The organism is Delftia sp. CH05 (assembly GCF_009827015.1).
Classification (GTDB): domain Bacteria; phylum Pseudomonadota; class Gammaproteobacteria; order Burkholderiales; family Burkholderiaceae_C; genus Comamonas; species Comamonas tsuruhatensis.
The window spans coordinates 1-56937 of the sequence record NZ_WUMG01000025.1; the positions used below are offsets into that span (position 1 = coordinate 1).

The 56937-nt window shown below is 67.8% G+C and carries 48 protein-coding genes and 1 tRNA gene (1 of these 49 only partly in view); 22 read left to right on the forward strand and 27 right to left on the reverse strand.

The genetic code is table 11. The features are described from left to right. The 3 genes from GRX31_RS18615 to nadB all read left to right on the forward strand — a co-directional run. Positions 1-1709: sensor domain-containing diguanylate cyclase (locus GRX31_RS18615; protein ID WP_442874090.1), on the forward strand; the 1709-nt coding region annotated here is incomplete at its 5' end. 144 nt (positions 1710-1853) lie between these two features. Beyond that, positions 1854-2987: a quinolinate synthase NadA gene (nadA, locus tag GRX31_RS18620; protein ID WP_043790471.1), complete on the forward strand. Its 1134-nt coding sequence runs from the start codon at positions 1854-1856 to the stop codon at positions 2985-2987. Between the two features lie 10 nt (positions 2988-2997). After that, positions 2998-4500 (forward strand): L-aspartate oxidase, encoded by a 1503-nt coding sequence (nadB, locus tag GRX31_RS18625; RefSeq protein ID WP_160854159.1) that lies wholly within the window; start codon positions 2998-3000, stop codon positions 4498-4500. A gap of 66 nt (positions 4501-4566) precedes the next feature. Here the strand turns inward: nadB and dcd are convergent, their stop codons facing one another. The 3 genes from dcd to GRX31_RS18640 form a co-directional block, all read right to left on the reverse strand. Further along, positions 4567-5139, reverse strand: coding sequence for a dCTP deaminase (gene dcd, locus GRX31_RS18630; RefSeq protein WP_160854161.1), 573 nt, complete (start codon positions 5137-5139; stop codon positions 4567-4569). Positions 5140-5207: 68 nt separating this feature from the next. Beyond that, on the reverse strand, positions 5208-6500 hold the full coding sequence (gene guaD, locus GRX31_RS18635) for a guanine deaminase (protein WP_160854163.1): 1293 nt from the start codon (positions 6498-6500) through the stop codon (positions 5208-5210). Between the two features lie 112 nt (positions 6501-6612). Further along, complete coding sequence (locus GRX31_RS18640; RefSeq protein ID WP_046241130.1) at positions 6613-7719, reverse strand: BMP family ABC transporter substrate-binding protein; 1107 nt, start codon at positions 7717-7719, stop codon at positions 6613-6615. A 240-nt stretch (positions 7720-7959) separates the two neighbouring features. Here GRX31_RS18640 and GRX31_RS18645 point away from each other — a divergent pair, with 240 nt between their 5' ends. Continuing rightward, positions 7960-8400 carry an HIT family protein gene (locus GRX31_RS18645; protein ID WP_043790738.1) on the forward strand — a complete coding sequence of 147 codons (441 nt, stop codon included), beginning with the start codon at positions 7960-7962 and terminating at the stop codon, positions 8398-8400. 6 nt (positions 8401-8406) lie between these two features. Here GRX31_RS18645 and GRX31_RS18650 read toward each other — a convergent pair whose 3' ends face one another. The 8 genes from GRX31_RS18650 to GRX31_RS18685 form a co-directional block, all read right to left on the reverse strand. Next, positions 8407-9456 (reverse strand): adenosine deaminase, encoded by a 1050-nt coding sequence (locus GRX31_RS18650; RefSeq protein ID WP_046241128.1) that lies wholly within the window; start codon positions 9454-9456, stop codon positions 8407-8409. Next, positions 9456-10463 carry an aromatic ring-hydroxylating dioxygenase subunit alpha gene (locus GRX31_RS18655; protein WP_160854165.1) on the reverse strand — a complete coding sequence of 336 codons (1008 nt, stop codon included), beginning with the start codon at positions 10461-10463 and terminating at the stop codon, positions 9456-9458. The genes GRX31_RS18650 and GRX31_RS18655 overlap by 1 nt, the downstream gene beginning before the upstream one ends. A gap of 195 nt (positions 10464-10658) precedes the next feature. Further along, the gene (locus GRX31_RS18660) at positions 10659-11816 is read right to left on the reverse strand and encodes a BMP family ABC transporter substrate-binding protein (protein WP_160854167.1); all 1158 of its coding nucleotides are present in this window, start codon (positions 11814-11816) and stop codon (positions 10659-10661) included. 250 nt (positions 11817-12066) lie between these two features. Further along, positions 12067-13239: a BMP family ABC transporter substrate-binding protein gene (locus GRX31_RS18665; RefSeq protein WP_016449763.1), complete on the reverse strand. Its 1173-nt coding sequence runs from the start codon at positions 13237-13239 to the stop codon at positions 12067-12069. A gap of 48 nt (positions 13240-13287) precedes the next feature. After that, entirely contained in the window at positions 13288-14208 is a 921-nt protein-coding gene (locus GRX31_RS18670; protein ID WP_016449764.1) for an ABC transporter permease, read from the reverse strand. Beyond that, positions 14208-15314, reverse strand: coding sequence for an ABC transporter permease (locus GRX31_RS18675; RefSeq protein WP_160854169.1), 1107 nt, complete (start codon positions 15312-15314; stop codon positions 14208-14210). The genes GRX31_RS18670 and GRX31_RS18675 overlap by 1 nt, the downstream gene beginning before the upstream one ends. Beyond that, positions 15301-16890, reverse strand: coding sequence for an ABC transporter ATP-binding protein (locus tag GRX31_RS18680; protein WP_160854171.1), 1590 nt, complete (start codon positions 16888-16890; stop codon positions 15301-15303). Before GRX31_RS18680 ends, GRX31_RS18675 begins: the two co-directional genes overlap by 14 nt. A 120-nt stretch (positions 16891-17010) precedes the next feature. Beyond that, positions 17011-17943, reverse strand: a complete 933-nt coding sequence (locus GRX31_RS18685; protein ID WP_016449767.1) for a LysR family transcriptional regulator — start codon at positions 17941-17943, stop codon at positions 17011-17013. A gap of 276 nt (positions 17944-18219) precedes the next feature. Here GRX31_RS18685 and GRX31_RS18690 point away from each other — a divergent pair, with 276 nt between their 5' ends. Together GRX31_RS18690 and GRX31_RS18695 are read left to right on the forward strand one after the other, a co-directional pair. Beyond that, positions 18220-20544: a DUF6351 family protein gene (locus GRX31_RS18690; protein ID WP_160854172.1), complete on the forward strand. Its 2325-nt coding sequence runs from the start codon at positions 18220-18222 to the stop codon at positions 20542-20544. Between the two features lie 114 nt (positions 20545-20658). Beyond that, positions 20659-21351, forward strand: coding sequence for a Crp/Fnr family transcriptional regulator (locus GRX31_RS18695; RefSeq protein WP_017404028.1), 693 nt, complete (start codon positions 20659-20661; stop codon positions 21349-21351). A gap of 16 nt (positions 21352-21367) precedes the next feature. On the opposite strand, the gene GRX31_RS18700 is transcribed toward GRX31_RS18695, so the two are convergent. Beyond that, positions 21368-23629 (reverse strand): sensor domain-containing diguanylate cyclase, encoded by a 2262-nt coding sequence (locus tag GRX31_RS18700; protein WP_160854174.1) that lies wholly within the window; start codon positions 23627-23629, stop codon positions 21368-21370. A gap of 120 nt (positions 23630-23749) precedes the next feature. Then, a complete protein-coding gene (locus tag GRX31_RS18705) occupies positions 23750-24385 on the reverse strand; it encodes a Crp/Fnr family transcriptional regulator (protein WP_016449769.1) in 636 nt (211 codons plus the stop codon). Positions 24386-24525: 140 nt separating this feature from the next. On the opposite strand from GRX31_RS18705, the gene GRX31_RS18710 reads away from it, so the two are divergent. Further along, positions 24526-26409: an EAL domain-containing protein gene (locus GRX31_RS18710; protein WP_133073326.1), complete on the forward strand. Its 1884-nt coding sequence runs from the start codon at positions 24526-24528 to the stop codon at positions 26407-26409. Between the two features lie 70 nt (positions 26410-26479). Here GRX31_RS18710 and GRX31_RS18715 read toward each other — a convergent pair whose 3' ends face one another. Beyond that, positions 26480-27808, reverse strand: coding sequence for a urate hydroxylase PuuD (locus GRX31_RS18715; RefSeq protein ID WP_016449771.1), 1329 nt, complete (start codon positions 27806-27808; stop codon positions 26480-26482). 186 nt (positions 27809-27994) lie between these two features. Further along, on the reverse strand, positions 27995-28870 hold the full coding sequence (gene xdhC / locus GRX31_RS18720; RefSeq protein ID WP_160854176.1) for a xanthine dehydrogenase accessory protein XdhC: 876 nt from the start codon (positions 28868-28870) through the stop codon (positions 27995-27997). Positions 28871-29000: 130 nt separating this feature from the next. Between xdhC and GRX31_RS18725 the strand changes: the two genes are divergently transcribed. Continuing rightward, on the forward strand, positions 29001-29489 hold the full coding sequence (locus GRX31_RS18725; RefSeq protein ID WP_016449773.1) for a hypothetical protein: 489 nt from the start codon (positions 29001-29003) through the stop codon (positions 29487-29489). A 3-nt stretch (positions 29490-29492) separates the two neighbouring features. Here GRX31_RS18725 and GRX31_RS18730 read toward each other — a convergent pair whose 3' ends face one another. After that, positions 29493-29882: a hypothetical protein gene (locus GRX31_RS18730; RefSeq protein WP_160854178.1), complete on the reverse strand. Its 390-nt coding sequence runs from the start codon at positions 29880-29882 to the stop codon at positions 29493-29495. Positions 29883-29975: 93 nt separating this feature from the next. Here GRX31_RS18730 and GRX31_RS18735 point away from each other — a divergent pair, with 93 nt between their 5' ends. Further along, a complete protein-coding gene (locus GRX31_RS18735; protein WP_016449775.1) occupies positions 29976-30305 on the forward strand; it encodes an Arc family DNA-binding protein in 330 nt (109 codons plus the stop codon). Between the two features lie 65 nt (positions 30306-30370). On the opposite strand, the gene GRX31_RS18740 is transcribed toward GRX31_RS18735, so the two are convergent. Continuing rightward, a complete protein-coding gene (locus GRX31_RS18740; protein WP_016449776.1) occupies positions 30371-30955 on the reverse strand; it encodes a BPSL1445 family SYLF domain-containing lipoprotein in 585 nt (194 codons plus the stop codon). A 318-nt stretch (positions 30956-31273) separates the two neighbouring features. Between GRX31_RS18740 and GRX31_RS18745 the strand changes: the two genes are divergently transcribed. Beyond that, positions 31274-31663 carry a DoxX family protein gene (locus tag GRX31_RS18745; protein ID WP_016449777.1) on the forward strand — a complete coding sequence of 130 codons (390 nt, stop codon included), beginning with the start codon at positions 31274-31276 and terminating at the stop codon, positions 31661-31663. 110 nt (positions 31664-31773) lie between these two features. Here GRX31_RS18745 and uraH read toward each other — a convergent pair whose 3' ends face one another. Beyond that, positions 31774-32124 carry a hydroxyisourate hydrolase gene (gene uraH, locus GRX31_RS18750; RefSeq protein ID WP_012204044.1) on the reverse strand — a complete coding sequence of 117 codons (351 nt, stop codon included), beginning with the start codon at positions 32122-32124 and terminating at the stop codon, positions 31774-31776. 337 nt (positions 32125-32461) lie between these two features. On the opposite strand from uraH, the gene ggt reads away from it, so the two are divergent. Further along, positions 32462-34282, forward strand: a complete 1821-nt coding sequence (gene ggt, locus GRX31_RS18755) for a gamma-glutamyltransferase (protein ID WP_160854180.1) — start codon at positions 32462-32464, stop codon at positions 34280-34282. 96 nt (positions 34283-34378) lie between these two features. On the opposite strand, the gene glxR is transcribed toward ggt, so the two are convergent. From glxR to gcl, 3 genes are all read right to left on the reverse strand, one after another. After that, entirely contained in the window at positions 34379-35293 is a 915-nt protein-coding gene (gene glxR, locus GRX31_RS18760) for a 2-hydroxy-3-oxopropionate reductase (RefSeq protein ID WP_160854182.1), read from the reverse strand. Between the two features lie 52 nt (positions 35294-35345). Beyond that, positions 35346-36146 carry a hydroxypyruvate isomerase gene (gene hyi / locus GRX31_RS18765; RefSeq protein WP_016449781.1) on the reverse strand — a complete coding sequence of 267 codons (801 nt, stop codon included), beginning with the start codon at positions 36144-36146 and terminating at the stop codon, positions 35346-35348. A gap of 115 nt (positions 36147-36261) precedes the next feature. Continuing rightward, positions 36262-38052: a glyoxylate carboligase gene (gene gcl, locus GRX31_RS18770; RefSeq protein WP_160854184.1), complete on the reverse strand. Its 1791-nt coding sequence runs from the start codon at positions 38050-38052 to the stop codon at positions 36262-36264. A gap of 120 nt (positions 38053-38172) precedes the next feature. On the opposite strand from gcl, the gene GRX31_RS18775 reads away from it, so the two are divergent. The 3 genes from GRX31_RS18775 to GRX31_RS18785 all read left to right on the forward strand — a co-directional run bounded on the left by GRX31_RS18775 (position 38173) and on the right by GRX31_RS18785 (position 40437). Next, entirely contained in the window at positions 38173-39090 is a 918-nt protein-coding gene (locus tag GRX31_RS18775) for a LysR family transcriptional regulator (RefSeq protein ID WP_016449783.1), read from the forward strand. Positions 39091-39185: 95 nt separating this feature from the next. Continuing rightward, the gene (locus tag GRX31_RS18780) at positions 39186-39524 is read left to right on the forward strand and encodes an antitoxin VbhA family protein (RefSeq protein WP_237426722.1); all 339 of its coding nucleotides are present in this window, start codon (positions 39186-39188) and stop codon (positions 39522-39524) included. Beyond that, entirely contained in the window at positions 39514-40437 is a 924-nt protein-coding gene (locus GRX31_RS18785; RefSeq protein WP_160854186.1) for a Fic family protein, read from the forward strand. The genes GRX31_RS18780 and GRX31_RS18785 overlap by 11 nt, the downstream gene beginning before the upstream one ends. A 42-nt stretch (positions 40438-40479) precedes the next feature. On the opposite strand, the gene GRX31_RS18790 is transcribed toward GRX31_RS18785, so the two are convergent. From GRX31_RS18790 to GRX31_RS18800, 3 genes are all read right to left on the reverse strand, one after another. Continuing rightward, positions 40480-41802 carry a glycerate kinase type-2 family protein gene (locus GRX31_RS18790; protein WP_160854188.1) on the reverse strand — a complete coding sequence of 441 codons (1323 nt, stop codon included), beginning with the start codon at positions 41800-41802 and terminating at the stop codon, positions 40480-40482. 104 nt (positions 41803-41906) lie between these two features. Continuing rightward, entirely contained in the window at positions 41907-42884 is a 978-nt protein-coding gene (locus tag GRX31_RS18795) for a tripartite tricarboxylate transporter substrate binding protein (protein WP_126312413.1), read from the reverse strand. A 52-nt stretch (positions 42885-42936) separates the two neighbouring features. Continuing rightward, positions 42937-44043, reverse strand: coding sequence for a tartrate dehydrogenase (locus GRX31_RS18800; protein ID WP_061288956.1), 1107 nt, complete (start codon positions 44041-44043; stop codon positions 42937-42939). 124 nt (positions 44044-44167) lie between these two features. On the opposite strand from GRX31_RS18800, the gene GRX31_RS18805 reads away from it, so the two are divergent. The 8 genes from GRX31_RS18805 (at position 44168) to GRX31_RS18840 (ending at position 54443) form a co-directional block, all read left to right on the forward strand. Further along, on the forward strand, positions 44168-45091 hold the full coding sequence (locus tag GRX31_RS18805; protein WP_016449787.1) for a LysR family transcriptional regulator: 924 nt from the start codon (positions 44168-44170) through the stop codon (positions 45089-45091). 86 nt (positions 45092-45177) lie between these two features. Next, positions 45178-45855 carry a GntR family transcriptional regulator gene (locus tag GRX31_RS18810; RefSeq protein ID WP_012204034.1) on the forward strand — a complete coding sequence of 226 codons (678 nt, stop codon included), beginning with the start codon at positions 45178-45180 and terminating at the stop codon, positions 45853-45855. Further along, positions 45852-46808 carry an allantoinase PuuE gene (puuE, locus tag GRX31_RS18815; protein WP_016452629.1) on the forward strand — a complete coding sequence of 319 codons (957 nt, stop codon included), beginning with the start codon at positions 45852-45854 and terminating at the stop codon, positions 46806-46808. The genes GRX31_RS18810 and puuE overlap by 4 nt, the downstream gene beginning before the upstream one ends. Positions 46809-46814: 6 nt before the next feature. Further along, a complete protein-coding gene (gene uraD, locus GRX31_RS18820; RefSeq protein ID WP_160854190.1) occupies positions 46815-48590 on the forward strand; it encodes a 2-oxo-4-hydroxy-4-carboxy-5-ureidoimidazoline decarboxylase in 1776 nt (591 codons plus the stop codon). Beyond that, positions 48587-49879: a M20 family metallopeptidase gene (locus GRX31_RS18825; RefSeq protein WP_016449789.1), complete on the forward strand. Its 1293-nt coding sequence runs from the start codon at positions 48587-48589 to the stop codon at positions 49877-49879. The genes uraD and GRX31_RS18825 overlap by 4 nt, the downstream gene beginning before the upstream one ends. Positions 49880-50283: 404 nt before the next feature. Continuing rightward, positions 50284-51771, forward strand: coding sequence for a nucleobase:cation symporter-2 family protein (locus tag GRX31_RS18830; protein ID WP_034366640.1), 1488 nt, complete (start codon positions 50284-50286; stop codon positions 51769-51771). A gap of 185 nt (positions 51772-51956) precedes the next feature. Continuing rightward, complete coding sequence (locus tag GRX31_RS18835; protein ID WP_012204029.1) at positions 51957-54254, forward strand: NADP-dependent malic enzyme; 2298 nt, start codon at positions 51957-51959, stop codon at positions 54252-54254. Positions 54255-54355: 101 nt separating this feature from the next. Next, positions 54356-54443, forward strand: a tRNA-Ser gene (locus GRX31_RS18840). A 107-nt stretch (positions 54444-54550) separates the two neighbouring features. Here the strand turns inward: GRX31_RS18840 and GRX31_RS18845 are convergent. The 3 genes from GRX31_RS18845 to GRX31_RS18855 all read right to left on the reverse strand — a co-directional run. After that, positions 54551-55528 carry a VOC family protein gene (locus GRX31_RS18845; protein ID WP_160854192.1) on the reverse strand — a complete coding sequence of 326 codons (978 nt, stop codon included), beginning with the start codon at positions 55526-55528 and terminating at the stop codon, positions 54551-54553. 76 nt (positions 55529-55604) lie between these two features. Then, complete coding sequence (locus GRX31_RS18850; protein ID WP_046985288.1) at positions 55605-56441, reverse strand: fumarylacetoacetate hydrolase family protein; 837 nt, start codon at positions 56439-56441, stop codon at positions 55605-55607. Between the two features lie 77 nt (positions 56442-56518). Continuing rightward, positions 56519-56937, reverse strand: the end of a protein-coding gene (locus tag GRX31_RS18855) for a porin (protein ID WP_160854194.1). 706 nt of this gene lie beyond the right edge of the window; the window shows 419 of its 1125 coding nt (coding positions 707-1125); its start codon lies beyond the right edge, outside the window; its stop codon occupies positions 56519-56521.

Below are 56937 nucleotides of genomic sequence, written 5' to 3' on the forward strand. Positions count from 1 at the left end.
GCACCGAGCCCGGCCGCTGSCAGCGGCTGGGCCTGCGCACGCAACTGGCCCTGGTCTTCGGCTCGCTGCTGGTGGGCGTGACGGTGCTGATGTCGCTGGCCTTCGGCGAACTGCTGCGCTGGCGCATGGAGCGCGAGGTCAGCGCCTCGCTGCATGCCATGGCCTCCAACGCGGCGCGGCAGTTGTCTGAAGGGCTGTTCAGCCGTGCCCATACCGTGGAGGTGCTGGCCGCTTCGCCGGAGCTGTGGGTGCAAGGGCTGGATTCCCCGGGCGTGGGAGCGCTGCTCAACCGCGCCCGTTCGCTGACGCCGTCCAACCTCTGGATAGGCGTGGCCGACGCCGAAGGCACGGTGCGCAGCGCCACCGACCAGTTGCTGGTGGGCCACGATGTCAGCGACCGGCCCTGGTTCGAGCCGGGGCTGCAGCGCGTGCATGTGGGCGACGTGCGTGCCTCCTCGCCGCGCATGGCCGCGCTGCTTGCGCCCCCGGCCGACGGCGCGCCGCGCCGGTTCATGGACTTTGCAGCGCCCATCCGCGTGGGCGGACTCACGCAGGGCGTGCTGTGCATGCACAGCAGCTGGGAATGGGTGCGAGAGACCATGCAGACCTTGCAGCAGGCCGACAGCGGGGATCGCCAGATCGGCCTCTTCATCTTTGACCGCCACGGCAAGATCATCCACGCCCCGGGCGACAGCCTGGAGCCGCTGCAGGCGCTGGACCAGCGCCTGCCGGTGGCCCATACCGTGTCTGCCGATACGTCCGATGCCACGCTGCTGCCCGTGCAGGTGGCGCGCTGGCAGGACAGCCCGCAGAGCTTTCTGACGGCCACCGTGCCGCTGCAGGCCCACAACCGGGTGACGGCCATGGGCTGGCACATCGTGGCCCGCCAGCCGCACGACAGCGCCTATGCGCCCGCGCGCCAGGCCATGCACCAGGTGCTGGCCGGCGGCCTGGCGGCGGCGCTGGTGGCCGCCGTCATCGCCTGGCTGGTGGCACGCAGGCTCAGCCAGGACCTCAAGCGCCTGGCCCGCGCGGCCAACGGCATCGATGGCAGCGGCGCGGCGCCGGACATTCCGCAGCTGCACAGCAGCCGCGAAGTGCACCGCCTCTCGCAGGCGCTGCGCGGCAGCATTGCCCAGCTGCGCTCGGCCAACGAGGCCATGGAGCGCCAGGTGCGCGAGCGCACCCTGCAGCTGCAGCAGGCCAATGCCGAGCTGGAGCACCAGGCGCGCAGCGATCCGCTCACGGGCCTGCTCAACCGCCGGGGCTTCGATTTCCAGCTGGACTTCGCCATGGCGCTGGCGCGCCGCAGCGGCCGCCCCTTGAGCGTGCTCGTCATCGACGTGGACCACTTCAAGCGCATCAACGACCAGCATGGCCATGACATGGGCGACGCCGTGCTGCGCACCCTGGCGCGCGCCTTCCGCATGCGGCTGCGCGAGTCCGACGTGCTGGCCCGCATGGGGGGCGAGGAATTCCTGGCCCTGCTGCCCGACACCACGGCCGACGCGGCCGTGGCCATTGCAGAGCAACTGCGCGAACTGCTGGCCTCCACGCCCATGGCCCACGGCGAGCCCGTCACCGCCAGCGTGGGCGTGGCCACACTGCGCGGCACCACGGACACGGCCGCCGCCATGCTGCGCCGTGGCGACGAAGCACTGTACGAGGCCAAGGGCGCAGGCCGCAACAACGTGCAGCTTCAGCGCTGAGACGGCCCCGCGCCTCTTTCTGCCCCCTCGGCTTGCCGCCTGCCGCAAAACACCTGTGCGGGAAAAAACATCACACTAATACTCAAATTGAGCATATTATTCGCAGCCATCACCAGACCTTTTCCACAGTCCCGGACGGCCACCATGCAGCTCAAATCCGTGCAGTACGACAAGCCCCATTTCTCCCACGCCGGCCAGTGCGGCATCGGCGAGGCCTGGGCCCGCATTCCCCCTGAACTGGACCGCGCCCAGCGCCTTCGGACCACCGAGCGCATACGCGCCCTGCTGCACGAGCGCGATGCCGTGCTCGTGGCCCACTACTACGTGGATGGCGAACTGCAGGACCTGGCGCGCGAGACCGGCGGCTGCGTGGGCGACTCGCTGGAGATGGCGCGCTTCGGCGCCCAGCACCAGGCCAGCACCCTGGTCGTGGCCGGCGTGCGCTTCATGGGAGAGACCGCCAAGATCCTCAGCCCGGAAAAGCGCGTGCTCATGCCCGACGACGACGCCAGCTGCTCGCTGGACCTGGGCTGCCCGGCAGACGAGTTCAGCGCCTTTTGCGACGCCCACCCGGACCACACGGTCGTGGTCTACGCCAATACCAGCGCGGCGGTGAAGGCGCGTGCCGACTGGGTGGTCACATCGTCGGTGGGACAGGACATCGTGGCCCACCTGCACGCCTGCGGCGAGAAGATCCTCTGGGCCCCCGACCGCCACCTGGGCGCCCACATCCAGCGCCAGACCGGCGCCGACATGCTGCTGTGGCATGGCTCCTGCCTGGTCCATGACGAGTTCAAGGCCGACGAACTGGCCGCCATGGCGCTGGAGTATCCGCAGGCCGCCATCCTCGTGCACCCCGAGTCGCCGGCCGCCGTGGCCGCCCAGGCGGACGTGGTGGGCTCCACCACCCAGCTCATCAACGCGGCTGGCCGGCTGCCCACAGACACCTTCATCGTGGCCACCGACCAGGGCATCCTGCACGACATGCGCATGCGCTACCCGGGCAAGACCTTCCTGCCCGCGCCCACGGCCGGCCAAGGCGCCACCTGCAAGAGCTGCGCCATGTGCCCGTGGATGGCGATGAACAGCCTGCAGGGCGTGGAGCTGGCCCTGGAGCAGGGCCTGTGCGCCATCGAGGTGGATCCCGCCATCGCCCAGGCCGCGCGCCGGCCCATCGAACGCATGCTGGCTTTCGCGGCCGGCCACCGCCAGCCCGTGCGCGCCAGCGGCGACCTTGCGCGCGATGCGGCGCTCTTCCAGCACTTCGGTCCCGCCTGAGGACAGCGCCATGACACAGCCTTGCACAGACGTACTCATCATCGGCGCCGGCCTGGCCGGCATGGCCGCTGCCCTGTCGCTGCCGCCGCATCTGCGCGTGGCCCTGCTCAGCAAGGGCGCGGCCGAGGAATGCGCCAGCGCCTGGGCCCAGGGCGGCATTGCCGCCGTGCTGGATGCACAGGACAGCATCGACGAACACCTGGCGGACACCCTGGTCGCGGGCGCAGGCCAGTGCGATGCGCAGGCCGTGCGCGCCATCCTTGAGCAGGCGCCCGACGCCATCGATTGGCTGGTGGCCCACGGCGTGCCTTTCACGCGTGACGACAGCGGTGGCCTGCACCTCACGCGCGAGGGCGGCCACGGCCGCCGCCGCATCGTGCATGCCGCCGACTGCACCGGCCAGGCCGTGCACGCCGCCCTGCTGCGCGCCTGCCGGGAGCGCGCGAACATCGATTTGCATGAACACACCAGCGCGCTGGACCTGCTGACCGAAGGACAGCCTGCGCACTGCACAGGCGCGCTGGTGCGCCTGCCCGATGGCCGCCAGCAGCGCTGGCATGCCGCGCATACCGTGCTGGCCACGGGCGGGCTGGGGCAGGTCTATCCCGCCACCACCAACCCGGCCACCGCCACGGGCGATGGCGTGGCCATGGCCTGGCGCGCAGGCTGCCGCGTAGGCGACCTGGAGTTCATGCAGTTCCATCCCACGGCCCTGCAGGTGGGCGGCCGCGCGGCCGGCCTGGTCTCCGAGGCATTGCGTGGCGAAGGCGCCCTGCTGCGCCTGCCGGACGGCACGCGCTTCATGCCTGCCCATGACGAGCGGGCCGAACTGGCGCCGCGCGACATCGTGGCCCGGGCCATCCGGCACGAGATGGACCGCCATGGCCTGGCCTTCGTGCACCTGGACATCAGCCACAGGCCCCGCGCCTGGCTGCAGTCGCATTTCCCGGGCGTGATGGCCCTGTGCGCCAGCCATGGCATCGACATTGCCACGCAACCGATTCCCGTGGCCCCCTGCGCCCACTACGCCTGCGGCGGCGTGCTGGCCGATATCGACGGGCGCACGGATGTCGATGGCCTGCGCGCCATCGGCGAGGTGGCGCGCACCGGCCTGCACGGCGCCAACCGGCTGGCCAGCAATTCGCTGCTCGAATGCGTGGTGATGGGGCGGGCTGCCGCCCGGGCCATCGCGCAGCAACCGGCTGCCGCCCCTGCGCCGGCCCGGCCGACCGAAACCCTGCAGGCCGGCGCACAGGAGCAGGACACGGCCGCCATCGCGCAGGAGTTGCGCCAGCTCATGCAGGACTGCGTGGGCATACAGCGCAGCGACCAGGGCCTGGCGCAGGCCGTGCAGCGCATTGCGGCATGGCGGGAAAGGCTGGCACCTGCCGCAGGCCATGCGCTGCGCAACCAGCTCGATGTCTGCTGGCTCATGGCCACGGCTGCCGCCGCACGGCGCGAGAGCTGCGGCGCGCATTCGCGCATCGACGCCGCACCGGCGCTGGTGGAATGAAGAATGACCCCCACGCTCCCCAAGGGGGCCGCTTTTCATCTTGGGGCGGCCCGGCAGACAAGGCCGTCAGGCCTTGGGAAGCGTCACGCCCACCTGCCTCTGGTACTTGCCGCCACGGTCGCGGTAGCTGACCTCGCAGACATCGTCGGGATCGCTCTCGAAGAACAGCACCTGGGCGCAGCCTTCACCGGCGTAGATGCGGGCGGGCAGCGGCGTGGTGTTGGAGAACTCCAGCGTCACATAGCCTTCCCATTCGGGCTCGAAGGGCGTGACGTTGACGATGATGCCGCAGCGCGCGTAGGTGCTCTTGCCCAGGCAGATGGTCAGCACGTTGCGCGGGATGCGGAAGTACTCGACCGTGCGCGCCAGCGCGAAGCTGTTGGGCGGGATGATGCAGCTGTCACCCTCGAAGTCGACGAAGCTTTTCTCATCGAAGTTCTTGGGGTCCACCACGGTGCTGTGGATGTTGGTGAACACCTTGAATTCGGGTGCGCAGCGGATGTCGTAGCCATAGCTGCTGGTGCCGTAGCTGATGATCTTGCGGCCATCGACGTTGCGAACCTGGGCCGGCTCGAAAGGCTCGATCATGCCGTGATCCTCGGCCATGCGACGGATCCACTTGTCGCTCTTGATGCTCATGGCAATTCCTCGTTCCCTAGCTGTCCTTGTCAGGCGCCAGCACCCGGCCGGGCACTGGCGCAAAGGCGCTATTTTGCTTGAGAAACGACGGTGCGCTCTATCAGGCGGTCATCGCCCAGGATGATCATGGCGAACAGCAGCTCGTCCAGGCTCTCGGCCTGGCGGGTCTTGCGCTCGAGCAGCGGCGTGCAGGCCGGGTTGATGACCACGAAGTCGGCCTCGCAGCCCGGCTGCAGATTACCCACCTGGCCGGCCAGCCCCAATGCGCGCGCCGCGCCCGCCGTGTGCTGCCACCACAGATTGCCGGGCGACAGGCTCAGGCCCTGCTTGGTCTGGCCCTCGCGGCCCGCCACGTAGGCGGCCTGCATGGTGCGGAAGGGGCTGAAGCTCATGCCGCCGCCCACGTCGCTGGCCAGGCCGTAGAGGAACTGCGCGGCGTCGGCCCGCGCAAAGTCGAAGAAGCCGCTGCCCAGGAACAGGTTGCTGGTGGGGCTCACGGCGGCGGCGGTGCTGCGTTCACGCATCAGGGCGCGGTCTTCATCGTCCAGGTGGATGCAGTGCGCGTAGACGGCGCGCTCGCGCATCAGGCCGAAGTCGTCGTAGACCGACAGATAGCTGCGGGCCTTCGGAAAGAGTTCGGCCACCCAGCGCACCTCGTCCAGGTTCTCGGCCACATGGGACTGGATCCAGACATCGGCGTAGCGGGCGGCCAGCTCGCCCGCGCCGCGCAGCTGCTCATGCGTGCTGGTGGGGGCAAAGCGCGGCGTGATCGCGTAGCCCAGGCGGTCCACGCCATGCCAGCGCTGGATCAGGGTTTCGGTGTCGATCAGGCTTTGCTCGGTCTGGTCGCGCACGCCGTCGGGGCTGTGGCGGTCCTGCAGGACCTTGCCCGTGATCATGCGCATGCCGCGCGCCTGCGACGCGCCCATGAGCGCATCGACCGACCCCGGGTGCGAGGTGGCAAAGGCCAGCGCCGTGGTCACGCCGTTGCGCTGCAGCTCGTCCAGGAAGAACTCGGCCACGCTGTCGGCATGCGCGCGTTCGCAGAAGGCCGACTCATGAGGGAAGGTGTATTTCTCCAGCCAGGGCAGCAGGCCGGCGGCGGGCGCGCCGATCACATCGGTCTGCGGATAGTGGATGTGCAGGTCGATGAAGCCTGGCGCCAGGATGCGGCCCGGCAGATGGGTGACTTCAGCGCCCGGCTGTCCGGTGAACTGCGCGTGCAGCGCCTGCCAGCTGCCGGCGGCGACCACGCGCTGCTGCCCCTTGTCATCCGGGGCGACGGCCAGCAGGCCGTCTTCGTCGTAGAGCGCCTGGCCATCGTCGGCAAAACGCAGCAATGAGGAACGGTAGATTTGCATGCCGCCAAGCTTAGCGGGCGGACAGGCAGATGCCATATCCGCAGCGCTATAGGCGCCATCGGCAGGCGCCATCCTAGGGTTTACGCCAGGACCGGACGCCCCGCAGGCCGCATCACTTGGGCAGCGTGGCCTGCACGCCTTCCACCAGCCAGTTCATCTGCAGGATCTGTGCATCGTCCAGCTGCTTGCCGGCTGGAATGCGCACCTGGCCCTGGTTGTCGCGCACCGGCTGGTCGCCGGCCTTGAAGGGCTGCAGGCGGCCCTGGGCCATGTCCTTTTGGCGCTGCAGCACTTCCTCGCGCACGGCCGGCGGCAGCCTGGGGCCGAAGCCCTCCACGCGGATCATGCCCTCGCGCACGCCGCCCCAGGTGTCCTGGCTCTTCCAGCTGCCGTCCAGCACCGCTTTGGCGCGCGCCGTGTAGTAGTCGCCCCACTGGTGGGTGACGGCCAGCAACTGGGCGTCGGGCCCGTCCTTGCGCATGTCGGAGTGGTAGGCAATCGCCATGCGGCCGCGCTCCTGGGCGGCCTGCATCACGGCGGTGGATGCGACCTGGAAGGACACCACGTCCACGCCGCCGTTGAACAGCGCCATGGCCGCATCGCGCTCGCGCGGCGGGTCGAACCAGGTATCCAGCCAGACCACCTTGACCGTGGCCTTGGGATTGACCGAGCGCATGCCCAGCGTGAAGGCGTTGATGCCCTGCAGCACCTCGGGAATCGGAAAGCCGACCACGAAGCCGGCAACGCCCGTCTTGCTGGCACGGCCTGCGGCAATGCCCGACAGATAGCGGCCCTCGTAGTAGCGAGCGTTCGAGGTGGCCACGTTGTCGGCGCGCTTGAAGCCCGTGACCGACTCGAACTTCACCTGCGGGAAGTCGCGCGCCACGCGCATCACGGACTCGGTGTAGCCGAAGCTGGTGGTGAAGATCAGTTGGTTGCCGCTGGCGGCCAGGTCGCGCAGCACGCGCTCGGCGTCGGGGCCCTCGGGCACGCTGTCCACGGCGCGGGTCTGCACGCGCGGGCCCAGGGCCGCCTGCAATGCGCGCCGGCCCTCGTCGTGCTGGCGCGTCCAGCCGGCGTCGAGCACGGGCGTCAGATAGACGAAGGCGGCCTTGAGGGGCGTGGAACCTGCGGGGGATGAAGGGGCGGGATGGCCTTGGGACAAGGCCGTGGATACAAGACTTGCGGCCGCGACTGCGGCTGCGAGGTTTTTGTACATGGTGTTCCTCTACATGGCCCGGAAATGAAAACGCACCTGCCGTGGGCAGCGGCCGGTGCGGGGCGCGATTATAGGCAGCGGCCCCGGGGGCTGCCTGGGCCTGCGCTTATGGCCTCCATAAGGGGCGGCAGATACCGTCCACCAGCGCGCAGAACCAACGCGGGTACTTAAAAGTGCTTAACACGCTCTAAGATCGTCGGCAAATTCCACCCCCAAGCAACCACCAAGGAGTACAAGACCATGCCGATGTTCGTCGATACCTCGCCCCCGGGCCAGTGCATCTTCTGCCGCCTCGTGGCGGGCGAGATCCCGTCCGCCAAGGTGTTCGAGGACGAGCAGACCATCGCCTTCATGGACATCGGCCAGGTCAATCCCGGCCATGTGCTGGTGGCCAGCAAGCGCCATGCCGTGACCCTGCTGGACCTCACGCCCGACGAGGCCGGCGCCGTGATGCGCACGGCCCAGCGCGTGGCGCGGGCCGTGCAGTCAGCGTTCGACCCCGATGGCATCAGCCTGTTCCAGGCCAACGGCGCGGCGGGCGGGCAGACCGTCTTCCACTTCCACCTGCATGTGCTGCCGCGCCACGAGGGCGACGGCGTGGGCCTGGGCTGGCCGCGCAAGGAGCCCGGCATGCAGGCGCTGCAGGACCATGCCGAGCGCCTCAGGAAGGCGCTGGCCTGAGCGGACTCAGGCCAGGGCTGCGTACTTGGCGAACACGGCCTCCAGCTGGCGCATCCAGTGGGCGCGCTGCTGGGGCGTGACGAAGCTGGCGTCAAAGCTGTTGACCGCCAGCTGCCAGGCCTGCTGCGAGTTCATGCCCGTGGCGGCGAACAGCTGCAGGTAGTTCTCGTTCACGTAGCCGCCGAAGTAGGCCGGATCATCGGAATTGACCGTGACCTTGAGACCCGCCTCCAGCAGCTGCGGCAGGTTGTGCTGCGCCAGGTCGGCCACCACGCACAGCTTGAGGTTGGACAGTGGGCAGACGGTCAGCGGCACGCCGTCGCGCACCAGGCGCTGCATCAGGGCCTCGTCTCGCGCGGCCTGCACGCCGTGGTCTATGCGCTCGGAATGCAGCACGTCCAGCGCGCCCCAGATATAGGCGGGAGGTCCCTCCTCGCCCGCATGCGCGACCAGGTGCAGGCCCAGCTCGCGGCAGCGCGCGAACACGCGGGCGAACTTCTCGGGCGGGTTGCCGACCTCGCTGCTGTCCAGCCCCACGCCGATGAAGCGGTCGCGCAGCGGCAGCGCGGCCTCCAGCGTGGCGAAGGCGTCCTCCTCGCTGAGATGGCGCAGAAAGCTCAGGATCAGCGCCGACGAGATGCCCTGCTCTATCTCCGCATCGCGGCAGGCGCGGTACAGGCCGTTGATCACGGTCTCCATGCCCACGCCGCGCTGGGTGTGGGTCTGGGGGTCGAAGAAGATCTCGGCATGGACCACGTTGTCCTGCGCGGCACGCGCCAGGTAGGCGCGCGCCATGTCGTAGAAATCCTGCTCGTACAGCAGCACGCTGGCGCCGGCGTAGTAGATGTCCAGAAAGCTTTGCAGGTCGGTGAAGGCATAGGCGCGGCGCAGGTCTTCCACGCTGGCATAGGGCAGCTTCACGCCGTTGCGCTGGGCCAGCGCGAAGATCAGCTCGGGCTCCAGCGAGCCTTCGATGTGCATGTGCAGCTCGGCCTTGGGCATGGCCTGGAGCAATTGGGGCAGATGCGCGGCATCCACGGCGGGTACGGTGTGCATCAGCAGACTCCGAAGGTGATGCCGCTGGCCCTGAGGTAGCGGCGGTAGGCGGACGACATGCGGTCGGCCGCAGAGTGCATTTCGGCGCGCGGGTCCAGCGGCAGGCACTTGGGCTGCTGCGACTCCAGCACGGGCTGGTCCTGGCAGAAGATGGTGTGCTGGAATTCCTGCAGCTGGGCGTCGGGCGAATCGAAGTCTGCCACGGCCAGCCGGAACCAGACGCGGCTGGTCTCGGGCGTGACGGGGCAGATGAACAGGGCGATGGACTCGCGCCATCCGGCCCGGGTGGTGCCGGATTCGGGCAGCTTGGTCAGCACGGCGGCATAGGGCGCCGTGACTTCGTAGGTGTACTCGACCTCGGCCGCGCTGGTGGAGTGCAGGTTGGACTGCGGCTGCACGGCCTTGCAGCCCGTGGCCAGCACGCCCGTGGCCGTGGTCTCCACGGCATAGGCTTCGATGGCCGTGGCGTCGCGGCTGCCCAGCCAGCCTTCGTGGACAAAGCCGAAGTGCGACATGTCCAGGAAGTTCTCGATGATGCGCGGCGCGCTGGCGGCCACATCGTAGGGGCCGCAGTTGAGCTTGCGCAGGTGCGCGTCCGCCTTGGCTTCAAAGGCTGGCAGTGCCGCCAGGGCCGCCAGGGCCGGAACAGCCGAGAGCTCCTCGCCCGTGGCCAGCCGCACCCAGACCAGGCCGTAGGCTTCCTGTGCCTCGAAGGCCTTCACGCACTGCGAGGGCGGGGGCGTGAAGCTGGGCAGGGCCGGCACCTTGACGCACTGGCCGCTGTCGGCGAACTGCCAGCCGTGGTAGGGGCATTCAAGGTGGCCGTTCTCGACACGGCCCATGGACAGGCGTGCGCCACGGTGCGGGCAGCGGTCCACGAAGACGCGGACCTGGCCTTGCGGATCGCGCCACAGCACCAGGGGCTGGTCCAGCAGTTGCACGCCCAGCGGCGCATCGACAACTTCGTGGGCCTGGGCCACGGGATGCCAGAGGGAGTTTTCGATCATGGGGGGAATCTCTTGCTGTCTGTCTGTGCCGCGGCGGCGGGCAGGCCGCGGCTGGGAGCGAGCATAAACCCGCTCGATGCGCAGCACAGGTACGGTACAGGTACACCTGTGCTGCGCATGAACGCCAAGGCCGCCCGAAGGCGGCCCTGGCGGCAACAGGCAACCCGGCCTGCGCCGGGTGGCCTGGCGTCTGTCTTACTTGCTGCCCTGGCCCGGCACCTTGCCTTCCACACCCTTGACGTAGAAGTTGATGCCCGTCAGGAACTTGTCTTCGGCCACGGCGTCGGCGGCCAGCAGTTCCTTGCCGTCCTGGCCTGTGATCGGGCCCTTCCAGATGTGGAAGGTGCCGTCCTTCAGACCCTTCTTGACCTCTTCGATCCGGGCCTTGGCCTCGGCGGGCACGTCATCGGCCAGCGAGACGATGTCGATCGCGCCTTCCTTCACGCCCCACCAGGTCTGCTGGCTGCTCCACTTGCCGTCCAGCATCTCGCGCACGGTCTTGGTGTAGTAGGGAGTCCAGTTGATGATGGCCGAGCCCAGGTGGGCCTTGGGGCCGTAGGCCGTCATGTCGGAGTCCCAGCCGAAGGCGCGCTTGCCCTTTTCCTCGGCCGTCTTGAGCACGGCGGCGGAGTCGGTGTTCTGGAACAGGATGTCGGCGCCGCCGTTGATCAGCGAAGTCGCAGCCTCGGTTTCCTTCGGGGGGGCGAACCACTCGTTGACCCAGACCACCTTGGTCTTGATCTTGGGGTTCATGGACTGCGCGCCCAGCGTGAAGCTGTTGATGTTGCGCAGCACTTCGGGAATCGGCACGGAGCCGACCACGCCCAGCACGTTGGACTTGGTCATGGAGCCCGCGATGATGCCGGCCAGATAAGCGCCTTCGTAGGTGCGGCTGTCGTAGGTGCTGACGTTGGCGGCGGTCTTGTAGCCGGTGGCGTGCTCGAACTTCACATCGGGGAAGTCGGGAGCGATCTTCTGGATGGGCTCCATGTAGCCGAAGGTGGTGCCGAAGACCAGCTTGTTGCCGTTGGCGGCCATGTCGCGCAGCACGCGCTCGGCGTCGGCGCCCTCGGGCACGCTCTCGACGTAGGAGGTCTTGATCTTGTCGCCGAATTCCTTCTCCAGCGCCAGGCGGCCCTGGTCGTGGGCAAAGGTGTAGCCGCCGTCACCGACGGGGCCCACGTAGGCGAAGGCGATCTTCAAAGGCTCGGTTGCAGCGGCAGCAGGGGCCTCGGCAACGGGAGCGGGCGCAGGCGCGGCCTCCTCCTTCTTGCCACAGCCGGCCAGCGCGGCGGCGGCCACGGCCGACAGCGCTGCCACCTTGATCAGGGAGCGTTTGTGAAGATCAGTCATCGAAGTTTCCTCAAGTGGTCCTGCGGCAGGCAGGAAGAAGGCGGTGTCCGCAGGGGCGCAGACCCGCCGCGATGGGTCCCGAGAATAAAGCAAGAATGGCGCCAGCCGGCTGCGCCAGAGCCACCAGGCATGCGGGAAAACCACATTTTGGGGGCTTTGCACAATCGTGGTGCATAGGGCGGACCCGTCTGGCGGATCGCGGCAGAAAAAAGGGCCCCGAAGGGCCCTTGTTGCATGGACTGCCGCCGGATCACTTGGCGCCCGGCACCTTGCCTTCGACGCCGTTGACGAAGAAGTTGATGCTGGTCATGAAGCCCAGGTCGCCGACCTGGCCTGCCGTCAGCACTTCCTTGCCCGCGTTGTCCTTGATGGGGCCGGTCCAGACGGCGAAGCTGCCGTCCTTCAAGCCGTCGCGTGCCTTGGCGACCTTGTCCTTGATGTCCTGGGGCACGTCGTCGGCGATCTTCACGAGGTCGATGGCGCCTTCCTTCACGCCCCACCAGAACGAGCCGCCCTGCCACTTGCCGTCCAGCGTGTCCTGGGTGACCTTGCTGTAGTAAGGCGTCCAGTCGATCACGGCCGAGCCCAGGTGGGCCTTGGGCGCGAAGGCGCTCATGTCGCCGTCCTTGCCGAAGGCGCGCGCACCGCGTTCCTCGGCCGTCTTGAGCACGGCCGGGGAGTTGGTGTTCTGGTAGAGCACGTCCACGCCGCCGTTGATCAGCGAGGTGGCGGCCTCGGACTCCTTGGGCGGGGCGAACCACTCGTTCACCCAGACCACCTTGGCCTTGATCGAGGGATCGACGCTTTGCGCACCCAGCACGAAGCTGTTGATGTTGCGCACCACTTCAGGGATAGGCACCGAGGCCACGACGCCGATGGTCTTGGTCTTGGTCATGCCGCCGGCCACGATGCCGGCCAGGTAGGCGCCCTCGAAGGTCTTGGTGTCGTAGGTGGCCACGTTGTCGGCATTCTTGTAGCCGGTGGCGTGCTCGAACTTCACGTCCTTGAGGTCGGCCGCGACCTTCTGCACGAACTCCTGGTAGCCGAAGCTGGTCGCGAAGATCAGCTTGTTGCCCTGGCCGGCCATGTCGCGCATCACGCGCTCGGCATCGGCGCTCTCGGGCACGCTTTCGACGAAGGAGGTTTCCACCTTGTCGCCGAACTTCTCCTGGATGGCCTTGCGGCCCAGCTCATGCTGGAAGGTCCAGCCGCCGTCGCCGATGGGGCTGACGTACATGAAGCCGATCTTGAGCTTCTCGGCCGGCGCCTGCGCTGCGGGCGCGGCAGCGGGAGCCGGCGCTGCGGCCTCTTCCTTCTTGCCGCAGGCGGTCAGGGCCGCCACCGAGATGGCCGACAGGCCGATCATCTTCACAAGCGTGCTTTTGAGGCCAGGTTTCAGGGTGCGTTCGCGCAAAGCGGGCATGCGTTTGTCCTTTTGTGGTTCTGGAGGGAGAGAGAAACAATGAAAGCGTCAGGAGCCCGGGTAGAAGGGCTTGCCCAGCGAGGCCGGCATGTTGGCGCGGATCCAGGTCGGATTGCGCGAGATCAGCACCAGCACGACGATGGTCGCCAGGTACGGCAGCATGGACAGCAGTTGGCTGGCCACCTGCACGCCCGTGGCCTGCAAATGGAACTGCAGCATGGTCACGCCGCCGAACAGGTAGGCGCCCAGCAGCACGCGCGCAGGGCGCCAGGTGGCGAAGGTGGTCAGCGCCAGCGCGATCCAGCCCCGGCCCGACACCATGCCTTCCACCCACAGCGGCGTGTAGACGGTGGAGATGTAGGCACCGGCCAGACCGCACATGGCGCCGCCGAAGACCACGGCCGCCAGGCGGATGCGGCGCACCGGATAGCCCAGCGCATGGGCCGACTGGGGCGACTCGCCCACGGCGCGCAGCACCAGGCCGGCCCGGGTGCGGTAGAGGAACCAGACCAGGGCCGCCGCAATGGCCACCGCGCCATAGACCAGCGGATGCAGGCGGAACAGCGCCGTGCCCACCACGGGCAGGTCGGACAGCCAGGGCACGGCGAACTTGGGCAGCTCGGGCAGGCGCGCCTGCACATAGCCCAGGCCCAGGAAGGCCGAGAAGCCCGTGCCGAACAGCGACAGGGCCAGCCCCGTCGCGTACTGGTTGGTGTTCAGCCAGATCACCAGCACGCCGAAGATGGCGGCCAGCAGCGCGCCCGCACCCATGCCGGCCAGAAAGCCCACGGTGGTGCTGCCCGTGTGGACCACGGCGGCAAAGCCCGCGATGGCGGCGCACAGCATCATGCCCTCGGCACCCAGGTTGACGATGCCGGCCTTTTCATTGATCAGCAGGCCCAGCGCGGCCAGCGCCAGCACGGTGCCGGCGCTGAGCGTGGAGCCCAGCAGCAGTGCATAGGATTCCATCAGCGGGCCTCCTTGACGGCAGGCGCCGCTGCGGGCGGGACCACGGGCGTGCGGGACACCCAGCGCACGCGGTAGGCCACCAGCGTGTCGCAGGCCAGCAGCGTGAACAGCAGCAGGCCCTGGAACACGCCGGTCAGCGCCTTGGGCAGGCCCAGGCGCGACTGGGCGAGTTCGCCCCCGATATAGAACATGCTCATGAGAATCGCGGAAAAGATCATGCCCACGGGATGCAGGCGACCGACGAAGGCCACGATGATGGCGGCGAAGCCGTAGCCGGCCGGGACATAGGGCGTGAGCTGGCCCAGCGGGCCGGCCACTTCCAGCGCACCGGCCAGGCCGGCGGTGGCGCCCGAGATCAGCAGCGCCGTCCACAGCGCACGGCGCGAGGAGAAGCCCGCGTAGCGTGCGGCGGCCGGAGCCAGCCCACCGACCTGCAGCGCAAAGCCGGCGCGGGTGCGGAACAGGAAGATCCACAGCATGGCCGCCGCGGCCAGCGCCAGCAGCAGGCCGATATTGGTGCGCATGCCCTGCATCAGCTTGGGGATCTGCGTGACGCGCTCGAAGGTCTTGGTCTGCGGGAAGTTGTAGCCCATGGGGTCCTTCCACGGCCCGTAGACCAGAAAGCCCAGCACCAGGGTGGCCACGTAGACCAGCATCAGGCTGACCAGGATTTCATTGGCATTGAAGCGGTCGCGCAGCAGGGCCACGATGCCGGCCCAGACCATGCCGCCCAGCATGCCGGCCACCAGGATGGCGGGCACGATCCAGGGCCCCGTGGTCTTGTCCGCCAGCAGCGCCACGCCGCCTGCGGCCACGGCGCCGATCACGAACTGGCCTTCGGCACCGATGTTCCACACATTGGAGCGAAAGCACACGGCCAGGCCCAGCGCGATCAGCAGCAGCGGCGTGGCCTTGACGGCCAGCTCGCCCAGCGCATAGGTGGACTTGACGGGGTCCCAGAAGAAGGCCTGCAGGCCGCGCACCGGGTCCTTGCCCAGCATCACGAACAGGCACACGCCGATCAGCACGGTGATGGCCAGCGCCAGCACGGGCGAACCGTAGGTCCACAGCTTCGAGGCCTGGGGGCGTTGCTCAAGCTTGAACATGGGCGCCTCCCCTGGCGGCATTCTGGGCGGCGTTCGGTGCGGCAGCACCGTCCCACAGGCCGCTCATCCACTCGCCGATCTGCTGCACGGTGGCATCGGCCCGCGCCACGGAGGGCGACAGCCGGCCCTTGGCCACCACATGCAGGCGGTCACATATCTCGAACAATTCGTCCAACTCCTCGCTGAGCACCAGCACGGCGCAGCCCTCGTCGCGCAATTGCAGGATGGCGCCGCGTATCTGCGCGGCCGCCCCCACGTCCACCCCCCAGGTGGGCTGGGAGATGATGAGCAGCGCGGGCCTGGCATCGATCTCGCGGCCCACGATGAATTTCTGCAGGTTGCCGCCCGACAGCGACTGCGCCGCCGCGTTGGGGCCGCCGGCCTTGACGTTGAAGCGCGCAATGATGGCGCGCGCCTGCTCCTGCAGCTGGCCCATGCGAATCCAGCCGCCTTTGCCCAGCGCGGTCTTGCGCGTGAGCAGCAGGTTGTGCGCCAGGCCCATGCTGGGCACGGCGCCGCGGCCAAGACGCTCCTCCGGCACGAAGTGCAGGCCCAGCGCACGGCGCCGGCCGGGGCCCAGGCGCCCCGCCTCCCGGCCGGCAATCTGCACCATTTCGGGCGCCGCGCGCGTGTCCTCGCCGGACAGCGCATACAGCAATTCCTTCTGGCCATTGCCCGAGACACCGGCGATGCCCACGACTTCGCCCGCGCGCACATCGAGCTGTATGCCCTGCAGGTCCACGCCGAAGGGCTCCGAGCGCGGCAGCGCCAGGCCCTGCACGCGCAGCACGCTGGCGCCGACCTGGGATTCGCGGTGCGTGAGTTCGGGCGGCTCCGAGCCGATCATCAGCCGCGACAGCGAGGCATTGCTCTCCACGGCCGGATTGCACACGCCGGTCACCTGCCCGCCGCGCAGCACGGTACAGGCCGTGCACAGCGAGCGGATCTCGTGCAGCTTGTGGCTGATGTAGAGGATGGAGCAGCCCTCGGACGCCAGGCGGCGCAGCACGACGAAGAGCTTTTCCACCGCCTGCGGCGTGAGCACCGAGGTGGGCTCGTCAAGAATGAGCACGCGCGGGTGCGTGAGCAGGGCGCGGATGATTTCCACGCGCTGCATCTCGCCCACGCTCAGCGTGTGCACGGGGCGGTGGGGATCGACCTCCAGCCCGTAGTCATGCGCCGTGGACTCGATGCGCTGCACCACCTCGGCCAGCGGCAGGCTCTTGTCCAGGCCCAGCCAGACGTTCTCGGCCACGGACAGCGTGTCGAACAGGCTGAAATGCTGGAACACCATGGCGATGCCCAGCTGGCGCGCCTCCTGCGGGTTGCGGATGTGGACCGGCTTGCCATCGACCTCGATGCGGCCCTCGTCGGGCTTGACGGCGCCGTAGATGATCTTCATCAGCGTGGACTTGCCGGCGCCGTTCTCGCCCAGGATGGCATGCACTTCGCCGGCGCCCACGGTCAGCGAGATGCCGTTGTTGGCCACCACCGCCGGATAGCGCTTGGTGATGCCTGTCAGCTGAAGCCGCGGCGGCGCTGCTGCTGGCAGGGGGACTGTATCGGGGGGATTCATGGCTGGGATTGTCTTTCAATTTCTGCAACAAACTGGAACACAAGTCCTTGAAACCGCCTCGGCGGCCCTCATATCGGCCATCACTTTGTTCACCCAAAAGGCGGTTCCTATCGCCGTCGCCTAGCGGGCACGGGACATCAGCGCCACCTGCCGCACGGCGTCGCGCAGCCAGCGTGTGGACGCGCCCATGTGCGTGCGGGCATGCCACAGCTGGTAGTACACCAGCGGCGCAAACTCCACCGGGCAGGGCAGGATCACCAGGGGCAGGCGCTGGCTGAAGCGCTCGCAGAACAGCCGCCCCGTGGTCAGCACCAGCAAGCTGGTGGCCACGATGTCAGGAATCAGGCTGAAATGCGCGCAGCGCGCCGCCACCTGGCGCTGCAGGCCCATGCGGGAGAGCTGGTCGTCGATCACGCCGCGCGCGCCCGGGTAGGTGGGCGTGGGCGCGATGTGCTCGGCCTCCAGCCACTGGGCCACGTCCCAGCCGCGTCGCACGGCCGGATGCTGGGGGCTGACCAGGCAGACCACCTCGTCCTCGAACAGGCTGGCCATGTGCAGGCCCTGCGGCGGCTCGGGCCAGTTGCCGATCACCACGTCCACATCGCCCTGGGCCAGTTGCACCTCGTAGTGCGCGTCGCCGTTGAGGGCCAGGATGTCCACGGGGCAGCCGGGCGCCTCGGTCTTGAGGTGGGCCACCAGGCGCGGCAGGAACAGCGGGTCCAGGTAGTCGCTGGCGGCGATGCGGAAGGTGCGCGTGGAGGTGCGGGGATCGAAATGGCGCGCATCGCTGAACAGGCCTTCGGCCGCGCGCAGGATGTCGGCCGCCGGCTGCACCATGCGCAGCCCGGCCTCGGTGGGCTGCATGTGCGCGCCCGAACGCACCAGCAGCGAATCGCCGGCCAGGTCGCGCAGGCGCTTGAGCGCAGCGGACACCGCCGGCTGGTGCATGCCCAGGCGCAATGCGGCACGCGAGACGCTGCGCTCGGTCAGCACCGTGTGCAGCACCCGTATCAGGTGCAGATCAATCTTGTCGAACAGGGCCTGGTCGCGCATGTAGCGAAGCAATCAGCGAAAAAAAGAGCGGTCGCGCCGGGGACGCGCCGCAGGTCATGGGGAGCCCGCAGCGTAACCCAGCCATGACCCTCGCCAGCTAGATACAAGCACCAAGAATGCCCTGGGCAGGGGCGGTTAAACACTTGTGCACGCAGCACATGCAATATGCGAGCCAGTCGCCGGCAAACCATTGTCCAAACCTATACAGACTTGCAGACTGTTAGCGTGATTCAATGAAATCGCTTCAAAAGGAAGTGGATTGCAGGAGACAAGACGATGAAAAAGCCAACCCCTTTTTCGGGCATGGTGGCCGCAGCCACGCTCGCCAGTGTGCTGACCGCCTGCGGCGGCAGCGGTGATTCAGGCCTGGGTGTCATCGAGATACGCAGCCTGTCCAACCGGGCCGACATGATCAGCGACGGCAATGCCTATATTGAAATTGTGCTGCCCAAGGGCAGCCCGCCCGGTGCGCTGAAGGTGGCGCTCAATGGCACGGATGTCACCGCCCGGTTCGCCCAGCGCGCCAATGGCCGGATTCTGGGCCGGGTCGAGGGATTGAAGGTGGGCGCCAACACCCTCACCGCCACGGCGGCCGGCAGCGCGAGGGCACGGCTGGACATCACCAACCATGGCCGGGGCGATCCCATCTTCGCCGGGCCGCAGACCGCGCCGTGGATCTGCGCCACGCGCAATGGCGCGCAAGCCACCGTTTCCGTGCCCGGCACGGCACTTTCGGCGACCGTGACCACGCGCGTCAGCGGTCTCGATACCGATCCGGTGGATGTCCAGTGCAATACCAGGACCCAGTACACCTACTACTACATGCCCAAGGCCAGGCAAGGCAGAGCCTGCACGATGGGTCCGGCAGGCGCCACGCCCTGTCATGTGGCCTACGACCCATCGCAGCGCCCGGCCGACAGCGAGATCGCCGACTTCACCAACGACCGCGGAGATACGGTCAAGCACCTGCTGCGCCTGGAAACTGGCGTCATGGGCCGCGGCACCTACCAGATCCTGGCCTACCATGACCCCGCGCTTGCCTGGACGCCCTGGGAGCCGCAAAAGGGATGGAACGGCAAGGTGCTGTGGCGATTCGGCGCAGCCGCTTCCGGCAATCGCTTCCAGGAGCCGGCGGTCAACCTCCTCGACCAGTTCAGCGGCAGCCTGCCGTTCGACCCCAACGCGCTCGCGGCAGGCCACATGGTCGTGAAAGCCATGCTGACCAACCACCTGCACAACAACAACGAGTTGCTGGCCGCCGAGAACATGATGCGCATCAAGGAGCACCTGATCGAGAACTACGGCGAAGTGCGCTACACCATGGGCGACGGCGACTCGGGTGGCTCCATGATGCAGACAGTGATCGCCTCCGCCATGCCGGGTCTGCTGCAGGGCATACAGACGGGGCTGAGCTATCCCGATGCGGTGTCCACCTGGATGGAAACACGCGACTGCGGCCTGCTGTCCAACTACTACAGGACGGCCGCAGGACAGGCACTGAGCGACACCGCGAAGGCCGCCATCAATGGCCATCCGGCCAGCTACTGCGACAAATGGGTAGGGAGCTTCATCGCCCCCCAGAACCCCCGGCTGCCCGACAACTGCGGCGTGGGCTTTCCCGCCTCCATCGTCTACGACCCGCGCACACGCGGCCAGGGCGTGCGCTGCTCGATCCACGACATGCTGGTCCCGGTGTTCGGGACGTTCAAGGACACCGACGGCCACACCAAGCCGCAGCTGCCGTATGACAACACGGGCCTGCAGTACGGACTCAAGGCACTGCAGTCGGGCGCCATCGACGCGGAGGCTTTCGTGCAGCTCAACGAAGGCATCGGCAGCTACACCAACGACATGGACTGGACCGGCGGCACTGCGTCCAGGCCGGCAGCCCGCGAGCGGGCCGTGGCCAGCCTGCTGCCCAGGCTCTACAGCAGTGGCCTCACCAGCAACGGCAGGAACCTGTCCCAGGTGGCCATCATCGACCTGCGGCCCGAGGGCGGCAGCGACATCCACATGACCTGGCGCAGCCTGCAGCAACGCGCACGGCTGGATGCCGCCAACGGCCACCATGACAACCACGTGATCCGCGCCAGCAAGGGCATGGTCCCGCTGCTGATCGCCCCTGCCATGCGACGCGAGGCCTTTGTCATGATGGACCGCTGGCTGACCGCCGTGGAGCGCGACACCACCGGCGCGGCGCTGGCACAGAAAGTGGTGCGCAACAGGCCTTCGGATGTCAGGGATGGATGCATCGCCGCAACGGGAGCCGCCCCTTCGGATCTCGACAAAGTCCTGGCCCTGGACGACCCAGCCTGTCCCCTCAAGCCGACCCTGTCGCCACGCCAGGTGGCCGGAGGTCCGCTCGCGGAGGACATCTACCAGTGCCAGCTCAAGCCCCTTTCGTTCACCAGCCCGGAGTACGCCGGCATCACCTTCAGCCCGGCCCAGCAAAAGCGCCTTGCCGCAGTATTTGCGGCAGGAGTGTGCGACTGGAGCCAGGCCGGAACGGGCCAGAGCCAGGAGGCGGCCTTCCTGACCGATTTCAGTGCCGGCCCGGCGGGCACCAAGGCCGGGCCTGCGCCGGTCTCGCGCAACGATTGAGCTGCACCCTGCGCGAAGTCCCGCAGGGGTCCGGGGGCCGGTGATCAGGGTTTGCAGCGTGCCAATCCAGGCAATGAAGCAGCAGACTTTCATTGAAGATTTGCATCAATCACCATGCAGCCGCCCACGATCAACGCCGTCCTCAAGTCCGCGCCCTTTGCGCCCCACCTGAGCAGGGCCCACCTGCTCAGGTTGCGGCGGGAGGTGCTGTTGCGGCACATACCGGCCGGCGCCCCGCTTTGCCACAAGACGCACCGGGCCGGCCACTGGGCCGGCATCGTCCAGGGAGCGGTCAAGATCCATGCGCTGTCGCCTACCGGGCGCAGCACCACGCTGGCCACCTTTACCCCGGGTTGCTGGTTCGGAGAGGGCACACTGCTCAAGCACGAATGCTGGCCGTTCGACGCGACGGCGATCGAGGATACGCTGGTGGCACTGATGCCGGCCAGCACCTTTCACTGGCTGCTGGAGCGCAGCCTCGGCTTCAACCGCTTCCTGCTGGACCAGCTCAATGCGCGCCTGGGCCAGTTCATCGGCCGCTGCGAGCATGCGCGGCTGCACCATTCCAGCCGCCATGTGGCGCACTGCATCTCGGAGCTGACCGATTCGAGGCTGTATCCGGACACCGGCAACCGGCACCTGGGCATGTCGCAGGAGGAGTTGGCCAGCCTGGCCGGCGTGTCGCGCCAGATCGTCAATCGCACCCTGGGAGAGCTGGAGGACATCGGAGCGGTCCGCGTCTCCTATGGGGCATTGACCCTGATCGATCCGGAGGGACTGCGGCGCTTCAGCGAATCCTTCGAATGAGGCGCGGCCCCGGCGCTCATGCGGCCTCCAGCACCTCGACGCGGTTGCGGCCCTTGCGCTTGGCCGCATAGCAGGCCATGTCGGCCGAGCGCAGCGCGCTGCTGACCGTGTGCTGGCGGGCATCGAGCACCACCATGCCGACGCTGGCGCCCATCAGGTAGCGCTGGCCCTCGTGCGCGCCTTCCCAGTCCTGCACGGCCATGCACAGGCTCTGCGCCAGCAGCATGCCCTGCTCGGCCGGGACGCCGGCCAGCAGCACGGCGAACTCGTCGCCGCCCAGGCGCGCCACCCAGCCCAAGGGCCGCACCACGCTGTCGATCAGCCGGGCCATGTGGCACAGCACCTCGTCGCCGGCCGCATGGCCTCCCTGCTGGTTGACGTGGGCGAAGTGGTCCAGGTCCAGGAACAGGATCACGCCATGGTGCGGCATGGGAGAAATGGCGACTTCGACCGCGGCCGTGGCCACGGCAGCAACCTCGGCGTCGGCTTGCGAGGAGGAGGCCTCTTCCTGCAGCGCCTCGGCGGGCAGGTGCTGGGCGGCGCTGCATTCCTGCAGCCATTCATGCAGGCGCATGGCAAAGGCCTCGCGGTTGGGCAGCAGGGTCAGCGGATCGTGCATGGCCTTCCAGCCCGGCTGCTCGCGCACCAGGCGCTGCATGGTCACGTCCTCGACCACCCAGACCAGGGTGGGATCGGCCGGCACCACGGCGCGTGGCTCCAGGCCGCGCTGCAGGCGCTGCAGGCTCTGGCCGTGCAGGCGCACCCAGATGGGGCGGCCGTCCTTGCGGACAAAGCACTGCTCGCTGTCGAACTGGCCGTACATGTCCAGGTCCTTGCGCACACGCTCCAGCAACTGGGCGTGCGCAGCGTCGGAGGCGCACAGCTGGCGTATCGCCTGCCCCTGCAGCTCGCGCGGCGGATATCCCAGCATGCGCGCGGCCTGCAGGCCCACCAGCTCCAGATGCGCCGCATGCGTGACCACCAGGCCCACGGGCGCGTAGTCCATCAGCGTTTGCAGCTGCAGTTGCAGCCGGCCGACCTCGTGGGCCTGGTCCTGGCCCATCTGGCCCAGGCGGTGCAGGGCCTGCCACAGCGTGGAAGCCTCTCCCCAGGCATGGGTCCAGGGCATGCGCCAGCCGCCTTCCTCTGCATGGCCTGGCGCAGGCTCCGGCGCGGGATCGGGCTCTTCGGCCATCAGCCGCCCCTGGCTCGCCAGCCATTGGCGTGCACTGCGATGCAAGGCGGCCATGGGTTCGGTGACCAGGATCAGCAGCAGCACCAGCAGCGCGGTGACCCCCGCGACGGCTACCAGCAGCCACCAGAGCACGCGCGGCGCCAGGCTGGGCGCAATGGCTTCCTCGGGGGTGATCCTGACCACCAGCCACTGCGGCAGCGGCATGCCGGCCGTCGTCACCAGGTAGCCGGCGCGGCGCTGGGTATCGGGGCCCACCTGCAGGCCGCCGGCGGAAGGGTCCTGCAACCAGTCCGCGCCCAGGCCGGGCTCGGCCTCGGCGCGCGCCGTCCAGCGCGCGGGATCGGAGTGGGCCAGGATCTGCCCGTCGCGCTGCATGACCAGCAGCCGCCCTGCGGAGCGCGAAGGGTCGATGCCGGGCGGCAGCAGCGCCTGGCCGGACATGCGCACGCCCGCCGAAAGCACGCCGCTGACCGTGCCGTTGCCGGCGCGCAGCGGCACGGCGTACAGCAACTCCATCATTGCGGGATCGGCCCCCTTGCGGACCATGGTGGAGACCACGGGCTTGCCATCGGCCAGGCTGCGCCGCATCACGTCGCGCACGCCTTCGTCCAGATCGACCAGGGGTTCGGAGCGGCCGCCGCGCAGGCTCAATTGCAGTTGCCCACGCGCATCGGCCAGCTGCAATGTGTCGAACAGCCGCACGGATGCGTCTCCGCGCAGCATCTCGCCCATCAGGCGGCTGGGGTCGCCGCCCTGGTCGGCCATGCCCTGGGCCAGCACCCACAGCAGGCGCTGCTGCTGCTCCAGCCGCGAGGCCAGCATGCGCGCCACGGTATCGACCTCGTCGGCCTGCCGGGCCATGGCGCGCTCCAGCGTCTGCTGGCGCATGCTGTGCGATACCCACCAGGCACTGCCCAGGCCCACCACAAGCACGGCCGCCGCGGCCAGCGCCAGCACCGTGCAGCGCATGGCGCCCCAGCCTGTGGACGCGCGCGGCCACGAGGGCGAGTCCGGCACCTGCGGAGCATCCTGGGATGCCAGCAGCGCCTGGAAAAAGGGTGATCGACGGGCGTCCAGTGACATGACGCCCTCAATATATGCAGACCCGAAAGCCGTCCCACTGGGTGGAACCCGCGAACCAGTGAATACCCCGCCCCGCAAGTCCCGGCGCTTGCAGGCCGGCACCCGTCAGCGGCGTGGGAATCAGCCTACTGCGAGCACTTCGAGGGCCGCCGGCTTGGGCAGATCGATGACATTGCCCCGGCCCGCGATGAGTCCATGTTCACGCAACTGGCGCAGCACGCGCGAGAAGGTCTCGGGCGCAATGCCGAGCTGGGCGGCGATCAGCCGCTTGCGCAGGTGCAGCGTCACGCGCAGGCCGCCCGCCTCGTGCGGCATGGCATGGCGCAGCAACCACTGTGCGCAGCGTGCCTCGGCATCCTTGGACAGGCGGCTCACGGCCAGCTCGGTCTGGGCGCAGTAGGCCTGGGCCATGTCCTGCAGCAGTTGCTGGGCGGGAGACGGCAGTTGCGAGACGGCCTGCAGGAAGTCGGCCTGGGGCAACTGCTGCACGCGGACATCGCTGTCGGCCAGCATGTCCAGGCTGCTGCCGCGCCGCTGCAGCACAAAGGCCGCATCCAGCCAGGCCGGCCCCTCCACCACACCCAGCTGGTGGCGCATCTGCCCACCCTGGCCTATGCCCAGGAGCACGCGACCGCGTTCCAGATACATCACCGTATCCGGCGACTGCCTACGCAGCCTGAGCCAGGTACCCGCGGCCAACACCTGGGCGGAACCCGGCGCGAAGGCGAAAGCTTGCAAGGAAGACAGGGCGAACATGCACGCAACTTTGCCGGCTTTGCAGCCGCCGCGTTTTGAGCCACGTCAATCGGCCGCCAGCACGCACGCCGACAGGCGGCATACTTGTCACAAGTATGTCACCAATGAAACGTAATGTATCCAACTGAAAAGTTGAGCCCATGATCGATCCCCAGATGCTCGCCAGCCTGCCCGCTGCGGCGGCCGTGCTGTCGGCCGCAGTGCGGTCCGGTGCAGGCCCCGTGGCACAGCTCATGCGCGCGGGCGGCCTGTACTGTGTCTTCCAGCCGCTGGCCGACTTGCGCAGCGGCAGCATCTATGCGCATGAGGCGCTGATCCGCGGCCCCCGGGGCATGCCGTTGCACACGCCCGACGCCTTGCTCAAGGGCGCTGCGGCCGAGGGCATTCTTCGGGAATTCGAGCTGCTGGCGGTCTGCGTGGCGCTGCAGGACTGGGGCCGCCAGGGCGCGCCGGGCCGGCTGTTCGTCAACCTCAGCGCCCAGGCGCTGGTGCAGGCCGTGGGTGTCTGCGGCCCCGGCATGGTCGGGGACACGGTGCGCGGCTTCGGCGTGCAGGCGCGGTCCCTGGTGGTGGAGATCACCGAGCACGACCATGTGACCGACATGCCCGCCGTCTGCGCCGCCGTCAAGGCCGTGCACGCCACGGGCGCGCGCCTGGCGCTCGACGACTTTGGCGACGGCCGCTCCAGCCTGCGCCTGTGGTCCGAGGCCAAGCCGGACTTCGTCAAGATCGACAAGTACTTCATCCACCAGATCGAGCAGCGCCCGGCCACGCTGCAGCTGCTGCAGGCCATCAAGGGCATTGCCGAGGTCTTCGGAACCACGCTGATCGCCGAAGGCATAGAGACCGAGGACGAGCTGCGCACCCTGCGCGACCTGGGCATTGCGTACGGCCAGGGATGGCTGCTGGGCCGGCCCGCCGAAGCCGCCCAGCCGCAGATCAGCCCGCAGGCGCTGAGCGTGGCGCAGGACCCGCGCGTGGCCGTGCTGCCCCACCAGGGCCACAGCGCCCGCCCGGGCGTGCTGCGCAACCTGATGGTGATGCAGGCGCCCTGCGTGGCACCGGCGGCCAGCAACGACGAGGTGGCCGAGCTGTTCCAGGCCGGGCAGCAGCTGCACGCCATTGCCGTCGTGGAGGCCGGCCGGCCGCTGGCCCTCATCAACCGCCAGCAGTTCATGAACCACTACGCCACGCTGTACTTCCGTGAAGTCCACGGACGCAAGCCCTGCCTGGCCTTTGCCAACGTGCAGCCGCGCATCGTGGAGCTGGACTGCGATGTGGACCAGCTCGTCGGCATCCTGACCTCGCAGGACCAGCGCTACCTGAGCGACGGCTTCATCGTCACCGACAACGGCCGCTATGTGGGCCTGGGCACGGGCGAGCAGCTGGTGCGCCGCGTGACCGAGGCCCGCATCGAGGCCGCGCGCCACGCCAACCCGCTGACCTTCCTGCCCGGCAACATCCCCATCAGCCTGCACATGCAGCGCCTGCTGGACAGCGGCGCCGGCTTCGTGGCCTGCTACGCCGACCTCAACCACTTCAAGCCCTTCAACGACCACTACGGCTACTGGCGCGGCGACCAGATGATCCGCCTGGTGGCGCGGCTGGCCGTGGCGCACTGCGACGCGCGGCGCGACTTCGTGGGCCATGTGGGCGGGGACGACTTCATGCTGCTGCTGCAAAGCGAGGACTGGCAGCAGCGCTGCGAGGACATCGTCGGCGCCTTCGCAGGCGAGGCGCGCCAGCTGTTCGACGACCAGGCGCGCGAGGCCGGCGGCATCTGGGCCGAGGACCGCCACGGCATCCGGCGATTCTTTGCCTGCACCACGCTGTCCATCGGCGTGGTGCGCGTCGCGCCGGGCAGCCTGCTGGCACCCGAGGACATCGCCAACCTCGCGGCCCTGGCCAAGCAGCAGGCCAAGGCGCAAAGCCTGCCGGGGCGCGGCGCCATCGCGCTGCACACGCCGCACGATGAAGCGCGGCATCCGGCCCTGCACGGCACCGCAGCGGCCTGGCCTGCCTGAAACAAGAAGCCCGCAGGCTCTTGCGAGACTGCGGGCGGGTGGCTGGCAGCGCATGGGCGCGGCAGGATGATCAGTTCACCGATGCACCCGATTCGTACCAGCGCTTGACCATGCCGCGCTCGTCATCGCTCAGGGCGCCCGGATTGCCGAAGGGCATCTTGCGCAGCTGCACCACCTGCTGGTAGATCTGCTGGGCATGGGCCTTGACCTGCTCGGGCGAGTCCAGGCGCACATTCTTTTGCTGCAGGGCGGCACCGTGGCAGACCACGCAATGCTGCTGCAAGAAGGGCGCGAGCTGGGCATAGCCGACGGCGCCGTCGGCAGGAGCGGCGGCAGCCGGGGACGCAGGGGCTGCAGGCGCAGCCGGCGCTGCCGTGTCACCACCGGGAGCCGCTGCTGCGGGCTCGGTCGTTGCGGCAGGCGACTGCACGGCGGCGGGAGCCGGCGCAGGCGCTGCGGCAGGCGCCGGCGCGGGCTTGAGCCAGACGGCCGTGCCGATCAGCACCAGCACGCCAACCAGGGCGTAGGGCCAGGGATGGGCATTGCGGCCCAGCTTGAAGCCGTGGCGCATCACGAAGAACTGACGGATGGCGGCGCCTGCGAACATCATCAGGATCAGCACCAGCCAGTTCAGCTCATGGCTGTACAGCCAGCCGTAGTGGTTGGACAGCATGGCGAACAGCACCGGCAGCGTGAAGTACGTGTTGTGCACGCTGCGCTGCTTGCCGCGCTTGCCGTGGATGGGATCCACGGGCTGGCCTTCCTTCAGGGCCTTCACCACCGTGCGCTGGCCGGGGATGATCCAGAAGAACACGTTGGCGCTCATCGAGGTCGCCAGCATGGCGCCCATCAGCAGGAAGGCGGCCTGGCCCGGGAAGATGTGGCAGGCCAGGAAGGCCGCGATGCACACCAGCACCAGCACCATGGCGCCCACCGTGGCGTCGCCGTTCTTCTTTTGGCCGAAGACGCGGCAGATGCCGTCGTACAGCAGCCAGAACACGACCAGGAAGGCCAGGGCCGAGGCAATGGCCGCAGCCGAGCCCATGGCATTGGGATCGGCCGGATTGACGAGGTAGATCTTGGCGTTCCACAGGTACGACACCGTCAGCAGCGCAAAGCCGCTGAGCCAGGTGGTGTAGCTTTCCCAGTAGAACCAGTGCAGGTGGTCCGGCAGCTTGGGCGGGGAGACATTGAACTTGACGGGGTGGTAGAACCCACCGCCGTGCACGGCCCAGAGTTCGCCGCTGACGCCCTGCTTCTTGAGATCGTCATCGACGGGCGGCGTCAGGCTGCTGTCGAGGAAGACGAAATAGAAGGAGGAACCGACCCAGGCGATGGCCGTAATGACGTGGAGCCACCGCAACAGCAGGTTGGCCCAGTCGAGAATGTAGCTTTCCATAGCTCTCAACCTTGGCAGCGTGGGGGCCGCCGGTGTTCAACCTGCTCACCACTGCGGGCGCTCTGAGCAGAAGAAAAAGGCCGCGCACCCGGTAGATATACCGCCGGTGCACCGCTGCGACCATTTCGTAGACACAAAGTGTATGCAATTTTTCGACAGCCAGCCGGCTTGCGCGACATCAATTCACTAGAGATTTCCCTGATTCTGCGCAGGCGCGGCGCTGCGCCGCTGCAGCAGCTGCGCCGCCACGGCCACCGCGATCACCTCAGGCTCCTTGCCCTTGATGCCGGGCACGCCGATGGGGCAGGTCACATGGTCCAGCTCCGCATCGCTGAAGCCGCGCTCGCGCAGCCTGCGCCGGAAGGTGGCCCATTTGGTGGCGCTGCCGATCAGGCCCACATAGGGCAGGTCGCCGTGCTGGCGCTGGCGGCCCAGGCACTGGGCGACCACCTCCAGGTCCTCGGCATGGCTGAAGCTCATGATCAGCACCTGGGAGCCTGCAGGCAGATCGGCCACGGCCGATTGCACGGGGTCTGAATACTCGCACTGCACGAGCTCGTGCTCCTCCTCGGGGAAGACCGAATCGCGGCTGTCCACCCACATCACGCGGTAGGGAAGATTGCACAGCAGGCGCACCAGCGCATGGCCGACGTGGCCTGCGCCGAACAGGGCCACGCAGTCGCGCGGCGGCTGCAGCCGCTCGCGCAGCATGTCCATGCGGCCCTGGGGCACCAGCACGAACCTCAGCATCACCACGCCGCCGCAGCACTGGCCCAGGCTGGGGCCCAGCGGATAGCGGTGCTGGTGCTCGGTGGCGACCTGGCCGCCATGGCTACCCTGCTCGCCAGGCGTTGCCCAGCCGCGCAGCAGGCTGCGGGCCCTGTCGATGGCATCGAACTCCAGGTGCCCGCCGCCGATGGTGCCGGCCACGCGGTCGGCGAACACCGCCATCCAGGCGCCGCGCTCGCGCGGCACGGAGCCTCGCGAGTCCATCACTTCGACCCAGCACAGCGGCCCCTGCGCAAGGCCCTGCTCGACTTTGTTGAACGTGTCACTCCACATGGGCGCACCTGACAGCCCGTCGTGGCGCCTGCGGGCTTCGTTGGAATTTGTTGCGGGATTGTCCGCTGCGGCACTTGAGTTTTGCGCTCCGACTGCCGGTGCCGCAGTGTTTCAGGATACGCTCGCAATCATGCCCGATTCCCCTGATTCCACGCAGCACAGTTCCGTGCAAAAGCCACGTTCCGGCCGCCCCTGGCTGTGGGCCGGCCTGATGGCCGCCATTGCCTCCCTGGTCACGGCCTGCAAGTCCCCGCCCGGCCCCGGCCCGCGCCCCGACGACGTCAGCTCCAGCGCACAGCTGCAGTACCGCAAGGTGGCCGCCAACCATCTGTACGCGCGCAATGCCGATCGCATCTACAAGGGCCAGTTGCCGCCCATGCTCTACGCGATCGGCGTGCTCCAGGTCCAGATCGACCGCAACGGCCAGGTCCAGCGCCTGCACTGGATGCGCGCGCCCGGCCATGCCCCCGAGGTGGTGAGCGAGATCGAGCGCCTGGTGCGCGCCGCCGCGCCCTTCCCCGCTCCTGCCGGCGCCGCCCGCATCACCTATACCGATACCTGGCTCTGGGACAAGTCCGGCCGCTTCCAGCTCGACACGCTGACCGAGGGCCAGCTCTGAGCCTCAGGCCGCTGCGCACGGCTGGCCGTCGGCAAAGCTTCGGGCGCTTCTGAGCAGGCAGGTCACGGCATAGAGCACCAGGTCGTCCGGTGCGTCATCGTTCACGCGATCGATGACCTCGATGGCATAGCCCAGGTCCTGCGACAGCTTCGGCAGCACGCCTGCCGAGCGGCCGCCGGCCTGCAGGCCGGCCACCGCCTGGTCAGCGCTGGCGTGGTAGCCACGCAGCAAATCACGCGCGGCAAACACCATGGCCGAGCCGGCGCGTTCGGCATGCAGCTCCAGCACGCCCAGGGCCGCTCCCATATGGCACAACGCATCCACCGCCAGCACCTCCTGGTGCTGCGGTGAGGGTTCCTGATGGCTGTGGCCCGATTGCTTCACTGTCTTCATGGCATCCCTTGCGCGGGACCGTGCTGGTCCCGAAGCAACAATACCTATCAGGTCCCTTGCAGTCAATACCTTTCCGGTCCATGATTGCCGGCGATGAAACAGACCGATCCTCAGTACAAGCTGCGCCTGCCGCAGGAACTCAAGGACCTCGTCGAGGAGGCAGCCAAGCGCACCGGCCGTTCCATGAACGCCGAAGTCGTGGCCCGGCTACAGACCACGTTCGAGGCCCCCCTGCTGGGCCGCCTGTCGGCCTCGACGGACCCTTCGCTGGAATGCGAAGAGCCCGTGAGCATCTACGACATCAAGATGAGCGCCGAAGCCGTGGAGCGCATCGAAAAGCGCCTGGAACGCATAGAGCAGGCCGTGCTCGCGCCCGCTGCGCCGCAATCCGCCAGTGAAGACGGCGCAACCGGCGGCGCCTGATCCGCCCGCACAAAAGAAAACCGGCCCGCAGGCCGGTTTCGTTCAAAGGCCCCTCAGGGCCGGGATCATTCGACCACCTTGGTGATCTTCGAGCCCTGCAGCGACACGCCGGCTTCCAGGCCCGCGTTGGTCAGCACGTAGCTGGTGACGGGGCCCTGGGCGGTCGTGGTGTCCACGCTGCCATTGGCGCCCACCTTGCCTGCGGCCACCGTGGCATCCGCGCCCACGGACCAGCCGTCGCTGGCCAGGAACTTGTCCAGCGCTTCCTGGGTGTTGAACACATAGATCACAGCCTTGGACTGGCCGCCTGCCTGCCAGCCCACCGAGGCGCCCGTGGTGCTGTAGAAGCCCTTGTTCTGGCCGCCGACGCGCAGCACGCCGCGGCCATGCTCCACACCGATGACGAAACTGCCGCCGATCACCGAGGGGAAGATCAGCACGCCCTTGGAGCGGGCCACCATTTCCTTGGAGCCCGGCGCCGTCTGGTACAGCCGCTCCAGCGCAGCGTTGGCGCGCGCATTGACGGTGGTGGAATCAGCACGCGGCGCGGACTGGGTTTCCGGCTTGGTGGTGGTGCAGCCGACCATGGCCACGCTGCCGGCCGCCAGTGCAGTGGCCATCACGACGGTACGCAAAGAAAACTGACGCATGGGAAAACCTGCCTTTCTTGATTGGACGTTTTGGGGAGACCCCATCGGTTCATTGGATTGATCACCTTGCCTCCCGGTCCCGGGCACCCCTACCAGTGCTCGCAAACCGCTTCGGAGACAGGCTGGGGACGATGCTAGGCCGCTTTGCGGTACTTGTGATGAGACATGTCACAAGTTGCGCCATAGGACTACAGGCCCGCAGGAAATGTCTGAAAATCCCGTTCCGGGCCGCCACAGCCGACACCGAAAGCCCGCTGATGCCAGAATGCATCCACAGCAACACCCGGCCCACCGGGCCCATCCACATCGAGGGAGTTCATGAAGTTCTGGAGCCACTTTCACCATCCCCAGGCAGCCATGGTGCTGTTGCGCGTCACGCTTGCGGTCCTGCTGCTTTTTCATGGCTGGGCCAAGATCCGCTACGGCATAGGCAGCATCGAGCGCATGGTGGAGTCCGCGGGCGCGCCGGGCTGGCTGGCCTATGCGGTGTATCTGGGTGAGGTGGTGGCGCCGCTGCTGCTGCTGGTGGGCCTGTGGGTGGTGCCCGCGGCGCTGGTGATTGCGGTCAACATGATCGTGGCCTTCGCGCTGGTGCACACAGGCCAGGTGATGCAGCTGCACAGCTCGGGAGGCTGGGCGCTGGAGCTGCAGGCCTTCTTCTTCATCTCGGCCCTGGTCGTGGCCATGGGGCATTCCAAGGGCAAGTAGCCCGCACGCTTGCTGGAGCCCCAAGAGCAACGGCCCGCAATGCGGGCCGTTCGTCATTTCAGGTTTCACTCCAGGCCATCCCCCGACAGCCTGCGCCTGCAGTCCAGAGCTCAGGAGCCCCGGTACGTCGAATAGCTCCAGGGGCTGACCAGCAGGGGCACATGGTAATGCTGGTCGGCATGGGCAACGCCGAAGTCCAGGCTCACCTTGTTGAGGAAGTTGGGCTCGGGCAGTTGCACGCCACGGGCCTTGAAGTAGGCCGCCACGTCGAAGGTCAGCCGGTAAGTGCCGGTCCTGAGGCTGTTGTTGTCGAACAGCGGCGCATCGGTGCGGCCGTCGTGGTTGAGCACCAGGCTCTTGATCAGCGTGGCCTGGTCGCCATCGGTGGAATACAGCGCGACAGCCATGCCGGCTGCGGGGCAGCCATTCATGGTGTCGAGGACGTGGGTGCTCAGGCCCATGGAAATCTCCTGTGCGGCGGGAGCTGGCCCGCCCGGTTGTCATTGGTTGGTCGATGCACGAAGCGCGGCGCGCGACAGCACTCGCGGCCCCCTCGTGCATTCGCAAAGTGTATACAGTTTTTGTACGCCCTTAAAGTGCGCCATGCAGCTCGAGCCTAGGCAGATACCCGCACTTTCGGCGTCGGCAGCGGCCCGTGGGCAGGCCTGCAACGCCATGCTTCTACACTGTGGTCCGCCGCCGCCCCGGCTGCAGGCCCTGCGGCCATCGCATACCGGGCGGCAAAGGACTTTCGCTCATTTCAACGGTTCCACTGTTTCATCTGCCAAGGAGATACCGATGCCATTTCGCTCCCCCTTGCTGGCAACCAGCCTGGCGCTGGCCATTGCCAGCCTGGCCGCCTGCAGCAGCACACAGCCGCCCGCGGCCTCGGCGCCGCCAGCGCCGGTGGCCGCAGCACCTGCACCGGCGGCAGCGCCCATCACGCAAAGCAATGCGGCCCAGGCGGCCAGTGCGGCCTATGACTTCGACATGGATGTATTCCATCCCGTCGTGGCCAGGAACGGCATGGTGTCCAGCGAGCAGGAGCTGGCCTCGCGCATCGGCCTGCAGATCCTGAAGTCGGGCGGCAATGCGGTGGATGCCGCCGTGGCCATGGGCTTTGCGCTGGCGGTGGCCCTGCCCAATGCCGGCAACATCGGCGGCGGCGGTTTCATGATCGTGCACGACGCCAAGAGCGGCAAGAACATTGCGCTGGACTTCCGCGAGGTCGCACCCTCCAAGGCCACGCGGGACATGTACGTGGGTGCGGACGGCAAGGTCATCGACGGCAAGTCGCTGTACACCCACTACGCCGTGGGCGTGCCCGGCACCGTGGCCGGCATGGAGCATGCATTGAAGAAATGGGGCTCTCTGCCGCTGTCCACGGTGATTGCGCCATCCGTGAAGCTGGCCGACAAGGGCTTTACGGTCAGCGAGACCCTGGCCAAGATCCTGGAGCAGGAAAAGAAGAACATGGGCCAGTGGCCCGCCACCCAGGCCATCTTCTGGCGCAACGGAGAACCCCTCAAGCGCGGCGACCGCCTGGTGCAAAAGGACCTGGCGCAGTCGCTGCGCCTGATCGGGCAGCAGGGCTCCAAGGTGTTCTACGAAGGCGCCATTGGCCGCAAGCTCGCGGCCGAGATGGCGCCGCATGCGGGCGCCCTGTCGCTGCAGGATCTCAAGAACTACAAGGTGGTCGAGCGCGAGCCCGTGCGCGGCACCTATCGCGGCTACGAGATCGTGACCATGCCACCTCCGTCCTCCGGCGGCGCCCACCTGATCCAGATCCTCAACATGATGGAACGCTGGCCCATGAACCAGTGGGGCGCCAACAGCGCACAGAGCATCCACTACATGGCCGAAGGCATGAAGCTGGCCTATGCCGACCGGGCCGAATACCTGGGCGACCCGGACTTCGTGACCGTGCCGCTCAAGGGCCTGACGTCCAAGCGCTACGCCGAGGCGCTGGCCGCCGGCATCGACCCCTACCAGGCGCGCGCCGGCAAGGACATCAAGCCCGGCAAGCCCCAGCCCTACGAGAGCGACCAGACCACGCACTACTCCGTGGTGGACAGGATGGGCAACGCCGTGGCCGTGACCTATACGCTGAACACCAACTTCGGCAGCGGCATCGTGGCCAAGGGCACGGGCATCCTGCTCAACAACGAGATGGACGACTTCTCTGCCAAGCCCGGCGTGGCCAACGCCTACGGCCTGGTCGGCGGCGATGCCAATGCGGTGGCCGCAGGCAAACGCCCGCTGTCGTCCATGACGCCCACCATGGTGCTCAAGGACGGCAAGCCCGTGCTGGTCACCGGCAGCCCCGGCGGCGCGCGCATCATCACCACCGTGCTGCAGACCGTGGTCAATACCATCGACTTCGGCATGAACCCGGCCGAGGCTGCCGCCACGCCGCGCTTTCACCACCAGTGGACGCCCGACGAGCTGCGCGTGGAAAAGGGCATCAGCCCCGACACCGTGGCCCTGCTCAAGTCGCGCGGCCACAACGTTGCCGTCAAGGCATCCATGGGCCGCACGCAGACCATCCAGCTGCGCGACGGCATGCTCTACGGCGCCTCCGACCCGCGCAACCCCGACGGTCAGACGCTGGGCTATTGAAGCAAGAAAAAGCCGCGCCCGTTGCCGAGCGCGGCTTTTCACAACAGGGCGGCGCAAGGCCGCCCTCCCACCAATCGCGTTGTCAGTTGCGCGGCATCAGGCCGGGACCTTCTGGCCGACCTCGAAGTTGGCCTGGATCTCCAGCGCACGCACCATGCCCGAGTGGTCCCAGTTCGCGCCGCCGTGGGCCACGCAGCTGTTGAACAGCTCCTGGGCCTGGGCCGTGTTGGGCAGGGACACGCCGAGCTGGCGCGCGCTGCTCAGGGCCAGGTTCAGGTCCTTCTGGTGCAGCGAGATGCGGAAGCCCGGATCGAACGTGCGCTTGATCATGCGCTCGGCATGCACCTCCAGGATCTTGGACGAGGCAAAGCCGCCCAGCAGCGCCTCGCGCACGCGGGCCGGGTCGGCGCCGGCGCGCGATGCGAACAGCAGGGCCTCTGCCACCGCCTCGATGTTCAGCGCCACGATGATCTGGTTGGCCACCTTGGCGGTCTGGCCGTCGCCATTGCCGCCCACCAGGGTGATGTTCTTGCCCATGCGCTCGAACAGAGGCTTGACGCGCGCGAACACGTCCTCGGGGCCGCCGACCATGATGGACAGGATGGCGTTCTTGGCGCCCACCTCGCCGCCGGAGACCGGCGCATCCAGGTACTGGGCGCCGATGGCCTCGATGCGGCGAGCGAAGTCCTTGGTGGCCACGGGCGAGATGGAGCTCATGTCCACCACCACCTTGCCGCTGCTGCCCTTGAGGCCGGCGGCCACGCCGTCCTCGCCGAACAGCACCTTCTCGACATCGGGCGTGTCGGGCAGCATCAGGAAGATGATGTCGGCCCGCTCGGCCACGCCGCGCGCGGTGGTGCACTGGGTGGCGCTGCTCTCGGCGATCTGCGCCGGGATCTTGCCCAGGGTGTTCACGAAGAGCTGGTGGCCAGCCGCCAGAAGGTGGCCTGCCATGGGCGCGCCCATGATGCCCAGGCCCACGAAACCGAGCTTGAGAGAGGATGCATTCATGCTGTGTACTCCTTGTCGTTTTTGAAAAGCTGAGAAAAAACTCCGGCGGCACTCAGGCGGCGACTGCCGTGCGCACGCTGGTGTGGGCGTCCAGCCAGCCCAGGCCCGATTCGGTATCGCGCGCAGGCTTGTACTCGCAGCCCACCCAGCCCTGGTAGCCGATGCGGTCCAGGTGCGCGAAGAGGAAGGGGTAGTTGATCTCGCCCGTGCCCGGCTCGTTGCGGCCCGGGTTGTCGGCCAGCTGCACGTGGCCAATGCGCGCCAGATGCTTTTGCAGCGTGGCCGCCAGCTCGCCTTCGGTGCGCTGGGCGTGGTAGATGTCGTACTGCACGAAGGCGTTGGGCGCGCCCACCTCGTCGAGGATGGACAGGGCCTCGTCCGTGCGGTTCAGATAGAAGCCGGGAATGTCGAAGGGGTTGATGGGCTCGATCAGCAGGCGCAGATTGGCCGCGCTCAGCGCCGATGCGGCAAAGCGCAGGTTGTCCACGAAGGTGCGGCGCAGCAGCGCGGCATCGGCACCGGCAGGCGCCTTGCCGGCCAGGCAGTTGAGCTGGGGCACGCCCAGCGCATGGCCATAGGTCACGGCCTTGGCCACGCCGGCGCGGAACTCGTCCACGCGGTCGGGGTGGCAGGCAATGCCGCGCTCGCCCGCATCCCAGTCGCCGGCAGGCAGGTTGTGCAGCACGATCTGCAGGCCGTGGGCGTCGACGCGCTCCTTGATCTCCTGGACCGTATGGGCGTAGGGAAACAGGAATTCCACGGCCTCGAAGCCGGCGCGCGCCGCGCGCTCGAAACGGTCGAGGAAGGGCACCTCGGTGAACAGCATGCTGAGGTTGGCAGCAAAACGGGGCATGTCAGAAGTCTCCGGTTGTCGTTTGGTGGGTTGGGAGCGGCAGGGCACGCAGGGTGCCCCGCCGATAGAAAAAGCAGTGCAGTGCAATGCCGTGCGATGTGCCGTGGCGGGCCGGTCAATCCAGCAGTGCAAGCGCGCTGGGCACGTCGGCAGGCGCTGCGGCCAGGTCCTCGAACTCGATCACGTTGTCGATCTCGGCGCCCATGGAGATGTTGGTCACGCGCTCCAGGATGACCTCGACGACGACCGGCGTGCGGTGCTCGGCCATCCAGGCCTCGGCCTGCTGCATGGCGGGCGCGAAGTCCTCGGGACGGTGCACGCGGATGGCCTTGCAGCCCAGGCCCTCGACCACCTTGACGTGGTCCACGCCATAGCCCTTGGACTCTTCCTTGTCGTCGACATTGATGTTGTCGAAGGCCAGTTGCACGCAGTAGTCGATGGAGAAGGTGCGCTGCGCCTGGCGGATCAGGCCCAGGTAGCTGTTGTTGACCAGCACATGGATGTAGGGCAGCTTGAACTGCGCCCCCACGGCCAGCTCCTCGATCATGAACTGGAAGTCATAGTCGCCCGACAGCGCCACGATCTTGCGGGCCGGGTCGGCCACGCGCACACCCAGGGCGGCCGGCACGGTCCAGCCCAGCGGGCCGGCCTGGCCGCAGTTGATCCAGTTGCGCGGCTTGTAGACATGCAGGAACTGCGCGCCGGCAATCTGCGACAGGCCGATGGTGGAGACGTAGCAGGTGTCCTTGTCCAGGCTGCGGTTCATGCACTGGTAGACACGCTGCGGCTTCATGGGCACGTTGTCGAAATTGGTCTTGCGCAGGTACTCCACATTGTTCTTGCGGGCCTGGCATTCGGCCACCCAGCCGCTGCGGTCCTTCAGGCGGCCAGCCGCCTTCCACTCGCGCGCCACCTCCACGAAAAGCTGCAGCGCCGCGCCGGCATCCGAGACGATGCCGTAGTCGGGCGCGAACACGCGGCCGATCTGCGTGGGCTCGATGTCCACGTGCACGAACTTGCGGCCCTTGGTGTAGACCTCGACCGAGCCCGTGTGGCGGTTGGCCCAGCGGTTGCCGATGCCCAGCACGAAGTCGGAGGCCAGCATGGTGGCATTGCCGTAGCGGTGGCTGGTCTGCAGGCCGCACATGCCGGCCATCAGGCGGTGGTCGTCGGGAATGGTGCCCCAGCCCATCAGCGTGGGGATCACGGGCACGTCCAGCAGCTCGGCGAACTCCACCAGCAGCTCGGACGCATCGGCGTTGATCACGCCGCCGCCCGACACCAGCAGCGGACGCTCGGACTCGTTGAGCATGGCGATGGCCTTTTCCACCTGCTTGCGCGTGGCGGCAGGCTTGTAGACAGGCAGGGGCTCGTAGGTATCGATGTCGAACTCGATCTCGGCCAGCTGCACGTCGATGGGCAGGTCGATCAGCACGGGGCCGGGGCGGCCCGAGCGCATCAGGTGGAAGGCCTGCTGGAAGGCGCGCGGCACCTGGGCCGGCTCCAGCACCGTGGTGGCCCACTTGGTCACGGTCTTGGCGATGGAGGCGATGTCCACGGCCTGGAAATCTTCCTTGTGCAGACGCGAGCGCGGCGCCTGGCCCGTGATGCACAGGATCGGAATCGAATCCGCGCTGGCCGAGTACAGGCCCGTGATCATGTCCGTGCCGGCCGGGCCGCTGGTGCCGATGCACACGCCGATGTTGCCGGCCACGGCACGGGTGTAGCCCTCGGCCATGTGGCTTGCGCCTTCGACGTGGCGCGCCAGGATATGGCCGATGCCGCCATGGTCCTTGAGCGCTGCGTACAGCGGGTTGATGGCGGCACCGGGAACGCCGAATGCGACGGTGACGCCTTCTTTTTCCAGCACGCGGACTGCGGCTTCGATTGCTTTCATTTTCGCCATGGAGGTCTCCTTCAAACTGGAGACAACTCTAGGCAGACGGGCCTGTTGGCGGAACGCCTGCACAGACCATAAAATTTATTCCGTGCAGGAATAACTATCAATGAAAAAGGAGACAGCGCCATGGACAGACTCGATGCCATGCACATGTTCGTGCGCGTGGTGGAGACCGGCAGCTTCACCAAGGTCGCGCACGAGTTCGCCACCACCCAGCCCACGGTGACCAAGCAGGTCGCGGCCATGGAGACGCGCCTGAAGGTGCGCCTGCTCAACCGCAACACGCGTGGCGTGAGCCTGACCGAAGCGGGCGCGCTGTACTACGAGAAATGCAAGACCATCGTCAACGACGTGGCCGAGGCGGACAAGGTGGTGCAGGTGCGACAGACCCAGGTGCAGGGCCAGCTGCGCATCGGCAGCTCGGTGGCCTTCGGCCGGCGCGTGCTGATCCCGCTGGCGCTGGAGTTCATGACGCACAACCCCCAGGTGCAGATCGACCTGAGCTTCGAGGACCGCTACACCGACCTGGTGGCCAACGGCATCGACGTGGCCCTGCGCCTGGGCAAGCTGGCCGACTCCAGCCTGGGCGCACGCACCCTGGGCGTGAACCCCTGGGTACTGGTGGCCTCGCCCGCCTACCTGCGCAAGCGCGGCACGCCGCGCCGCCCCTCCGACCTCAAGGAACACGCCACGCTGATCTACAGCAGCGTGCAGGGCAACGACCTCTGGCGCCTGCGCAACGCCAGCGGCGAGCCCGTGTCCGTGCCCGTCACCGGCCGCCTGCGCTCCAACAACCTCTCGGCCCTGCTGGCGGCCTCACGCTCGCACATGGGCATCGCCGCCCTGCCCCGCTACGTGGCCCACGACTCGCTGCAGGCCGGCCGCGTGGTCGAAGTCCTCAAGACCTGCCGCCTGCCCGAGCAGGAAATCCACGCCGTCTACCCCTCGCCACGCCTGGTGCCGCAGAAGGTGCAGTCCTTCATCGCCTTCCTGCAGGGGCGGTTCGATGCCGAATGGTGGGAGACGCTGCCGCGCGGGGCGTGAGGCCAGGCGCTGCGCATTGGCAATGCAATGTATGTACATTGATAGGAATGCCGTCCGAACGGCCTGTGTGATCCCCGTGTTGCGAGGTGCCAGCCATGTCCAAAGAAGTGCAAATGACATTTCGTGTCGAGCCTGAGCTGCGCTCGGAGTTTGCCGACGCCGCCTTGCAGGAAAACCGCCCCGCAGCACAGGTGCTGCGCGAGTTGATGCGCGCCTATGTCAACCAATCGCGTGAACGCGTCAGCGGCCCTGTGAACGCCGCCATTTCCGCAACGGAGAAACGCCGGCGCGAAGCAGCCGTCAACTTCGCCCGCGCGTCCGTTGGGCTGGAAGGCTTCACGCCTTCCGAAGCTGCTGAGGCCGGCGCACGCCAATTCATCCGGGGTGATATCCAGCTTGCCGATTTCGTCCAGGTGAAGGTCAATGCGCGATGAGTTCCTGTCAGCATCCGCGAACACGTTGGCTGCAGCGCAGCGTCAGCAACTCGAAGCCGATCACACATTCAAACGGCTTGTCGAGCTGGAACTGGAGCCTGTGCGTGGCAGCTTCGACGCTGCCCACCTGAAGGCAGTCCACCATCGCATCTTCCAGGACTTGCCGGACGCCGGCTTCCACGAGGTCACGCCGGGCGAATTCAGAACACAGGTGCCCCATGGCCAGGATTGGATGAAGCAGCGCGGCCTATCGACCATGGGAGGCACTTTCCATGTCGTCTATTCACGCATGGACGACGCGGCCATGGCCAGACTCGACAAGGCCCTCGAAGAAGCCAACCCCGACGAGCTGCGCGGCTTGAAGACCGCTGAATTCACGGCACGGCTTGCCAGGATGTACATCGAGTTGGACTACGCCCATCCCTTCAGCGATGGCAACAGCCGAACGCTTCGCACCTTCACCAGGCAACTCGCCAGGGAAGCTGGATATGAGGTCGATTGGGCACGATTCGGACACAGCGAGACCAGGCGAGATCTTCTCCATATCGCCCGCGACCGCAGCGTGAACGAGCTGGCGAAGCCACACGTCCAGCACGAAAACACCATGCGAAAAATCCTGCGCACGCAGGACAGGCTGAAAGCCCATCCGCCCCTGCCCGACTTGCTGCGCGACGCAGTACGGCCGAGCCGCGCCTTGGCCTTCGAGCGGTTGAACGAGCGGGAAGCCTTGCGTGAGTACCCCGAGCTTGAAGCGGCATACAAGGTCATCCATGCAGCGGCGACCCGCCTGGCCTCGCAGATGCCGGGCAACCCCGAGGCGCAGGAAGCCGGCATTCAGTCAGTCATGAACCATGTTCAGAACTGCCTGAACGCCGGGGAGACCGTCGACTTCGGCCATAGCCAGAAAAGGTAAAAGCGAACGCCAACGCCCCTAATGGCTACGGCCCGGATCTTCTCAAAGAACCAGAATTGCCCGGAAGTCATTCACGTTGGTATGCGTGGGCCCGGTCACCACCAGATCCCCCAGCGCATCAAAGAACCCATACGCATCATTGCGGTCCAGGTACTCGGCAATCCGCATGCCCTGGGCCTGGGCCCGCGCCAGCGTATCCGGCGACACGCGCGCTCCCGCGTTGTCTTCCACGCCATCGATGCCATCGGTATCGGCCGCCAGCGCCCAGACCTTGTCCTGCCCCTGCAGGGCCTGGGCCAGGCCCATGCAGAACTCGCCCGCGCGGCCGCCGCGCCCCTTGGGCGTGCCGGCCGGGCGCTGCCGGATCGTGACCGTGGTCTCGCCGCCGGACAGGATCACGCAGGGCTTTGCAAACGGCTGGCCGTGGCGGGCCACGGCGCGCGCCAGGGCGGCGTGGACCTTGGCGACCTCGCGCGATTCGCCCTCGATCTCGTCGGACAGCACATGGGTGCGCAGGCCTGCGGCCTCGGCCACGCGTGCGGCCGCCTCCAGCGAGTGCTGGGGCGTGGCGATCATGTGGACCTCGTGGCCGTCGAAGCGCGCGTCGCCGGGCTTGGGGGTTTCCAGCTCGCCCGCCTCCAGCGCGCGGCGCACGGATTCGGGCACGTCGATGCGGTAGCGCGCGAGGATGGCCAGCGCGTCGGCGCAGCTGCTGGCATCGGGCACGGTGGGGCCGCTGGCGATGATGGAGGGGTCGTCGCCCGGCACGTCGCTGATGGTCAGCGTGACCACGCGCGCGGGCGCGCAGGCCGCGCCAAGGCGCCCGCCCTTGATGCGCGACAGGTGCTTGCGCACGCAGTTCATCTCGCCGATGGCGGCGCCGCTTTCCAGCAGGGCGCGGTTGATGCGCTGCTTTTCCTCCAGGTCGATGCCTTCGGCCGGCAGGGTCAACAGGGCCGAGCCGCCGCCCGAGATCAGGCACAGCACGAGGTCGTCCTCGGTCAGCCCTTCGGTCAGCGCGAGGATGCGTTCGGCGGCGGCCAGGCCTGCCGCATCGGGCACGGGGTGGGCGGCCTCGACCACCTCGATGCGCTGCGCCAGCCCTTCGGGGCGCGGCGGGATGTGGCCGTAGCGTGTGACCACAAGGCCGGACAGCGGCGCGTCCGCTGGCCACAGCGCCTCCAGCGCCTGGGCCATGGAGCCGCCGGCCTTGCCCGCGCCCAGCACCAGGGTGCGGCCCTTGGGAGGCTTTGGCAGGCATTGGGCCATGCTGTACAGGGGCTGCGCATCCTTGACCGCAGCGCGGTAGAGGTCGAGCAGAAAGGCTTGGGGATCGGTGAGGTGCAGGTCCGTGGTGCTGGTCATGGTGTGTTGTCTCCGCCGGGCATTATGGAATTTCCTGCGCCGGCGGTGGCATGCGGTCAAGTCACAACTGATTCGCCCGGCCTCGTTCCTCGTGCCAACCCAACTCAATCCAGGGCCACCTTGGCATCCTTCACCAGCCTGGCGAAGCGGTCGGTGTCGTCGCGGATCTGGCGCGCCATCTGCTCGGGTGATCCGCCGATGGGCTCGGCGCCTATCTCCTCCATCTTCCGGCGGAACTGCGGGGACTCGATGATGCGGTTCATGTCTGCGCCCAGCCGCGCCAGTACCTCCCTGGGCGTGGCGGCCGGTGCCAGCACGCCGAACCAGGTGCCCATGTCGAAGCCCTTGAGGCCGGCCTCGTCCAGCGTGGGCACATCGGGCAGGGCCACCGAGCGCCGGGCCGTGGTCACGGCCAGCGCGCGCAGCTTGCCGGCCTTGATGTGGGGCAGCACAGGCGTGACGGTATCGAAGGACATGGCGATCTGCCCGCCCAGCAGGTCCGTGGTCAGCGGCCCGCTGCCCTTGTAGGGCACGTGCAGCAGCTGCACGCCGCCCATGGACTCGAACTGCGCGCCGATCAGGTGCTGGCCCGTGCCCGCGCCGTTGGAGCCATAGGCCAGCTTGCCGGGCTGGGCCCGGGCCTGGGCCAGCAGCTCCTGCACGGTTTTGGCGGGCACCTGCGGATGGACCACCAGCACATTGGGGACCACGGCCACCACGGTGATGGGCGCCAGGTCCTTCTGGAAGTCATAGCCCAGCCTGCGGTAGACGCTGGTGGCAATGGTGTGGTGCACGGCTCCCATGAGCAGGGTGTAGCCGTCAGGTTTCGCCTTGGCCACATGGTCGGCGCCCAGGGTGGCGCCCGCGCCGGGGCGGTTTTCCACGACCACGGGCTGGCCCAGGCTTTTGGACAGCTCCTGGCCCAGCGCACGCGCCAGCACATCGGTGGTGCCGCCTGCGGGAAACGGCACGATGAGGTTGACGGGGCGCGCCGGCCAGGCCTGGGCCCAGACAGCTGGGATGGTGGCAGGAATGGCGGCGGCCAGCGCGCACGCTGCGGCAACCCTGGTGATGCGGTTCATGGCTTGTCTCCTGTCTGTTCTTTTGTGGGTTATCGGACCATGCAGCGCGCGCTCAGGCTGGCACGGGCTCGGCCTGGGTCTCGGCGGTCTGCGCGCGCAGCCGTGCGCAGACCGCGTCGGTGACCTGGCGCGTGGTGGCCTTGCCGCCCAGGTCGCGCGTGTGCAGCGCGGCATCGGCCGTCACCTGCTCCACGGCCTGCATCAGCCGCTGCGCGGCGCGGTGCTCGCCCAGGTGCTCCAACAGCATCACGCAGCTCCAGAAGGTTCCCACGGGATTGGCCAGGCCCTGGCCCATGATGTCGAAGGCCGATCCGTGGATGGGCTCGAACATGCTGGGATAGCGGCGCTCCGGATCGATGTTGCCCGTGGGCGCAATGCCCAGGCTGCCGGCCAGCGCGGCCGCCAGGTCGCTGAGGATGTCGGCATGCAGGTTGGTGGCGACCAGGGTGTCCAGGGAGGCAGGGCGGTTGACCATGCGCGCCGTGGCCGCGTCCACCAGTTCCTTGTCCCAGCGCACGTCGGGAAACTCGGCGGCCACCTGCACCGCGATCTCGTCCCACATCACCATGGCGTGGCGCTGGGCGTTGGACTTGGTGATCACCGTCAGCAGCTTGCGCGGCCGCGACTGCGCCAGGCGGAAGGCGAAGCGCATGATGCGCTCCACGCCCGCGCGGGTCATCATGCTCACGTCGGTGGCCACCTCGATGGGATGGCCCTGGTGGGCGCGGCCGCCCACGCCCGCGTATTCGCCTTCGGAGTTCTCACGCACGATGACCCAGTCCAGGTCCTCGCGTGCGCAGCGCTTGAGCGGCGCATCGATGCCGGGCAGGATGCGCGTGGGCCGCACATTGGCGTACTGATCGAACCCCTGGCAGATCTTCAGGCGCAGCCCCCACAGCGTGACATGGTCGGGAATGTGCGGGTCGCCGGCCGAGCCGAACAGGATGGCGTCCTGGCCGCGCAGCGCGTCCAGCCCGTCGGCCGGCATCATCTCGCCGTGCGCGCGGTACCAGTCGCCGCCCCAGCCGAAACTGGTGAAGGCAAAGCCCAGGCCGGGCTGGGTTTCGGCCAGCGCCTGCAGCACCTCCTGCCCTGCGGGCACCACTTCCTTGCCGATGCCATCGCCGGGAATGCAGGCGATGCGGTATGTCTTTGTCATGAGGGCTCCTTGGATTGCGGTGGATGAAGCGCCATGCGGTTCCATGGCCTTGTCCGTGAATCTATCGATGGAACAACGCCGCGCGCGCCTCTAGAGTGATGGCATCGTTCACTTTGATTCAACAATGAGCACTCCCGTCTCGGCGCCATCGGAGATGGCCTTCTTCTGCCTTCTGGCCCGCAGCGCCAGCCTGTCGGCCACGGCCCGCGAGCTGGGCATCACCACGCCGGCGGCCAGCAAGCGCCTGTCCCAGATGGAGGCGCGGCTGGGCGTGCAATTGGTCAGCCGCACGACGCGGCGCCTGGGCCTGACCGATGAGGGCCAGACCTACCTGGCCCATGCGCGGCGCATCCTGGACGACATTGCCGCCATGGAGCAGGCCGTGGCCGGCATGCCCGGGCAGCCGCAGGGCCTGCTGCGCATCAATGCCACGCTGGGATTCGGGCGCAGCCATATCGCGCCGCTGATCGCCAGCTTCGTGCGCAGGCACCCGCAGATCCAGGTGCAGCTGCAGCTGTCGGCCTCGCCGCCGCCCCTGGTCGATGACAGTTTCGACCTGTGCATACGCTTTGGCGAGCCGCCGGACGCGCGCGTCATCGCGCGGCGCCTAGCGCCCAACCGGCGGCTGCTGTGCGCGTCTGCCGCCTACCTGGCGCGGCGCGGCACGCCGGCCACCCCGCGCGAGCTGATGCAGCACGACTGCATCGACATCCGCCAGGGCGACGACGCCCACGGCGTCTGGCGCTTCACCCACAACGGCCCCGGCCGCAAGACCGAAGCCATCCGCCTGCGCGACAGCCTGAGCACCAACGATGGCGAGATCGCCGTGGGCTGGGCCCTGGCCGGCCTGGGCATCGTCATGCGGGCCGAATGGGATATCGCCCGCTACCTGCGCAGCGGCCGCCTGGTGCAGGTGCTGGCCGACCATGCCACGGCACCGGCCGACATCCATGTGGTCTATCCGCAGCGGCATGCGGCAACCCAGCGCGTGCAGCGCTTTGTGGAGCACCTGGCACGGCACTTCGATACGGCCGCGCCCGGTTTCTGAAAAGGGATGCCGTATGCGGGGAAACGCCAATAAGCAGTAGACAGAAACTGTATACAACTCTTGTGGCCAGCCGCTATGATGGCCGGATGGAGACTTCCACCACCAGTTTCATTGTCGAGAGCCTGACCCGGGCCATCGTCGAACACCGTCTTCTGCCCGGCACCAAGCTGGCCGAGCAGAAATTGGCAGACCATTTCGGCGTCTCGCGCACCCTGGTGCGCCAGGCGCTGTTCCAGCTGTCGCAAAACCGCCTGATCCGGCTCGAACCCGCGCGCGGGGCCTTCGTGGCCACGCCCTCGGTGGACGAGGCGCGCCAGGTCTTCGCCGTGCGCCGCATGCTCGAAGCCGAGATGGTGCGTGCCTTCATCGCCCAGAGCACGCCGGCCAAGATCCGCGCGCTGCGGCAGCACGTGGCGGCCGAGAAAAAGGCCATGGACGGCAACGACGTCGGCCAGCGCACCGAGCTGCTGGGCGACTTCCACGTGCGCATGGCCGAACTCATGGGCAACGAGGTGCTGGCCCAGCTGCTGGGCGAGCTGATCTCGCGCTGCGCGCTGATCACGCTGATGTACCAGTCCAGCACGGCCGCCGAGCATTCCCATGACGAGCATGCCGAAATCGTCACGGCCCTGGCCGGCGGCGACGCCGACCATGCCGTGCAGCTCATGCAGCAGCACCTGGACCACGTGGAAGCCGGCCTGACCTTCGACCGCGACATGCCGACCAGCGATCTTTCGATGGCCCTTTCCTCCGTATCCGCATGACCTACGACGCCACTGCCCCCTATCCCCGCGACCTGATCGGCTACGGTCGCACGCCCCCCCACGCCCGCTGGCCCGGCCAGGCCCGCGTGGCCGTGCAATTCGTCCTCAACTACGAAGAGGGCGGCGAGAACTGCGTGCTGCATGGCGATGCCGCCAGCGAGCAGTTCCTGTCCGAAATGTTCAATCCGGCCGCCTACCCCGAGCGCCACATGAGCATGGAAGGCATCTATGAATACGGCTCGCGCGCAGGCGTCTGGCGCATCCTGCGCGAGTTCGAGAAGCGCGGCCTGCCGCTGACCGTGTTCGGCGTGGCCACGGCCCTGCAAAAGCACCGCGAACTGGCCGCCGCCTTCCACGAGCTGGGCCATGAAGTGGCCTGCCACGGCCTCAAGTGGATCCACTACCAGAACATTCCCGCCGAGGTCGAGCGCGAGCACATGCGCCAGTGCATGGAGATCTTCGGCGAGCTGTATGGCCACGATGGCGACCACGGCCTGGGCTGGTACACGGGCCGCGACAGCCCCAACACCCACCGCCTGGTGGCCGACGACGGCCGCTTCGCCTACGACAGCGACTACTACGGCGACGACCTGCCCTTCTGGATGAAGGTCGGCAAGAGCGACGGCAGCACCCGCAGCCAGCTCATCGTGCCCTACACGCTGGACTGCAACGACATGCGCTTCGCCCTGCCCCAGGGCTACTCGCACGCCGACCCGTTCTTCCAATACCTGAAGGACACGTTCGACGCCCTCTACGCCGAGGGCGATCCGGCCGGCGACGACTCCCCCAAGATGATGAGCATTGGCATGCACTGCCGCCTGCTGGGCCGCCCCGGACGCATCACGGCACTGCAGCGCTTTCTGGACCACATCCAGCGGCACGACAAGGTCTGGGTCTGCCGCCGCATCGACCTCGCGCGCCACTGGGCGCACCACCATCCCGACAAGGAATAACGCAGCATGGCTCTGACGCTGGAACAACTCAATGCCGCCGACCTGGCCACCGCCACAGGTCTGCTCGACGGCCTGTACGAACACTCGCCCTGGATTGCCGAGGCCGCGCTGGCCCAGCGCCCCTTCCGCTCGCTGGCACAGATCAAGTACGCCATGGCCCAGGTGCTGGACAAGGCGCCGGTGCAGGCCAAGCTCGACCTGATCCGCGCCCACCCGGAGCTGGCCGGCAAGGCCATGGAGACCAACACGCTCACGGCCGAATCCACCAACGAGCAGAACAAGGCCGGCCTGACCCGCTGCACGCCCGAGGAGCTGGAGCACATCCGCAAGCTCAACGCCGAGTACGGCAAGCGCTTCGGCTTTCCCTTCATCCTGGCCGTGCGCGGTCCGCGCGGCGCGGGCCTGGCCAAGGCCGAGATCATCGAGACCTTCGAGCGCCGCCTGCACAACCACCCCGACTTCGAGCTGGGCGAGGCGCTGCGCAACATCCACCGCATTGCCGAGATCCGCCTGAACGACAAGTTCGGCTACACGCCCGAGCTGGGCAACGATGTCTGGGACTGGCAGGAAAAGCTGGCCCAGCACAGCGACCCCGGCTATGCCGAAAAGGGCCAGCTCACCGTCACCTACCTCACCGACGCCCACCGCGCCTGCGCCCAGCGCATCAGCCACTGGATGCGCGACTGCGGCTTCGACGAGGTCGAGATCGACGCCGTGGGCAACGTCGTGGGCCGCTACAAGGCGGCCACCGAGGACGCCAAGACCCTGCTGACCGGCAGCCACTACGACACCGTGCGCAACGGCGGCAAGTACGACGGCCGCCTGGGCATCTTCGTGCCCATGGCCTGCGTGCGCGAGCTGCACCGCCAGGGCAAGCGCCTGCCGTTCCACATCGAGGTCGTGGGCTTTGCGGAAGAGGAGGGCCAGCGCTACAAGGCCACCTTCCTGGGCTCGGGCGCGCTGATCGGCGACTTCAAGCAGGAATGGCTGGAGCAAAAGGATGCCGACGGCATCACCCTGCGCGAGGCCATGCAGCATGCCGGCCTGTGCATTGACGACATTCCGAAGCTGCAGCGCGATCCGGCCCGCTACCTGGGCTTCATCGAGGTGCACATCGAACAGGGCCCGGTGCTCAACGAGCTGGACATCCCGCTGGGCATCGTCACCTCCATCAACGGCAGCGCGCGCTACATCTGCGAGATGATCGGCATGGCCAGCCACGCCGGCACCACGCCCATGGACCGCCGCCGCGATGCCGCCTGCGGCGTGGCCGAGCTGGCGCTGTACATCGAAAAGCGCGCCGCGCGCGACGGCACCTCGGTGGCCACCATGGGCCAGCTCAATGTGCCCAGCGGCTCGGTCAACGTGGTTCCCGGCCGCTGCCAGTTCAGCCTGGACCTGCGCGCGCCCACCAACGAGCAGCGCGACGCCATGGTGGCCGACATCCTGGCCGAGATCGAGGCCATCGCCCAGCGCCGTGGCCTGCGCTACAGCACCGAGCTGGCCATGAAGGCCGCCGCCGCCCCCAGCGCCCCCGAATGGCAGCAGCGCTGGGAAGCCGCCGTGGACGCCCTGGGCGTGCCCCTGTACCGCATGCCCAGCGGCGCCGGCCACGACGCCATGAAGCTGCATGAAATCATGCCCCAGGCCATGCTGTTCGTACGCGGCCTGAACGCCGGCATCAGCCACAACCCGCTGGAAAGCTCCACCGCCGACGACATGCAACTGTCCGTCGATGCCTTCTCCCACGTACTGAACCAACTGGCCCAAGAGCAGCAATGACCAACATGAACCAAGACAAGCAAGCCACCTACGCCGCCCTGGACGCCTGGATCGACCAGCATTTCGATGAAGAGGTGCAATTCCTGCAGGCCCTGGTCCAGGTTCCGACCGACACCCCGCCCGGCAACAACGCCCCCCACGCCGAGCGCACGGCCGAGCTGCTCAAGACCTTCGGCTACGAGGCCGAGAAGCACACCGTGCCCGAGGCCGAGGTCAAGGCCTACGGCATGGAATCCATCACCAACCTGATCGTGCGCCGCCCCTACGGCAGCGCAGGTGACGCCGGCGGCGGCCTGACCATTGCGCTGAACGCCCACGGCGACGTGGTGCCGCCCGGCGAGGGCTGGACCCAGGACCCCTATGGCGCCGCCATCGAGGACGGCAAGCTCTATGGCCGCGCCGCCGCCGTGAGCAAGAGCGACTTCGCCACCTTCACCTACGCCGTGCGTGCGCTCGAAGCCGTGGCCAAGCCCTCCAAGGGCGCGGTGGAACTGCACTTCACCTACGACGAGGAATTCGGCGGCATCCTGGGCCCCGGCTGGCTGCTGGCCAACAACCTCACCCAACCCGACCTGATGGTCGCGGCCGGCTTCAGCTACGAAGTCGTCACCGCCCACAACGGCTGCCTGCAGATGGAAGTGACCGTGCAGGGCAAGATGGCCCATGCCGCCGTGCCCCACACCGGCGTGGACGCGCTGCAGGCCGCCGTGGTGCTGATGAACGCGCTGTACGCCGAGAACACCAAGTACCAGCAGGTGACCTCCAAGGTGCCGGGCATCAAGCACCCCTACCTGAACATCGGCCGCATCGAAGGCGGCACCAACACCAACGTGGTGCCCGGCAAGGTCGTGCTCAAGATCGACCGCCGCATGATCCCCGAGGAGAACCCCGCCGAGGTCGAGGCCAGCATCCGCGCCGTCATTGCCCAGGCCATTGCCGACTTCAACGCCAAGGGCGGCTACACGGGCGAGGATGCCGTGCGCGTGGACATCAAGCGCCTGCTGCTGGCCAATGCCATGACGCCGCTGGCGGGCAACAAGCCCCTGGTGGACGCCATCCAGGCCCATGGCGAAGCCGTGTTCGGCGAAAAGCCCCCAGCCGTGGGCACGCCGCTGTACACCGACGTGCGCCTGTATGTGGAGCGCGGCATTCCCGGCGTGATCTACGGCGCCGGCCCGCGCACCGTGCTGGAATCCCACGCCAAGCGCGCCGACGAGCGCCTGGTGCTGGAGGACCTGCGCCGCGCCACCAAGGTCATCGCGCGCATGCTGTGCGACCTGACGGCCTGACCGCCTGACGGCCCGCATCAAGGCCTGACCCCCAAGCCCGGCGCCGCCGGGCTTTTTTGCGTCCGGGCACCGCATCGGGGCGCGTGCACCTCCGCAACCCATGCCGTGCACCCGAGCCGCGCCCGAACCACGCCCGAGCCGCGCCACAGCGGCCGCCAGGCACCAGCACGGTGCCTGTTGCTTGCTTGGCGCTTGCCTGGCGGCTGGCATCCATCTTGCAATGCACCATGGCACTCCCGCCCTGGCAGGCGATGCGCACCAAAACGGGTTGGCGCGACTGCCGCAACAGGGTTTACCGGGAGCAGAAATTTCCCATGATCTGTATACACTTTTTGTATGGATGTTGGTGCCAAACCCTGTCACGCCGGCGTCCGTTCCCATAAATCCCGAGGAGACAAATCCCCATGCAATCTTCCGTTCATCCCGTCGATGAGATGCTGCCCGCAGGCAAGCTCACGGCGCTGGGCCTGCAGCACGTTCTCGTGATGTATGCGGGCGCCGTGGCCGTGCCCCTGATCGTCGGCCGCGCACTCAACCTGCCGCCCGAGCAGGTGGCCCACCTGATCTCGGCCGACCTGTTTTGCTGCGGCCTGATCACGCTGATCCAGGCCATGGGCGCGACCCAGTGGTTCGGCATCAAGCTGCCCGTGATGATGGGCGTGACCTTCGCCAGCGTGGCGCCCATGGTGTCCATGGCGCAGACCACGGGCGGTTCGGCGGGGGCGGGGCTGATCTTCGGCTCGGTGATCGGGGCGGGGATCGTATCCATCCTCATCGCCCCGCTGATCAGCCGCATGCTGCGCTTTTTCCCGCCCGTGGTGACCGGCACCATCATTGCCGTCATCGGCATCAGCCTGATGCGCGTGGGCGTGAACTGGATCTTCGGCAACCCCGTCGGCCCCACCGCGCCCAGCGTGCCCAACCCCGAGCACCTGAAATGGCTGGCCGACGCCCAGGCCACGGCCGGCGCGCCGGGCTCCTCGCTGCCGCCCGTGCCCAAGGGCTTCGCGGTCGTGCCCACCATTCCCAACCCCAAGTACGGCGACCTGACCGGCGTGGGCATCTCGGCCATCGTGCTGCTGTCCATCCTGCTGATCGCGCGCTTTGCCAAGGGCTTCCTGGCCAACGTCTCGGTGCTCATGGGCATCCTGATCGGCGGCGTGCTGTCCGTGGCCATGGGCCTGATGGACTTCAGCAAGGTCGCCAAGGCCGAATGGTTCACGATGGTGCTGCCCTTCGAGATCGCCACGCCGGTGTTCGACCCCATCCTCATCCTCACCATGAGCCTGGTGATGGTGGTGGTGATGATCGAGTCCACCGGCATGTTCCTGGCCCTGGGCGACATGACCGATCGCAAGATCAGCCAGGACGAGCTGACGCGCGGCCTGCGCACCGACGGCCTGGGCACGCTGATCGGCGGCATCTTCAACACCTTCCCCTACACCAGCTTCTCGCAGAACGTGGGACTGGTCGCCGTCACCGGCGTCAAGAGCCGCTGGGTCTGCGTGGCCGGCGGCGTGATCCTGATCGTGCTGGGCGTGCTGCCCAAGATGGGCGCCCTGGTCGAGTCCCTGCCCACCGTGGTGCTGGGCGGCGCGGGCCTGGTGATGTTCGGCATGGTGGCCTCCACCGGCATCCGCATCCTGAGCAACGTGGATTTCCAGACCAACCGCAACAACGCCATGATCGTTGCCGTGTCCATCGGCGTGGGCATGATTCCGCTGGTGGCGCCGAATTTCCGCCAATGGATGCCCCACGCCATTCATCCGTTGATCGAATCCGGTATCCTGCTGGCCTCGATTACCGCGGTGGCATTGAACATTTTCTTCAACGGAGCCAGCAGCGACACCTCTGCTGCCGTCCAGGCCGCACGCCAGGCAGACGCCCACTGATGAAACAGTGCCCGCCCTGGCGGGCACGCCCAACAATCGCCCGGCCTACCCGCCGGGCTGTGCGCCCCCTGCCGTCCATAGGCGCCAGGGGGCTTGTTGTCGAAATCCCTGAGGCAAAACTGTCCTGACCCTCATAGGCTGTAGCTATCCGGTAAGCTCCGAGAGCATTTGCAGAGAATTCCTGTATGACCCAAAACCTGTCCAACGCCGAACAAGCCCTGCGCGACGCAGCCCGCGAATACCATCGCAGCCCCAACAAGGGCAAGATCTCCGTCACGCCCACCAAGCCCTTGTCCAACCAGCGCGACCTGTCGCTGGCCTATTCGCCCGGCGTGGCCTACCCCTGCCTGGACATCCAGGCCGACCCCTCGCTGGCCGCCGAATACACGGCGCGCGGCAACCTGGTCGGCGTCATCACCAACGGCACGGCCGTGCTGGGCCTGGGTGACATCGGCCCGCTGGCCGGCAAGCCGGTGATGGAAGGCAAGGGCTGCCTGTTCAAGAAGTTCGCCGGCGTCGACGTGTTCGACATCGAACTGGCCGAGCGCGATCCGGACAAGCTGATCGAGATCATCGCCTCGCTCGAACCCACGCTGGGCGGCATCAACCTCGAGGACATCAAGGCGCCCGAGTGCTTCTACATCGAGCAGGAGCTGTCCAAGCGCATGAACATCCCCGTGTTCCATGACGACCAGCACGGCACGGCCATCATCTCCAGCGCCGCCCTGCTCAACGGGCTGGAGCTGGTGGACAAGCAGATCGGCAACGTCAAGATCGCCGTCTCCGGTGCCGGCGCCGCCGCCATCGCCTGCGTGAACGTGATGGTGGGCCTGGGCGTCAAGCGCGAAAACGTCTTCATGTGCGACTCCAAGGGCGTGATCTACGAAGGCCGCCCCGGTGGCCTGGACGCCTCCAAGGCCCAGTACGCGCAAAAGACGGACGCCCGCACCCTGGCCGATGCCGTCAAGGATGCCGACGTCTTCCTGGGCTGCTCGGCTCCCGGCGTGCTCACTGCCGACATGGTCAAGACCATGGCCGACAAGCCCATCATCCTGGCCCTGGCCAACCCCGAACCCGAGATCCGCCCCGAGCTGGCCAAGGCCGTGCGCCCGGACTGCATCATGGCCACGGGCCGTTCGGACTACCCCAACCAGGTCAACAACGTCCTGTGCTTCCCCTACATCTTCCGTGGCGCGCTGGACTGCGGCGCCACCAAGATCACCGAAGCCATGAAGCTGGCCTGCGTGCGCGAAATCGCCGCACTGGCCAAGCAGGACGTCAGCGATGAGGTCGCCGCCGCCTACCAGGGCAAGGAGCTGAAGTTCGGCCCCGACTACCTGATCCCCACGCCCTTCGACACCCGCCTGATCCTGCGCATCGCGCCGGCCGTGGCCAAGGCTGCCGAAGAGTCCGGCGTCGCCACCCGCCCCATCGCCGACTACGACGCCTACCGCGAGAGCCTGACCCGCTTCGTCTACCAGACCAGCATGTTCATGCGTCCGGTGTTCGCCGCTGCCAAGGCCAACCAGCAGCGCGTGGCCTATGCCGAAGGCGAGGACGAGCGCGTGCTGCGCGCCGCCCAGGTCGCCGTCGATGACGGCCTGGCCAAGCCCATCCTGATCGGCCGCCCCGCCGTGATCGAGGCCCGCATCGCCAAGGCCGGCCTGCGCCTGGTGCTGGGCAAGGACGTGGAGATCTGCAACCCCGAGGACGATCCGCGCTTCCGCCAGTACTGGGAAACCTACCACCGCCTGATGGGCCGCAACGGCGTCACGCCCGAGACCGCCAAGGCCGCCGTGCGCCGCTCCAACACGCTGATCGCCGCGCTCATGGTCCACCTGGGCGATGCCGACGCCATGCTCTGCGGCCTGGTCGGCAAGTTCGACAGCCACCTGGCCCATGTGCGCGACGTGCTCGGCCTCAAGCAAGGCGCCGGCGAGTTCGCCACCGTCAACGCCGTGATGCTGGACAGCGGCACGCTGTTCATCGCCGACACCTACATCAACGAGGCGCCCAACGCCACCGAGCTGGCCGACATCGCCCGCCTGGCGGCCGAGGAAGTGGCCCGCTTCGGCCTGCCGCCCAAGGTGGCCTTCCTGTCGCACAGCAACTACGGCTCGTCCAGCCGCCCCTCGGCGCTGAAGATGCGCGCCGCGCGCGACCTGTTCGCCGCCGCCAACCCCGACGTGGAATGCGACGGCGAAATGCACGGCGACTCCGCCCTGTCCGAAGCCATCCGCGACCGCGCCCTGCTCGAGTCCTCGCTGCACGGCGAGGCCAACGTGCTGATCTGCCCCAACCTGGACGCCGCGAACATCCTGTTCAACGTGCTCAAGACCACGGGCGGCCACGGCACGACCATCGGCCCCATCCTGCTGGGCGGCGCTGCAGCAGCCCATGTGCTGACCCCCTCCGCCACCGTGCGCCGCGTGGTCAACATGACGGCCCTGGCCGCAGCCCAGGCCATCGCTGCCCGCGGCTGATCCGCGCCGCACCCAGAAAAGGCGCCCCTTCACAGGGGCGCCTTTTTTACGCCCCCTGCCCCGGCAGGAGCGGCCTAAGCCCGGCTAGAATACGCAGCTTCGGAGACTTGGGTGAGCGGTTTAAACCAGCAGTCTTGAAAACTGCCGACGGGCAACCGTCCGTGAGTTCGAATCTCACAGTCTCCGCCAGATCCTTGTATCAACCGACAGGCGGCCAAAGAGCCGGCCCTGTTGCACAGCGCCCCGATGCCGCAAGGCAGCGGGGCGTTCCTGCGTCTGGGGCATTGGCGGGCGCCTCAGCGTGGAGGCTCGTGGTTGGTGACGAAGTCGGCGGGCACGTCCGGCCCCCAGACGTAGAGCGAATCCTCGGGAGGATGGTCGGCCGCAGGCCACACCGCGCCCGCCTCGACAAAGTCGATGTCGCAGGAGTACTCGGCGAAGCTGCCCCAGGGATCGCGCACATAGCGAAAGAAGTTGGAGCCCAGCACATGCCTGCCCACGCCCCAGCCCTGCGCATAGCCCGCCTCGGCCATCTGCCGGGCGCCGCTGCCCACGGCGTCGACAGAAGGCACGCACCAGCTGCTGTGGTGCAGGCCGGGTCCATGCGATGCGGCCAGTGCCAGCAGGTGGTGGTCGCTGCCGTGCGGGCTGTGAAGGAAGGCGATGACCGAGCCCGAGCGGTCCGAGAGCCTGAGTCCCAGCACCTCGGTGTAGAACGCCAGCGCGGCATCCACGTCGGCGCAGAACAAAAGCACATGCGACAGGTGCAGCGGCCGGATCTGCGGCATGAGGCTGCGAGCCGGCGCGCGGCCGGCATTGCAGCAGGCCGGCGGCAGCTCGTGCGGTGCGGGCGCCGACGGAGAGCTCTTGGCGGCTGCACGCAACTGGATGGGCACCCCGTCGGGGCTGGCGATCCAGATACCGTCGGTCTGCGCACCGGCCGGCGCAGGAATGCGTGCGATCCCCGCGCCGTCGACCCGGTGCGAGAAGGCATCGAGATCGGCCGCATGGATGCCCAGGCTCAGCCACTGCAGCCTCTTGTGCGTTGCGGCCTCCAGCACCCGCGCCCAGCGGTGGGGGTGCCCGTAGGTGTGCAGCGCCAGCGCGCCGTCGATGTCGCGCACCTCGAGCCCGAAACTGGCGTAGAAATGCCGCGCCGCTTCGAGATCGGGCACGCTGAAGACGAACTCATCGATCGAATGCACGGCCGGCTGCCCGGCCGTGCCGGACGGCGTTCCAGGTGTCGTTCCAGATGGCGTGGGAAGGCTGTTCATGGTGTCCCCTCCTTTGCATGTTCACTGTGCGAAGACCGGCGGGCAGCGCCACGCGGCCGGTGGGCGGGCGAGCCCATCACCGCACCCGCTGGAGCTGCCGCCCAAGAACCCCGCCGTCCAGCGACATGACATCGCCGGACTTCAGGAAACGGGGCGGCTTCATGCCCAGGCCGACACCTTCAGGCGTGCCGGTGATGACAAGGTCGCCGGGCAGCAGCGTCATGAACTGGCTCAGATAGGACACGAGACAGGCCACCGGAAAAATCATGTCTGCCGTGCTGCTGCGCTGCATGACCTCGCCGTTGACGGACAGCGTCAGTTCGATGGCCTGGGGGTCGGGCAGCTCGTCGGCCGTGACCAGCCACGGCCCGACCGGGCCGAAGCCATCGAAGCTCTTGCCCTTGCCCCACTGGCCGTTGCGCTTGATCTGCCAGTCACGCTCGGAGATGTCGTTGGCCAGCAGGTAGCCGGCCACATGCGCGAGCGCACCTTCCACGGGGATGCGGCTTGCGCGCGTGCCGATCACAAAGCCCAGTTCGATCTCCCAGTCGGTGGCAACCGACGCTTCGGGCAGGCGCACCTCGTCGTCCGGCCCGGCCAGCGATGAAAGCGCCTTGTGAAAGACCACGGGCTCCTTCGGAATGTCGAGACCCGACTCCTCGGCATGCCGCCGGTAGTTGAGCCCGATGGCAACGAACTGGCGCGTGCCGGCGACAGGGGGCCCCAGGCGGCTGCCTTGCGCCACCAGCGGCAACCGCTGCAGATCGACGGCGGCCAGCGCGGCCAGCCTGCCGGGCGCCATCCACTCGGGCGTGAAATCGGGCACCAGGTCCGACAGGTCGCGCGCCTGGCCCTGGGAATCGATGGCGCCGGGCTTCTCGCAGCCGCTGGCGCCGTGGCGTATCAGTTTCATGGTCTGTCTCCTGGGACGGGAAGTGGAAAGTGGGAAGGAAATGGATCGAGACGCGGACCCTGCATGCGGGTGGAGCCTCAGAAGCTATGCCGCAGGCCGGCAGCGAAGCCGTTCTGCGAACGCCCGGGGGCGGGCGCGGCGCCTGGCGCCGCATTGCTGACCGACAGCGCAAGTGCTCCCTCGTTGGACAGATGCCCTGCGGTCGCATACAGCGTGGTGCGCTTGGACAGCGAATACCGGGCCCGCAGGGCAAAGAGCCGGGCCCCGTCGTCGCTTCGCCTGAAACGCAGATCCAAGGCCTGCGCATCGAGGGTCAGGGCCGGTGTGGCGGCGAAACTGGCGCCCAGGTACCAGAGATCGCTGCGTGGCGCGTCGGGACGGCCGTCGTTGTGGCGGGCAATGACCCCGGCACCGAGCTTCCATGCCCCCCAGCGCACCCATCCCGCGGCGGTGGAGCGACGGTCCTTGCGCGCGCTGCTGGTCAGGCCTGCGAAGG

Bases quoted from the DNA above. Each gene is read 5' to 3' on its own strand.
- GRX31_RS18725 (WP_016449773.1), top strand. From the start codon at position 29,001: ATGCCCGATTCCCCTGATTCCACGCAGCACAGTTCCGTGCAAAAGCCA.
- puuE (WP_016452629.1), top strand. From the start codon at position 45,852: ATGACCTACGACGCCACTGCCCCCTATCCCCGCGACCTGATCGGCTAC.
- guaD (WP_160854163.1), bottom strand. From the start codon at position 6,500: ATGCAAATCTACCGTTCCTCATTGCTGCGTTTTGCCGACGATGGCCAG.
- GRX31_RS18730 (WP_160854178.1), bottom strand. From the start codon at position 29,882: ATGAAGACAGTGAAGCAATCGGGCCACAGCCATCAGGAACCCTCACCG.
- GRX31_RS18705 (WP_016449769.1), bottom strand. From the start codon at position 24,385: ATGTTCGCCCTGTCTTCCTTGCAAGCTTTCGCCTTCGCGCCGGGTTCC.
- uraH (WP_012204044.1), bottom strand. From the start codon at position 32,124: ATGGGCCTGAGCACCCACGTCCTCGACACCATGAATGGCTGCCCCGCA.
- GRX31_RS18810 (WP_012204034.1), top strand. From the start codon at position 45,178: ATGGAGACTTCCACCACCAGTTTCATTGTCGAGAGCCTGACCCGGGCC.
- nadB (WP_160854159.1), top strand. From the start codon at position 2,998: ATGACACAGCCTTGCACAGACGTACTCATCATCGGCGCCGGCCTGGCC.
- GRX31_RS18640 (WP_046241130.1), bottom strand. From the start codon at position 7,719: ATGTACAAAAACCTCGCAGCCGCAGTCGCGGCCGCAAGTCTTGTATCC.
- GRX31_RS18785 (WP_160854186.1), top strand. From the start codon at position 39,514: ATGCGCGATGAGTTCCTGTCAGCATCCGCGAACACGTTGGCTGCAGCG.
- GRX31_RS18745 (WP_016449777.1), top strand. From the start codon at position 31,274: ATGAAGTTCTGGAGCCACTTTCACCATCCCCAGGCAGCCATGGTGCTG.
- GRX31_RS18790 (WP_160854188.1), bottom strand. From the start codon at position 41,802: ATGACCAGCACCACGGACCTGCACCTCACCGATCCCCAAGCCTTTCTG.
- GRX31_RS18835 (WP_012204029.1), top strand. From the start codon at position 51,957: ATGACCCAAAACCTGTCCAACGCCGAACAAGCCCTGCGCGACGCAGCC.
- GRX31_RS18775 (WP_016449783.1), top strand. From the start codon at position 38,173: ATGGACAGACTCGATGCCATGCACATGTTCGTGCGCGTGGTGGAGACC.
- GRX31_RS18685 (WP_016449767.1), bottom strand. From the start codon at position 17,943: ATGCGCGACCAGGCCCTGTTCGACAAGATTGATCTGCACCTGATACGG.
- GRX31_RS18715 (WP_016449771.1), bottom strand. From the start codon at position 27,808: ATGGAAAGCTACATTCTCGACTGGGCCAACCTGCTGTTGCGGTGGCTC.
- GRX31_RS18700 (WP_160854174.1), bottom strand. From the start codon at position 23,629: ATGTCACTGGACGCCCGTCGATCACCCTTTTTCCAGGCGCTGCTGGCA.
- GRX31_RS18645 (WP_043790738.1), top strand. From the start codon at position 7,960: ATGCCGATGTTCGTCGATACCTCGCCCCCGGGCCAGTGCATCTTCTGC.
- GRX31_RS18735 (WP_016449775.1), top strand. From the start codon at position 29,976: ATGAAACAGACCGATCCTCAGTACAAGCTGCGCCTGCCGCAGGAACTC.
- ggt (WP_160854180.1), top strand. From the start codon at position 32,462: ATGCCATTTCGCTCCCCCTTGCTGGCAACCAGCCTGGCGCTGGCCATT.
- GRX31_RS18845 (WP_160854192.1), bottom strand. From the start codon at position 55,528: ATGAACAGCCTTCCCACGCCATCTGGAACGACACCTGGAACGCCGTCC.
- dcd (WP_160854161.1), bottom strand. From the start codon at position 5,139: ATGAGCATCAAGAGCGACAAGTGGATCCGTCGCATGGCCGAGGATCAC.
- GRX31_RS18650 (WP_046241128.1), bottom strand. From the start codon at position 9,456: ATGCACACCGTACCCGCCGTGGATGCCGCGCATCTGCCCCAATTGCTC.
- gcl (WP_160854184.1), bottom strand. From the start codon at position 38,052: ATGGCGAAAATGAAAGCAATCGAAGCCGCAGTCCGCGTGCTGGAAAAA.
- nadA (WP_043790471.1), top strand. From the start codon at position 1,854: ATGCAGCTCAAATCCGTGCAGTACGACAAGCCCCATTTCTCCCACGCC.
- GRX31_RS18665 (WP_016449763.1), bottom strand. From the start codon at position 13,239: ATGCCCGCTTTGCGCGAACGCACCCTGAAACCTGGCCTCAAAAGCACG.
- GRX31_RS18780 (WP_237426722.1), top strand. From the start codon at position 39,186: ATGTCCAAAGAAGTGCAAATGACATTTCGTGTCGAGCCTGAGCTGCGC.
- GRX31_RS18830 (WP_034366640.1), top strand. From the start codon at position 50,284: ATGCAATCTTCCGTTCATCCCGTCGATGAGATGCTGCCCGCAGGCAAG.
- GRX31_RS18655 (WP_160854165.1), bottom strand. From the start codon at position 10,463: ATGATCGAAAACTCCCTCTGGCATCCCGTGGCCCAGGCCCACGAAGTT.
- GRX31_RS18710 (WP_133073326.1), top strand. From the start codon at position 24,526: ATGATCGATCCCCAGATGCTCGCCAGCCTGCCCGCTGCGGCGGCCGTG.
- GRX31_RS18850 (WP_046985288.1), bottom strand. From the start codon at position 56,441: ATGAAACTGATACGCCACGGCGCCAGCGGCTGCGAGAAGCCCGGCGCC.
- GRX31_RS18795 (WP_126312413.1), bottom strand. From the start codon at position 42,884: ATGAACCGCATCACCAGGGTTGCCGCAGCGTGCGCGCTGGCCGCCGCC.
- GRX31_RS18695 (WP_017404028.1), top strand. From the start codon at position 20,659: ATGCAGCCGCCCACGATCAACGCCGTCCTCAAGTCCGCGCCCTTTGCG.
- GRX31_RS18680 (WP_160854171.1), bottom strand. From the start codon at position 16,890: ATGAATCCCCCCGATACAGTCCCCCTGCCAGCAGCAGCGCCGCCGCGG.
- GRX31_RS18805 (WP_016449787.1), top strand. From the start codon at position 44,168: ATGAGCACTCCCGTCTCGGCGCCATCGGAGATGGCCTTCTTCTGCCTT.
- GRX31_RS18800 (WP_061288956.1), bottom strand. From the start codon at position 44,043: ATGACAAAGACATACCGCATCGCCTGCATTCCCGGCGATGGCATCGGC.
- glxR (WP_160854182.1), bottom strand. From the start codon at position 35,293: ATGAATGCATCCTCTCTCAAGCTCGGTTTCGTGGGCCTGGGCATCATG.
- GRX31_RS18660 (WP_160854167.1), bottom strand. From the start codon at position 11,816: ATGACTGATCTTCACAAACGCTCCCTGATCAAGGTGGCAGCGCTGTCG.
- GRX31_RS18825 (WP_016449789.1), top strand. From the start codon at position 48,587: ATGACCAACATGAACCAAGACAAGCAAGCCACCTACGCCGCCCTGGAC.
- GRX31_RS18690 (WP_160854172.1), top strand. From the start codon at position 18,220: ATGAAAAAGCCAACCCCTTTTTCGGGCATGGTGGCCGCAGCCACGCTC.
- xdhC (WP_160854176.1), bottom strand. From the start codon at position 28,870: ATGTGGAGTGACACGTTCAACAAAGTCGAGCAGGGCCTTGCGCAGGGG.
- uraD (WP_160854190.1), top strand. From the start codon at position 46,815: ATGGCTCTGACGCTGGAACAACTCAATGCCGCCGACCTGGCCACCGCC.
- hyi (WP_016449781.1), bottom strand. From the start codon at position 36,146: ATGCCCCGTTTTGCTGCCAACCTCAGCATGCTGTTCACCGAGGTGCCC.
- GRX31_RS18740 (WP_016449776.1), bottom strand. From the start codon at position 30,955: ATGCGTCAGTTTTCTTTGCGTACCGTCGTGATGGCCACTGCACTGGCG.
- GRX31_RS18675 (WP_160854169.1), bottom strand. From the start codon at position 15,314: ATGTTCAAGCTTGAGCAACGCCCCCAGGCCTCGAAGCTGTGGACCTAC.
- GRX31_RS18670 (WP_016449764.1), bottom strand. From the start codon at position 14,208: ATGGAATCCTATGCACTGCTGCTGGGCTCCACGCTCAGCGCCGGCACC.